This window comes from Streptomyces sp. NTD107 (genome assembly GCF_059510435.1).
Map to the genome: position 1 here is coordinate 170,770 of NZ_JCAJZV010000006.1, position 56,338 is coordinate 227,107.

Annotated in this window: 53 protein-coding genes and 1 tRNA gene (2 of these 54 running past the window's edge); 31 read left to right on the forward strand and 23 right to left on the reverse strand. The window is 72.3% G+C overall.

What is annotated here, in order from left to right; all coding sequences use genetic code 11:
* Positions 1-386, reverse strand: partial view of an MMPL family transporter gene (locus AC5WRL_RS14800; protein WP_496088965.1) — the 5' end (the start) only. It extends 1,879 nt beyond the left edge of the window; only the first 386 of its 2,265 coding nucleotides appear in the window; its start codon is at positions 384-386; the stop codon falls past the left edge of the window.
* A gap of 161 nt (positions 387-547) precedes the next feature.
* Here AC5WRL_RS14800 and AC5WRL_RS14805 point away from each other — a divergent pair, with 161 nt between their 5' ends.
* From AC5WRL_RS14805 to AC5WRL_RS14825, 5 genes are all read left to right on the forward strand, one after another.
* Positions 548-1,864, forward strand: a complete 1,317-nt coding sequence (locus AC5WRL_RS14805) for an SLC13 family permease (protein WP_496089156.1) — start codon at positions 548-550, stop codon at positions 1,862-1,864.
* A 10-nt stretch (positions 1,865-1,874) separates the two neighbouring features.
* Positions 1,875-2,324 (forward strand): universal stress protein, encoded by a 450-nt coding sequence (locus AC5WRL_RS14810; protein WP_496088966.1) that lies wholly within the window; start codon positions 1,875-1,877, stop codon positions 2,322-2,324.
* Between the two features lie 165 nt (positions 2,325-2,489).
* Positions 2,490-3,884 (forward strand): cation:dicarboxylate symporter family transporter, encoded by a 1,395-nt coding sequence (locus AC5WRL_RS14815; protein ID WP_496088967.1) that lies wholly within the window; start codon positions 2,490-2,492, stop codon positions 3,882-3,884.
* Positions 3,885-4,074: 190 nt separating this feature from the next.
* Positions 4,075-5,412, forward strand: a complete 1,338-nt coding sequence (locus tag AC5WRL_RS14820) for an enolase C-terminal domain-like protein (RefSeq protein WP_496088968.1) — start codon at positions 4,075-4,077, stop codon at positions 5,410-5,412.
* 74 nt (positions 5,413-5,486) lie between these two features.
* Positions 5,487-7,136, forward strand: coding sequence for a serine/threonine-protein kinase (locus tag AC5WRL_RS14825; protein WP_496088969.1), 1,650 nt, complete (start codon positions 5,487-5,489; stop codon positions 7,134-7,136).
* Between the two features lie 5 nt (positions 7,137-7,141).
* On the opposite strand, the gene AC5WRL_RS14830 is transcribed toward AC5WRL_RS14825, so the two are convergent.
* Positions 7,142-7,447, reverse strand: a complete 306-nt coding sequence (locus AC5WRL_RS14830) for a nucleoside triphosphate pyrophosphohydrolase family protein (protein WP_496088970.1) — start codon at positions 7,445-7,447, stop codon at positions 7,142-7,144.
* A gap of 45 nt (positions 7,448-7,492) precedes the next feature.
* Entirely contained in the window at positions 7,493-8,269 is a 777-nt protein-coding gene (locus tag AC5WRL_RS14835) for an SDR family NAD(P)-dependent oxidoreductase (protein WP_496088971.1), read from the reverse strand.
* A 91-nt stretch (positions 8,270-8,360) separates the two neighbouring features.
* On the opposite strand from AC5WRL_RS14835, the gene AC5WRL_RS14840 reads away from it, so the two are divergent.
* Positions 8,361-8,954 carry a TetR/AcrR family transcriptional regulator gene (locus AC5WRL_RS14840; RefSeq protein WP_496089157.1) on the forward strand — a complete coding sequence of 198 codons (594 nt, stop codon included), beginning with the start codon at positions 8,361-8,363 and terminating at the stop codon, positions 8,952-8,954.
* On the opposite strand, the gene AC5WRL_RS14845 is transcribed toward AC5WRL_RS14840, so the two are convergent.
* Positions 8,924-9,940 (reverse strand): beta-ketoacyl-ACP synthase 3, encoded by a 1,017-nt coding sequence (locus tag AC5WRL_RS14845; protein ID WP_496088972.1) that lies wholly within the window; start codon positions 9,938-9,940, stop codon positions 8,924-8,926. The genes AC5WRL_RS14840 and AC5WRL_RS14845 overlap by 31 nt on opposite strands.
* 20 nt (positions 9,941-9,960) lie before the next feature.
* Positions 9,961-11,595: an AMP-binding protein gene (locus AC5WRL_RS14850; protein WP_496088973.1), complete on the reverse strand. Its 1,635-nt coding sequence runs from the start codon at positions 11,593-11,595 to the stop codon at positions 9,961-9,963.
* A 457-nt stretch (positions 11,596-12,052) separates the two neighbouring features.
* On the opposite strand from AC5WRL_RS14850, the gene AC5WRL_RS14855 reads away from it, so the two are divergent.
* Entirely contained in the window at positions 12,053-13,879 is a 1,827-nt protein-coding gene (locus AC5WRL_RS14855) for a LuxR C-terminal-related transcriptional regulator (protein ID WP_496088974.1), read from the forward strand.
* Positions 13,783-14,586 (forward strand): 4'-phosphopantetheinyl transferase family protein, encoded by an 804-nt coding sequence (locus AC5WRL_RS14860; protein ID WP_496088975.1) that lies wholly within the window; start codon positions 13,783-13,785, stop codon positions 14,584-14,586. Before AC5WRL_RS14855 ends, AC5WRL_RS14860 begins: the two co-directional genes overlap by 97 nt.
* Positions 14,587-14,669: 83 nt before the next feature.
* Here AC5WRL_RS14860 and AC5WRL_RS14865 read toward each other — a convergent pair whose 3' ends face one another.
* Genes AC5WRL_RS14865 through AC5WRL_RS14875 form a run of 3 tightly spaced genes read right to left on the reverse strand, consistent with a single transcriptional unit; the run spans position 14,670 to position 18,221 of the window.
* Positions 14,670-15,686, reverse strand: a complete 1,017-nt coding sequence (locus tag AC5WRL_RS14865) for a 3-oxoacyl-ACP synthase III family protein (RefSeq protein ID WP_496088976.1) — start codon at positions 15,684-15,686, stop codon at positions 14,670-14,672.
* Positions 15,683-16,285, reverse strand: a complete 603-nt coding sequence (locus AC5WRL_RS14870; protein ID WP_496088977.1) for an SRPBCC family protein — start codon at positions 16,283-16,285, stop codon at positions 15,683-15,685. Before AC5WRL_RS14870 ends, AC5WRL_RS14865 begins: the two co-directional genes overlap by 4 nt.
* Positions 16,286-16,292: 7 nt before the next feature.
* The gene (locus tag AC5WRL_RS14875) at positions 16,293-18,221 is read right to left on the reverse strand and encodes a thiamine pyrophosphate-binding protein (protein WP_496088978.1); all 1,929 of its coding nucleotides are present in this window, start codon (positions 18,219-18,221) and stop codon (positions 16,293-16,295) included.
* A gap of 211 nt (positions 18,222-18,432) precedes the next feature.
* Here AC5WRL_RS14875 and AC5WRL_RS14880 point away from each other — a divergent pair, with 211 nt between their 5' ends.
* The 9 genes from AC5WRL_RS14880 to AC5WRL_RS14920 all read left to right on the forward strand — a co-directional run bounded on the left by AC5WRL_RS14880 (position 18,433) and on the right by AC5WRL_RS14920 (position 27,542).
* A complete protein-coding gene (locus AC5WRL_RS14880; RefSeq protein ID WP_496088979.1) occupies positions 18,433-18,684 on the forward strand; it encodes an acyl carrier protein in 252 nt (83 codons plus the stop codon).
* Positions 18,681-19,580: a class I SAM-dependent methyltransferase gene (locus tag AC5WRL_RS14885; RefSeq protein WP_496088980.1), complete on the forward strand. Its 900-nt coding sequence runs from the start codon at positions 18,681-18,683 to the stop codon at positions 19,578-19,580. Before AC5WRL_RS14880 ends, AC5WRL_RS14885 begins: the two co-directional genes overlap by 4 nt.
* 5 nt (positions 19,581-19,585) lie before the next feature.
* Entirely contained in the window at positions 19,586-20,920 is a 1,335-nt protein-coding gene (locus tag AC5WRL_RS14890; RefSeq protein ID WP_496088981.1) for an FAD-dependent oxidoreductase, read from the forward strand.
* Positions 20,917-21,942: an SDR family oxidoreductase gene (locus AC5WRL_RS14895; protein WP_496088982.1), complete on the forward strand. Its 1,026-nt coding sequence runs from the start codon at positions 20,917-20,919 to the stop codon at positions 21,940-21,942. The genes AC5WRL_RS14890 and AC5WRL_RS14895 overlap by 4 nt, the downstream gene beginning before the upstream one ends.
* 4 nt (positions 21,943-21,946) lie before the next feature.
* Complete coding sequence (locus tag AC5WRL_RS14900; RefSeq protein WP_496088983.1) at positions 21,947-22,897, forward strand: SDR family NAD(P)-dependent oxidoreductase; 951 nt, start codon at positions 21,947-21,949, stop codon at positions 22,895-22,897.
* 24 nt (positions 22,898-22,921) lie between these two features.
* Entirely contained in the window at positions 22,922-23,929 is a 1,008-nt protein-coding gene (locus AC5WRL_RS14905) for an acyl-CoA desaturase (RefSeq protein WP_496088984.1), read from the forward strand.
* An 85-nt stretch (positions 23,930-24,014) separates the two neighbouring features.
* The gene (locus AC5WRL_RS14910) at positions 24,015-25,148 is read left to right on the forward strand and encodes a pyridoxal phosphate-dependent aminotransferase (RefSeq protein ID WP_496088985.1); all 1,134 of its coding nucleotides are present in this window, start codon (positions 24,015-24,017) and stop codon (positions 25,146-25,148) included.
* Positions 25,145-26,920, forward strand: coding sequence for an acyl-CoA dehydrogenase (locus AC5WRL_RS14915; protein ID WP_496088986.1), 1,776 nt, complete (start codon positions 25,145-25,147; stop codon positions 26,918-26,920). Before AC5WRL_RS14910 ends, AC5WRL_RS14915 begins: the two co-directional genes overlap by 4 nt.
* Before the next feature lies 1 nt (position 26,921).
* The gene (locus tag AC5WRL_RS14920; protein ID WP_496088987.1) at positions 26,922-27,542 is read left to right on the forward strand and encodes a DUF6875 domain-containing protein; all 621 of its coding nucleotides are present in this window, start codon (positions 26,922-26,924) and stop codon (positions 27,540-27,542) included.
* 62 nt (positions 27,543-27,604) lie between these two features.
* On the opposite strand, the gene AC5WRL_RS14925 is transcribed toward AC5WRL_RS14920, so the two are convergent.
* Entirely contained in the window at positions 27,605-28,834 is a 1,230-nt protein-coding gene (locus AC5WRL_RS14925; protein WP_496088988.1) for an RNA-guided endonuclease InsQ/TnpB family protein, read from the reverse strand.
* Positions 28,835-28,863: 29 nt separating this feature from the next.
* Here AC5WRL_RS14925 and AC5WRL_RS14930 point away from each other — a divergent pair, with 29 nt between their 5' ends.
* From AC5WRL_RS14930 to AC5WRL_RS14950, 5 genes are all read left to right on the forward strand, one after another.
* Positions 28,864-29,082 carry an Arc family DNA-binding protein gene (locus AC5WRL_RS14930; RefSeq protein WP_496088989.1) on the forward strand — a complete coding sequence of 73 codons (219 nt, stop codon included), beginning with the start codon at positions 28,864-28,866 and terminating at the stop codon, positions 29,080-29,082.
* Between the two features lie 51 nt (positions 29,083-29,133).
* Positions 29,134-29,742 (forward strand): hemerythrin domain-containing protein, encoded by a 609-nt coding sequence (locus AC5WRL_RS14935; RefSeq protein ID WP_496088990.1) that lies wholly within the window; start codon positions 29,134-29,136, stop codon positions 29,740-29,742.
* 123 nt (positions 29,743-29,865) lie between these two features.
* On the forward strand, positions 29,866-30,474 hold the full coding sequence (locus tag AC5WRL_RS14940; protein ID WP_496088991.1) for a lasso peptide biosynthesis B2 protein: 609 nt from the start codon (positions 29,866-29,868) through the stop codon (positions 30,472-30,474).
* A 34-nt stretch (positions 30,475-30,508) separates the two neighbouring features.
* Positions 30,509-30,853: a GNAT family N-acetyltransferase gene (locus AC5WRL_RS14945; protein WP_496089158.1), complete on the forward strand. Its 345-nt coding sequence runs from the start codon at positions 30,509-30,511 to the stop codon at positions 30,851-30,853.
* A 6-nt stretch (positions 30,854-30,859) separates the two neighbouring features.
* The gene (locus tag AC5WRL_RS14950; protein ID WP_496088992.1) at positions 30,860-31,039 is read left to right on the forward strand and encodes a GNAT family N-acetyltransferase; all 180 of its coding nucleotides are present in this window, start codon (positions 30,860-30,862) and stop codon (positions 31,037-31,039) included.
* 16 nt (positions 31,040-31,055) lie between these two features.
* Here the strand turns inward: AC5WRL_RS14950 and AC5WRL_RS14955 are convergent, their stop codons facing one another.
* The 3 genes from AC5WRL_RS14955 to AC5WRL_RS14965 are packed head-to-tail and all read right to left on the reverse strand — an operon-like array spanning position 31,056 to position 32,079.
* The gene (locus AC5WRL_RS14955) at positions 31,056-31,427 is read right to left on the reverse strand and encodes a hypothetical protein (RefSeq protein ID WP_496088993.1); all 372 of its coding nucleotides are present in this window, start codon (positions 31,425-31,427) and stop codon (positions 31,056-31,058) included.
* Positions 31,428-31,432: 5 nt separating this feature from the next.
* Positions 31,433-31,636: a hypothetical protein gene (locus AC5WRL_RS14960; protein ID WP_496088994.1), complete on the reverse strand. Its 204-nt coding sequence runs from the start codon at positions 31,634-31,636 to the stop codon at positions 31,433-31,435.
* 14 nt (positions 31,637-31,650) lie between these two features.
* A complete protein-coding gene (locus tag AC5WRL_RS14965; RefSeq protein WP_496088995.1) occupies positions 31,651-32,079 on the reverse strand; it encodes an ATP-binding protein in 429 nt (142 codons plus the stop codon).
* A gap of 231 nt (positions 32,080-32,310) precedes the next feature.
* On the opposite strand from AC5WRL_RS14965, the gene AC5WRL_RS14970 reads away from it, so the two are divergent.
* Positions 32,311-33,183, forward strand: coding sequence for a helix-turn-helix domain-containing protein (locus AC5WRL_RS14970; RefSeq protein ID WP_496089159.1), 873 nt, complete (start codon positions 32,311-32,313; stop codon positions 33,181-33,183).
* Positions 33,180-33,392: a DUF397 domain-containing protein gene (locus AC5WRL_RS14975; protein WP_496088996.1), complete on the forward strand. Its 213-nt coding sequence runs from the start codon at positions 33,180-33,182 to the stop codon at positions 33,390-33,392. Before AC5WRL_RS14970 ends, AC5WRL_RS14975 begins: the two co-directional genes overlap by 4 nt.
* A 70-nt stretch (positions 33,393-33,462) precedes the next feature.
* Here the strand turns inward: AC5WRL_RS14975 and AC5WRL_RS14980 are convergent, their stop codons facing one another.
* From AC5WRL_RS14980 to AC5WRL_RS14990, 3 genes are all read right to left on the reverse strand, one after another.
* The gene (locus AC5WRL_RS14980; RefSeq protein WP_496088997.1) at positions 33,463-34,197 is read right to left on the reverse strand and encodes an RDD family protein; all 735 of its coding nucleotides are present in this window, start codon (positions 34,195-34,197) and stop codon (positions 33,463-33,465) included.
* 86 nt (positions 34,198-34,283) lie between these two features.
* Complete coding sequence (locus AC5WRL_RS14985) at positions 34,284-36,203, reverse strand: heavy metal translocating P-type ATPase (RefSeq protein ID WP_496088998.1); 1,920 nt, start codon at positions 36,201-36,203, stop codon at positions 34,284-34,286.
* Between the two features lie 120 nt (positions 36,204-36,323).
* Positions 36,324-36,396: transfer RNA gene (locus tag AC5WRL_RS14990), tRNA-Arg, on the reverse strand.
* A gap of 246 nt (positions 36,397-36,642) precedes the next feature.
* On the opposite strand from AC5WRL_RS14990, the gene AC5WRL_RS14995 reads away from it, so the two are divergent.
* The 6 genes from AC5WRL_RS14995 (at position 36,643) to AC5WRL_RS15020 (ending at position 44,989) form a co-directional block, all read left to right on the forward strand.
* Positions 36,643-38,283: an ATP-binding protein gene (locus AC5WRL_RS14995; RefSeq protein WP_496088999.1), complete on the forward strand. Its 1,641-nt coding sequence runs from the start codon at positions 36,643-36,645 to the stop codon at positions 38,281-38,283.
* 58 nt (positions 38,284-38,341) lie between these two features.
* Positions 38,342-40,312: a GTPase gene (locus AC5WRL_RS15000; protein WP_496089160.1), complete on the forward strand. Its 1,971-nt coding sequence runs from the start codon at positions 38,342-38,344 to the stop codon at positions 40,310-40,312.
* A gap of 294 nt (positions 40,313-40,606) precedes the next feature.
* On the forward strand, positions 40,607-42,022 hold the full coding sequence (locus AC5WRL_RS15005; protein WP_496089000.1) for a Cys-Gln thioester bond-forming surface protein: 1,416 nt from the start codon (positions 40,607-40,609) through the stop codon (positions 42,020-42,022).
* Positions 42,023-42,217: 195 nt separating this feature from the next.
* A complete protein-coding gene (gene ettA, locus AC5WRL_RS15010) occupies positions 42,218-43,882 on the forward strand; it encodes an energy-dependent translational throttle protein EttA (protein ID WP_496089001.1) in 1,665 nt (554 codons plus the stop codon).
* Between the two features lie 19 nt (positions 43,883-43,901).
* Complete coding sequence (locus AC5WRL_RS15015; protein WP_496089002.1) at positions 43,902-44,327, forward strand: acyl-CoA thioesterase; 426 nt, start codon at positions 43,902-43,904, stop codon at positions 44,325-44,327.
* Entirely contained in the window at positions 44,324-44,989 is a 666-nt protein-coding gene (locus AC5WRL_RS15020) for a DUF8185 domain-containing protein (RefSeq protein WP_496089003.1), read from the forward strand. Before AC5WRL_RS15015 ends, AC5WRL_RS15020 begins: the two co-directional genes overlap by 4 nt.
* 159 nt (positions 44,990-45,148) lie before the next feature.
* Here the strand turns inward: AC5WRL_RS15020 and AC5WRL_RS15025 are convergent, their stop codons facing one another.
* Positions 45,149-46,018 (reverse strand): helix-turn-helix domain-containing protein, encoded by an 870-nt coding sequence (locus tag AC5WRL_RS15025; protein ID WP_496089161.1) that lies wholly within the window; start codon positions 46,016-46,018, stop codon positions 45,149-45,151.
* A gap of 91 nt (positions 46,019-46,109) precedes the next feature.
* On the opposite strand from AC5WRL_RS15025, the gene AC5WRL_RS15030 reads away from it, so the two are divergent.
* On the forward strand, positions 46,110-46,514 hold the full coding sequence (locus tag AC5WRL_RS15030; protein ID WP_496089004.1) for a globin: 405 nt from the start codon (positions 46,110-46,112) through the stop codon (positions 46,512-46,514).
* Positions 46,515-46,524: 10 nt separating this feature from the next.
* On the opposite strand, the gene AC5WRL_RS15035 is transcribed toward AC5WRL_RS15030, so the two are convergent.
* The 7 genes from AC5WRL_RS15035 to AC5WRL_RS15065 all read right to left on the reverse strand — a co-directional run.
* On the reverse strand, positions 46,525-47,595 hold the full coding sequence (locus AC5WRL_RS15035; protein WP_496089005.1) for an ABC transporter permease: 1,071 nt from the start codon (positions 47,593-47,595) through the stop codon (positions 46,525-46,527).
* Positions 47,592-48,320, reverse strand: a complete 729-nt coding sequence (locus tag AC5WRL_RS15040) for an ABC transporter ATP-binding protein (protein ID WP_496089006.1) — start codon at positions 48,318-48,320, stop codon at positions 47,592-47,594. Before AC5WRL_RS15040 ends, AC5WRL_RS15035 begins: the two co-directional genes overlap by 4 nt.
* A gap of 10 nt (positions 48,321-48,330) precedes the next feature.
* The gene (locus AC5WRL_RS15045) at positions 48,331-49,290 is read right to left on the reverse strand and encodes an FHA domain-containing protein (protein ID WP_496089007.1); all 960 of its coding nucleotides are present in this window, start codon (positions 49,288-49,290) and stop codon (positions 48,331-48,333) included.
* A gap of 42 nt (positions 49,291-49,332) precedes the next feature.
* Positions 49,333-50,616 (reverse strand): vWA domain-containing protein, encoded by a 1,284-nt coding sequence (locus tag AC5WRL_RS15050; protein ID WP_496089008.1) that lies wholly within the window; start codon positions 50,614-50,616, stop codon positions 49,333-49,335.
* An 8-nt stretch (positions 50,617-50,624) separates the two neighbouring features.
* On the reverse strand, positions 50,625-52,031 hold the full coding sequence (locus AC5WRL_RS15055) for a PP2C family protein-serine/threonine phosphatase (RefSeq protein ID WP_496089009.1): 1,407 nt from the start codon (positions 52,029-52,031) through the stop codon (positions 50,625-50,627).
* Positions 52,032-53,338: 1,307 nt separating this feature from the next.
* Entirely contained in the window at positions 53,339-55,876 is a 2,538-nt protein-coding gene (locus AC5WRL_RS15060; RefSeq protein ID WP_496089010.1) for a serine/threonine-protein kinase, read from the reverse strand.
* Positions 55,873-56,338, reverse strand: the final stretch of a protein-coding gene (locus AC5WRL_RS15065; protein ID WP_496089011.1) for a hypothetical protein. Its footprint extends 782 nt past the window's final position; the window shows 466 of its 1,248 coding nt (coding positions 783-1,248); the start codon falls outside the window, past its right edge; its stop codon occupies positions 55,873-55,875. Before AC5WRL_RS15065 ends, AC5WRL_RS15060 begins: the two co-directional genes overlap by 4 nt.

The window sequence follows — 56,338 nt, forward strand, 5'->3', positions numbered from 1 at the left end:
AGGACGAGGGCGCGCTCACCGTCGCCGGAGCGCAGCTGCGGGGCGCCGCCGGCGCCGCCCGCCGTCCAGTACGAGATGACGCCGTCGATGCCGTCCTCCGCCGCCAGCCGCTCGGCGAGGGCGGTGCCGGCCGCCTGCGCGGCGGGTTCGTCCACGCCGCCGGGAGCGTGCACCAGCAGCACCAGATTGGGGTCGTGCTGCCCGAAGCGTTCGGCGAGTATCCGGGTGACCTGCCCGGATTCCGCGCCGGGGTTGGTGAAGCCACCCCCCTTCACCTCGTCGAAGAGCGTGGCGCTGCTGGCCCCGCCGATCAGCGCCAGCAGTACGGCCACCCACAGCACGGCCCGGCGGTGCCCCAGCACCAGCGCGGAAAGCCTCGCGAACATCGTTGCGTCCCCTTTTCCGGAAGCCTTGGTCTTGCCAGGGGAGAGGGGCGCGGCGCCGTGAATGTGACATGGTGCGGGCGGCCGTCGACGAGACGTGGATCACACCGGGTGCGAAGCTGGTGCCGTGATCGGGCTGATCCGGGTGAGCGGGGAGGGGCGCGCTGAGTACGTTGGTCGCCGAGTCGCTGTCGGTGGTGCTGCTGCTGGGGGTGCTGGCGTTCGCGGTGTGGCGTCCGCGCGGGCTGCCGGAGGCGGTCGCGGCGGTGCCGGCGGCCGGGGCGGCGCTGGCGTTCGGCCTGGTGACGGTGGACGGGGCGGGGCGGCAGGTACGCGAACTGCTGCCGGTGGTCGGCTTTCTGGCGGCGGTGCTGGTGCTGGCGCGGCTGTGCGACGAGGAGGGGCTGTTCGCGGCGGCCGGGCGGCTGGTGGCGCGCTGGTGCGGGGGCCGGCCGCGACGGCTGCTGGCGGGGGTGTTCGCGGTGGCGGCGGGGGTGACGGCGGTGCTGAGCCTGGACGCCACGGTGGTGCTGCTGACACCGGTGGTGTTCGCGACGGCGGCGCGGGTGGGGGCGGCGGCCCGGCCGCATGTGTACGCGTGCACGCATCTGGCGAACTCGGCGTCGCTGCTGCTGCCGGTGTCCAATCTGACGAATCTGCTGGCGTTCGCGGCGAGCGGGCTGACGTTCACCCGGTTCGCGGGGCTGATGGCGCTGCCGTGGCTGGCGGCGATCGCGGTGGAGTACGCGGTGTTCCGGCGCTGGTTCGCGGCCGATCTGGCGGGGGAGGGGGCCGCGTACCGGGACCCGTCCCCCTCCCGGCCCCCGGACCCGGACCCGGACCCGGACCCGGACGCGGCCCCGGACACCGCTGCCCCCCGCCCAGTGTTCGCGCTGACCGTCCTGGGCCTGACCCTGGCCGGCTTCGCGGTCACCTCACTGGCCGGCCTGGACCCGGCCTGGGCGGCCCTGGCCGGGGCGCTGACCCTGGCGGTACGCGGCCTGGCGGCGCGCCGTACGACGGTGCCCGTACTGATCCGCGCGGCCAACCTCCCCTTCCTGCTCTTCGTCCTGGCGCTGGGCGTGGTGGTGAAGGCGGTGGTGGACCACGGGCTGGGGGACGCGGTGGACCGGCTGCTGCCGGCCGGCTCCTCACTCGCCGGGCTGCTGGCGATCGCGGCGCTGGCCGCCGTACTCGCCAACCTCATCAACAACCTGCCGGCCATCCTGGTCATCCTGCCCGCGCTGGCGGCGCAGGGCGGCGCGGGCCCGGTGCTGGCCGCGCTGATCGGGGTCAATCTGGGCCCCAACCTGACGTATGTCGGCTCGCTGGCCACCCTGCTGTGGCGGCGGGTCCTGCACGCCCACGACACCGACCCGGGCCTGGGGCACTTCACCCGGCTCGGGCTGCTGACGGTGCCCGCCTCCCTGGTGGCGGCGACGGTGGCGCTGTGGGCCGGGCTGCGGCTGACCGGAGGGTGAGGCGAGGGGCATGACGGTGGTGATCTGGGTCGGCGAGAGCACCTGGCCGTCCTGCGTGGACGCGGCCCGGGAGCGCGGCGGCGCGCGGGAGCCGGTGACGCTGCTCCATGTCACGGACGAGGGGATCGCGGCGGCGGCGCACGGCGCGTTCACCGGGCTGCTGGGGCGCGGCCACGGCTCCGGCGAGGATCCGGCGCGCGCCCTGGAGCGGGCGGCGGCCGACGCCGCGGCCGGCCTGCTGGAGCGGGCCGCCGCCCGGCTCGGCCGCCCCGCGCGGCGGGTGGCGCGCACCGGCCGGGTGGAGCACGAGGTGCTGGCGGCGCTGGCCGGGCGCGGCCCGGGGGATGTGCTGATCTGTGCCCGGGACGGCGACCGTTCCCGGCCCGGCCCGCACACCCTGTCGCCGCCCACCCGGTTCGTGGTGGATCACGCGCCGTGCCCCGTACTCCTGGTGTGGTGAGGGCGGTGCCGATGTCGGGCGTGTGACGGCCCGATGACAGTCATACGAAAATCCTTGCGAACGAAATGAACGTAAGCGAGACCCAGGTCACCCCGTGGTGGATATTGCGTCAAGTGCAATCCGGCCCCCAAGCCGTCATGACTCCACAAGGACGAGGAGACCACCGTGGCCACCACCAGCCCGCCCGAGGCGCCGAGCGGCGCCCCGCGCAAGAGGCGTGACCGTACGCACTGGCTTTACATCGCCGTCATCATCGCGGTGGCCGCGGGCATCACCATCGGGCTGCTGGCGCCGGGCGTGGGCGTGGAGCTGAAGCCCCTGGGCCAGGGGTTCATCGCACTGATCAAGATGATGATCTCGCCGATCATCTTCTGCACCATCGTGCTCGGCATCGGCTCGGTCCGGAAGGCCGCCAAGGTCGGCGCGGTCGGCGGCCTCGCGCTCGGCTACTTCATGGTCATGTCGACCTTCGCGCTCGCCATCGGCCTGCTGGTGGGCAACTTCCTGGAGCCCGGCCACGGCCTCAACCTCGCCGACGTCGACACCAACGCCGGTGCCGCAGCCGCCGAGAAGGCCGGCGAGTCCACCACCGACTTCCTGCTGGGCATCATCCCGCACACCCTGGTCTCCGCCTTCACCGAGGGTGAGGTCCTCCAGACCCTGCTGGTCGCGCTGCTGGTCGGCTTCGCGCTCCAGGCGATGGGCAAGGCCGGCGAGCCCGTGCTGCGCGGCATCGGCTCCATCCAGAAGGTCGTCTTCCGGGTGCTGGGCATGGTCATGTGGACCGCCCCGATCGGCGCGTTCGGCGCGATCGCGGGCGTCGTCGGCGAGACGGGCGTGGACGCGCTCAAGTCGCTGGCCGTCATCATGATCGGCTTCTACGTCACCTGTGTGCTGTTCATCCTCGTGGTCCTGGGCGGCCTGCTGAAGCTGACCACCGGCGTGAACATCTTCTCGCTGCTGAAGTACCTGGGCCGCGAGTTCCTGCTGATCGTCTCCACCTCCTCCTCCGAGACCGCGCTGCCGCGCCTGATCGCCAAGATGGAGCACGCGGGCGTCAGCAAGCCGGTCGTCGGCATCACCGTCCCGACCGGCTACTCCTTCAACCTGGACGGCACCGCCATCTACCTCACGATGGCCTCGCTGTTCATCGCCGAGGCGATGGGCTCCCCGCTGGGCCTGGGCGAGCAGCTCTCCCTGCTGGTCTTCATGATCATCGCCTCCAAGGGCGCGGCCGGCGTCTCCGGCTCCGGCATCGCGATCCTGGCCTCCGGGCTCTCCTCGCACCGCCCCGAACTCCTGGACGGCGTCGGCCTGATCATCGGCATCGACCGCTTCATGAGCGAGGCCCGCGCGCTGACCAACTTCGCGGGCAACGCGGTCGCCACGGTGATCATCGGCACCTGGACCAAGGAGGTCGACAAGACCCGGATGCGGGAAGTCCTGGCCGGCCAGCACCCGTTCGACGAGGCCACCCTGGTGGACGACGGCCACGGCGCCCCGCCGCCCCCGCCGGAGCCGGAGGCTCCCAGCCTGGACAAGACCCCCGCCAAGGTCTGACCCCCACCCCCACCCCCACGCATCTCACCCCCCACCCCCACACCCACGGCCGCGCTCCTCCACCCGAGGAGCGCGGCCGTGGCGTTCCGGGCCGGGCGATCGCCCGTATTGACCGCCGGGGGCGGCGAGCCTAATCTCCATCCTCATATGTAGACGGTGTCTCTGTACGAGGACAGGTTCGAGCAGCCCTATGCCGACCCGACAGCCGGTCATCACCGCGTACGCCGTTCACCCGGTCGCCGGCCGGGACTCCATGGTGCTGAACCTCTCCGGCGCGCACGCCCCGTACTTCACCCGCAACGTCGTCGTCCTGGAGGACTCCGAAGGCCGTACCGGGGTCGGCGAGGTGCCCGGCGGGGAGCGGATCGCCCAGACCCTGCGGGACGCCGGACCCCTGGTGCTCGGCGCCCGGGTCGGCGACTACCAGCGGGTACTCGCCGAGATCGGCACCCGGTTCGGCGACCGCGACGCGGGCGGGCGCGGCCTCCAGACCTTCGATCTGCGCACCACCGTGCACGCGGTGACCGCCGTGGAGTGCGCGCTGCTCGATCTCCTCGGCCAGCACCTGGAGGTCCCGGTGGCGGCGCTGCTGGGCGAGGGGCAACAGCGGGACGCCGTACGGGTGCTGGGCTATCTCTTCTACGTCGGCGACCCGGACCGCGGCGGCCCCGGCTACCACCGCGAACCGGCGGCGGAGGCGGCGTGGCACCGGATCCGCCACGAGGAGGCCCTTACCCCGGAGGCCATCGTCCGGCAGGCGGAGGCCACCCATGAGCGGTACGGCTTCCGTGACTTCAAGCTCAAGGGCGGCGTTCTGCCGGGCGAGCAGGAGGTGGCGGCGGTCCGGCGGCTCAAGGAACGCTTCCCCGAGGCCCGGATCACCCTCGACCCCAACGGCGCCTGGTCACTGCGCGAAGCGATCGGGCTGTGCCGGCCGCTGCTGGACACCCTCGCGTACGCCGAGGACCCGTGCGGCGCGGAGGACGGCTACTCGGGCCGCGAGGTCCTCGCCGAGTTCCGCCGCGCCACCGGGCTGCCCACCGCCACCAACATGATCGCCACCGACTGGCGGCAACTCACCCACGCGCTGGCCCTCCAGTCGGTGTCGATCCCGCTGGCCGACCCGCACTTCTGGACCATGCGCGGCTCCGTACGGGTGGCGCAGCTGTGCAACGCCCTGGGCCTGACCTGGGGTTGCCACTCCAACAACCACTTCGACATCTCGCTGGCGATGATGACGCACTGCGGTGCGGCGGCTCCCGGCGCGTACAACGCCCTGGACACGCACTGGATCTGGCAGGAGGGCCTGGAACGGCTCACCGTGACCCCGCCGCGCATCGTGGACGGCGAGATCGCCGTTCCGTACGACGCCCCCGGTCTGGGCATCACCGTGGACCGCGACCGGCTGGCGGCGGCCGGCGAGCTGTACCGGGAGCGGGCGATGGGCGCCCGCGACGACGCGCGGGCGATGCGCACCCTGGTGCCGGGCTGGACGTTCGACCCGAAGCGGCCGGCGCTGGTGCGCTGACGGGGAGCGATCCTGTCGCAGAACTGAGTCACTTGGCGCACATACGGTGACAACACCCTGAGTAGGGTGTGGCCGTGCCAAATCCACTGACGGCTGACGATCCGTCCTTCATCGCCGGTTACCGGCTCATCCAGCGGCTCGGCGAGGGCGGCATGGGCCGGGTGTATCTCTCGCAGACCCCCGGCGGCCGGCCGATCGCCGTCAAGGTGGTGCGGCCCGAGCTGGCCGCCGACCCCGAGTTCCGCCGGCGCTTCCAGCAGGAGGTGCGGGCGGCGGAGCGGGTGCAGGGGCTGTACACGGCGCCGGTCATCGACAGCGACACCGAGGGCGCGCAGCCGTGGCTCGCCACCGCGTTCGTGGCCGGGCCCTCGCTGCACGAGGCGGTGCGGAGCCACGGCCCGCTGCCGGTGTGGGCGGCGGTACGAGCACTGGCCGGCATCGCGGAGGCGTTGCAGGCGATCCACGGGGCCGGCGTCGTGCACCGGGATCTCAAGCCGTCGAACGTGCTGCTGAGCCAGGACGGCCCGAAGGTCATCGACTTCGGGATCGCGCGGGCCACCGACGCCACGTCGCTGACCCGCAGCGGGGTGACGGCGGGGACTCCGGCGTTCATGGCGCCGGAGCAGGCGATGGGGGAGTCGATCACGCCGGCCGTGGATGTGTTCGCGCTCGGGCAGATCGCGGTGTTCGCGACGTCCGGGGCGCCGCCGTTCGGGGAGGGGTCCTCCCCGGCGGTGCTGTACCGGATCGTGCACGAGGAGCCGGACATCTCGGGCGTTCCGGAGGCGCTGCGGGAGCTGGTGTCCCGCTGTCTGGCCAAGGACCCGGCCCAGCGCCCGTCGCCGGCCGAGATCATCGAGCTGTGCCGTCCGCTGTCGGGCGATGCCCCGGCCCCGGGCGGCAGTTGGCTGCCGCCGGCGCTGGCCACGGACATCGTGCACCGCGCGGCGACCGTCACCTCCCTGCCGACACCCCCGCCCCCGGCACCCCCGGCACCCCCGGCACCCCCGGCACCCTTGCTTGCGCCGCCCACCCCGCCGCCGGCGCCGAAGCGGCGGGGCCGCACGGTGCTGCTGGCGGCGCTCGGCGTGGTCGTGGCGCTGGCGGCGGTCGGCGTCGGCGTCAAGCTGCTGACCGGGGATTCCGAACCCTCCGACCAGGCGCAGGGCCAGGAGCAGGCGCAGGAGCAGGGCGACAGCACCGGTGGCGCGGAACAGCAGGAGGACCCGGCGGCACCCGAGAGCCCTGAGCCCCCCGTGGAGCCCACCGACGACACCGGTGACGAGGCGACCGACCCGGAGCCGCCGGCCGACCCGGAACCGGTGACCTTCGAGGGCGTCAGCATCCCCGACAGCCACTTCGTCCGGTTCTACGACGACCCGCCGAAACCGGAGCGGGCGAGGTCCGCGGTCACGATGGAGGGCGACTTCGGCTTCACCGACGACCTCGGCAACGGCGTTGAGCTGGCCACCGATCGGTCGAACAACACCATGGTTCTGCTGGAGGCGGGAGAGACCGGGTCGCTCGACACCTGTCGCACGGTGACCCGTTACACGTTGCGGATGCCCACCGATCTGGCCCCGCCCGGCGCGGAGATCTGCGTCACCACGGCCAGGGGTGACATCGCTTTGGTCACCATCCAGGGCTACTCGCCCACCGATTCACCCAGCGTGTACGTGACCGTGGACCTGACCATCTGGCGCGGCGGGGCCAAGCTCCCCTGATCGGGTCAGCCCTCGCTGACCCTGACGAGGGTCCCGTTGGGCCCCGGGGCGTAGGTACGGCGCGCGTTCTTCTCGATCTTGCGGGCCACTTCGTGGTCGAGGCTGACCCCCTGCATCTCGGCGAGCGCGACGAGGTAGAGGAAGACGTCGGCGAGCTCCTCGCCGCTGTCCGGCAGCCCCTTGAGCCAGGCCGTGAACGCTTCCCCGACCTCGGCGGTGAGCAGACCGAACTCCATGGGAATGTCGGTGGTGTTGAAGCCCTTGGCGAGCTTGTTCTGCCAGGCCCGCTGCTGGGCGTCGGCGATGTCCACGGTGGCCCTCTCGACTGCGGTGGGTGCGCTGTGCCGTGAAAAAGCCTAGGGGGCGAGGACCTTGCGGGTGACGCGTTCGGAGATCCAGGCGGTGAGGGTGCGGGGGCGGCGCGGGGTGAGGTGGCCGGCCATCGCGTTGGGGAGGCCGGGGGCGAGCCAGGCGCGGTCGCGGCGCAGGGCGCGCAGACCGGCGGTCACCACGGGGGCGGCGTCCATCATGCTGCCGCGCAGGGCGGCGCGTTCGCCGACCTTGTCGAAGAACTCGGTACGGGTGGGCCCGGGGCACAGTGCGAGCACCTTGATGCCGCGCTTGCGGTACTCGGCGCGCAGCGCGAGGGAGAAGTTGAGGACGTAGGACTTGCCGGCCGTGTAGGTGGCGAAGTAGGCGGCGGGCTGGAAGGCGGCGGTGGAGGCGACGTTGAGGACCGCGCCGTGGCCGCGGTCCAGCATGCCGGGGATCAGGGCGCGGGTGAGCGCGGTCAGCGCGACGACGTTGACGAGCAGCTGGTCGCGGTCGTGGCCGTCGGGGATCTCCTCGAAGCGGCCCATGCTGCCGAAGCCGGCGTTGTTGACGAGGAGGTCGACCTCCAGGCCGAGTTCGCCGGCCCGCTTGGCGATCCGGCCGGGGGCGGCCGGGTCGGTGAGGTCTTCGACGATGACCTCGGCCCGTATGCCGTGCTCGGTACGCAGTCGCTCGGCGAGCGCGTCGAGCCGGTCGGCGGAGCGGGCGACGAGGATGACATCGTGGCGGTCGGCGGCGAGTTGGCGGGCGAACTCCGCGCCGAGGCCGGCGGAGGCGCCGGTGATGAGGGCGGTGGGCATGTCCGGACTCCTAAGTGCATCATCAGTGTCTTGACTAACCCTTTAAATGGTACATGCATGTCGCAGTTTTGTCCCGGGGTACCGTACTGCCCTGAACCCGGAAAAAGAAGGAGAACTGGTGCGCGCCGACGCGGAACGCAGTGTGCGGGCGATTCTGGAGGCCGCCGAGCGGCTGCTCTCCCGCGACCCCGCCGCCTCACTGGAACAGATCGCCGAAGCGGCCGGGGTGGCCCGTACCACCGTGCACCGGCGGTTCGCCAGCCGCCAGGCGCTGCTGGACGCCCTCGCCGTCACCGGCGCCGAGCAACTGTCCGCCGCCATCGAGGCCGCCCGCCCCGAGACCGTACCCCCGCTGGTGGCGCTCCACCGGATCACCGCCAACGTCCTGCGGGTCAAGGTCGGTTGGGCCTACGCCCTGCACCAGCCGCCGGCCGACGGCTCCCCGGCCGCCCGCGCCCACGAGGACATCATGAGCCGCTGCCGCGAACTCCTGGCCCGCGCCCGCGACGCCGGCCTGCTCGCCCCGGACGCCGACCTGGAGTGGACCCGCCGCGTCTACTACGCCCTGATCGGCGAAACCCTGCACGGCCCCGACCACGACCGGGACACCGACACCCTGGCCACCCGCATCGTGGAGACCCTGCTGCGCGGCGCTCAGGGCAGCGTGACCACCGTGGCCGCGTAGGAGAGCCCGGCGCCGAAGCCCACCAGCAGAGCCAGATCGCCGCTGCCGACGTCCTCCGTCGACAGGACCGCCTCCATGGCAAGGGGGATGGAGGCCCCGGAGGTGTTGCCGGTGGTGATGATGTCCCGGGCGATCACCGTGCGCTCGGGGAGCGCCAGTCGCTTCGCCAGGCCGTCGATGATGCGGACGTTCGCCTGGTGCGGGATGAACGCGTCCACGTCCTCGGCCGTCAGGCCGGCCGCCGTCAGCGCCGCGCCCGCCGCCTTCGACACCTCGTACACCGCCCAGCGGAAGACCTCCGGGCCCTTCTGGGTCAGCGCCGGCCAGCGCAGCCCCGGGTCGGTGCGCAGCGCGTCCCACGGCGCGGTCTGGGTGACCGCGTCCCACTGGCCGCCGTCCGCGCCCCACACCACCGGGCCGATCGCCGGGACCTCGGACGGGCTGACCACCACCGCGCCCGCGCCGTCGCCGAAGATCATCGCGGTGGAACGGTCCTCCAGATCCAGCAGATCCGTCATCCGCTCCGCCCCGACCACCAGCACATGGCCGCCCCGGGCGCGTACCGTGTCGGCCGCCAGCGACAGCGCGTGGACGAACCCCGCGCACCCCGCCGACAGGTCGAACGCCGCCGCCCGGTGCGCGCCCAGCCGGTGCGCGATCGCGGTGGCGGCGGCCGGGGTCTGCCACAGGTGGGTGAAGGTGGCCACGATCACGCAGTCCAGCTCGTCCGCCGTGATCCCCGCCGCCGCCAGCGCCTTGCCGGCGGCGGCCGTGCCCATCTCGGGGAGGGTCTCCTGCGGCCCGGCCCAGCGGCGGGTGACGATGCCGGTGCGCTCGCGGATCCACTGGTCGGAGGAGTCGATGCGTTCGCACACCTCCGCGTTGCCGACCACCCGGTGCGGGCGGTAGCCGCCCACGCCGGAGATCCGGGCGTGCGGCGCGCCGCCGCCCGCGTGCGGACCGGTGGGAACGATCCGAGGCTTCATGCTGGTGGCCTTTCTCATCCTCAGTCGGCGAATGTTACCCGGGCCAGTGGATCGAACCGGCCACCGGTGAGCAGCGTCCGGCAGCGGAACCGCTGGATCTTGCCGCTGGGCGTCCTGGGCAGCGCGCCGCGCGGCAGGAACAGGCACTCGGCCAGCGCCACCCCGGACTTCTCCAGCGCCACGGTGGCGGCGTGGTCGGCGATCGGCGCGAAGTCCCGGGGCCGGCCCTGGGGTTCGAGGAGGAGTACGAGCCGGGGCAGTCCCGACGCGCCGGCGTCGACCACCGCCACGCAGCCCTTGCGGACCTGGGAGTGCCCCTCGATCGCCGACTCGATCTCGGCGGCGTAGACGTTCCGGCCGCCGACCGACAGCATGTCGTCCTCCCGGCCCACCACATACAGCTCGCCCTCGTGGTGGAAGCCGAGGTCGCCGGTCCGCAGCCGGCCGCCGGGGAAGCGGGCGGCGGTACGGTCCGGGTCGGCGTAGTAGCCGCTCGCCAGGGCGGGGGAGCCGACCGTTATCCCGCCCGTCGTGCCCGGCGTGCCCGCCGTGAGGCTGACGCCGGGCAGCGCCACGCCGTTGGAGACCAGCCGGGTGGCGCGGGGATGGTCCTCGGCGACCTCGCGCACCGTGCCCTCGCCCAGCGCCGCGCCGTCGAACACCCGGGCGGTGGGCTCCTGTCGCCAGGGCTTGCCGGCCACCGCCAGGGTGGCCTCGGCCATGCCGTACGCGGGCTGGAACGCGGTGGGTGACAGGCCGTAGGGGCCGAACGTCTCGCGGGCGGCCAGCAGATTGCCCCAGTCGACCCGCTCGGCGCCGATCACCGCCGTACGCAGCCGGTCCAGGCCGCCGCCGGGCAGCGTGCCCCGGCCCTGGGCGCGGGCGGCCAGATGGACGGCGGTGCTGGTGCCGGCGGTCAGGGTGGCCCCGTACGCGGTCAGATCGCGGAACCAGCTGCGCGGGGCCATCCCGAACCGCTCCGGGGTGGACAGCACGAAGTCGAAGTCGTGGGCCCAGCAGTAGAGCAGGCAGCCGAACATGCCCATGTCGTGGGAGAGCGGCAGCCAGGAGACGCCGGTGTCCCGCCCCGGCCGACCGCCGGTGAGGTGCAGCAGCAGGTCCAGCTGCGCCTCGATGGCGCGGGTGGTCAGCGCCGAGCCCTTGGGGGTGGAGGTGGAGCCGGAGGAGTACTGGATGAAGGCGAGATCGTCCGGCCCGGGCGGGCTGGGGTCCACGCGGCGCCCGGTGTCGGGCAGTTGCCAGGTGCGGGTGGGCAGCGCCCGGGTGAGGGCGGGCGGGATGAGGGACAGGATCCACTCGTCGGCCAGGAAGAGCACGGGGTCCAGGCGTTCGGTCAGCGCGGTGAGCAACTGCCCGTACTCCTGCGGGCTCTGGCCCCGGGTGGGCAGCGGCAGCGAGGCGGGGGTGCCGCCGGCCAGCCAGATGGCGAGCAGGCCGCGCACGGTGGCCGGGCTGTTGGTGGCGATGGTGGCGACCCGGGTGCCGGGGCGGACGCCGGCGGCGCGCAGGGTGGCGGCCGTCGCGTGGGCGCGGGTGGCGACCTCGCGCCATGAGGTGTGCTCGAAGTCCTGGCCCGCCCAGGCGTGCAGGGTGCCGCGCGCCGAGCCATCGGTGAGCGCGTTCCACAAGCGCATCGAAATGTCCCCCTTGTTTCTTTCCGATCGGACGGTGCCGCCATTGGCCAGGTCCTTATCGAGGTGCTTCGGGATTGCCCCGTGGAATGCGGCCGGGGCTGTTATGGGATTTGGGTGCGGCGGCGGGCGCCCGGGGCCGACAGTACAACCGGAGCGGCGCACGGGGAAGATCCGTAGTGGGGTTATGTGTAGCCGGAATCAATGTGTCGAAAGTACTGGCGAAGGGGGCACTTGTCGGGCAGGATGAGCCTGCCCGGCCCCAGGTGAACGGCTGTACGCGATGCCGTACCCGGGGCATACGGCTGCACGGTCCGGCAAGTTCATTCGTCAACCGGTTTGATTCCGTCGAAATCCGCGACTGGGGCACGGCGGGATGAAATCGAAAGTGCATCACGGGGAAATATGTGCGCAGACACGCTGGTGAACGGGGGCGAACCGCATGCTCCTTCGCTATGAAGTGAGTCAGACGAACCGCAATCACCGCGAACGTACCGCCGCCGACAACACCGCCGACAACACCGACGACAAGCAACCGTCCGTCTGGGCCTTCCCGGCACCGCCGCTCATCGGCCGGGACCAGGAACTCACCTGCGTCACCGAACTGCTCGCCCCGACCGGGCCACGGCTGCTGACCCTCAGCGGCCCGGCCGGCGTCGGCAAGAGCGCCCTCGCCCGCGCGGCCGTCGCCGCGCAGGCCGCCGAAGGCCGGTGCGCCGCCGTGGCGCTCGACCTCGCCGAGGTACGCGACCCGGCCACGGTCGACGCCACCCTGCGGGCGCTGACCACCCAGGGCCCCCGGCCCGAAGGCGGCCGGCAGCTCGTGTTCCTCGACAACTGCGACCCGGTCATCGACGCCGTCGCCGAAGGCGTGCTGCGGCTGCTGGCCGCCGCCCCCTGGACGGCCGTGGTGTGCGCGAGCCGCACCCCGCTCGACGTCTACGCCGAACGCATCATGCCGGTCGGCCCGTTGCGGCTCGGCGCGGACGGCGACGCGGTGCGGCTGTTCACCGAGCGGGTGAGCCCGTACTACCGGCACGGCATCACCGGCGCCCCCGAACGCGCCGCGATCGCCCGCATCTGCGAGGTGCTGGACGGCCTCCCGCTGGCCATCGAGATCGCCGCCGAAGCGGTCGGCCCGCTCAGCCCCGCCGAACTCGAAGCCCGGCTGCGGCGCGGCGAATACCCCGCCCGCGCCCGGCTGCGCGATCTTCCCGAGCGCCACCGGTCGGCCGGACACGCCCTCACCTGGGGCGAGTCCGCCCAGCGCGAGGAGGACATCGCCCTGCTCAAACGGCTGTCGGTGTGCGAATCGCTCATCGACATCGGCACCGCGCGGCAGTTGAGCGGCATCGGCAGTGACGAGATCGCCGGCGGGCTGCGCCGGCTGGTCCACCAGGGCCTGCTCACCAGCGTCGACAACGGCCTGGGCGGCTACTCCTTCGCCATGACCCACATGGCGCGCAGCCACTACCGGCGGGAACTGGAACGCGACCCCGCCGCCCTGGCCATGGCCCGCTCCCAACACGCCGAGGTGTTCCTGGACTTCGCCGGGGGCCTGGGCGGCGGCGCCATCGGCGTCGGCGGCTGGGCATCCGATGGGCGCGACGCCGGCCGGGCCGCCGCCATCGCCCGCCGGATGCCCGATCTGCGGGCCGCCGTACGCCACCTGCGGCAGGCCGGCCGGTACGCCGATGTGCTGCGGCTGCTCCTGGTCATGGCGGGCCCCGACGGCCCCGGCGGCATCGAGTGCACCGCACAACTGGAGGAGAGCGCCGAACGGGCCGCCGCCGACTGCGGCCCGGAGGGGCGCGGCCCGGCCGCCGCGGCGCTCCTCACCCTGGCCCGGCTGGCCTCCCGAAGCGGCGACCCGGAGCGCGCCGCCGCCGCACTGCGCCGCGCCATCACCCTCAGCGGGCGCAACCCGCACCACCCCATCCCCGACCGGGCCGAGGAACTGCTGGCGGCACTCGAAGGCGGCGAACAGCCCGCGCCCGTACCCGCGACCTCGCCGGTACCCGCGACCTCGCCGGCACCCGCGACCGCGTCCGCGTCCGTACCCCTGCCGGAAGCGCCGCCGCCCCCGCGGCACCCCGCCGGCGGGCTCACTCCACGCCAGCACGAGGTGGCGCAACTCGTCGCCCAGGGCCTTACCAACCGCCAGATCAGCCGGGAGCTGGAGATCTCCGAATGGACCGTCGTCAACCATCTGCGCCAGGTGATGCGCAAGCTCGGCTGCCCCTCCCGCGTTCACGTGGCCCGCATCCTGGGCCAGCGCGCCGGCTGACCGCACCCGGCGGGCGGTGCGTCGCGCTGTGGCTCGGCCACGCCCCCGCGGCGCCGCGCCCCGCCGAGGACGGCGCACTGCTGGACGCCACGGAGCTGGCCCGCGCCCACCACCTCAGCGAACCGGCCGCCCGCGCCCACTACATCGCCGCCCGGGCCGGCATCCGCCGCACCCTGGGGGCCACGCTCGGCGTCTCCCCGGCGGACCTCACCTGGGGCCGGGCGCCGTGCCCCGGCTGCGGCAGCCGCAGGCACGGGCCGCCCGTACTGCTGGGACAGCGGCACCCGTTGTGGCTGAGCGTGTCCCGCTCCGGCCCGTGGTGGCTGCTGGCGCTGTCGTACGCGGGGCCGGTCGGCGTCGACCTGGAGGAGGCGCGGGCCGGCGTCGGCCCGGCGGCGCTGCGCCGCTGCTTCAGCCCGGCCGAGCGGGAGCGGATCGCCGCGCTGCCCGCCGCGTGGCGGCAGCGCGAGGCGCTGCGCGGCTGGGTACGGAAGGAGGCCGTCACCAAGGGCTGGGGCACCGGGCTGGGTACGGGCGGCGGCGGGCTCGGCGCGGTCGAGGTGCTGGCCGGCGCCTGGCCGCCGGGCCACCGCTCTGCGGTGGTCCGCCGCCCCGGCCGCCCGGACTGGCCGGTCGCCGAACTCCCGCTCGGCCGCCGTCTGGTGGGTGCCCTGGCCGGCCCGGTACGGCAACCGGCCGGCCCGTAGCCGGCAGCGATCCGGGGCCCGGCGCGGGTGCAGCCGCACCGGGCCCCGGGCCATCACGCGCCGGACCATCACGCCCCGCACCATCACGCCCCGGCCCGCCACCGCAGGGCCGCCGCCCCGGCGAAGTCCCCGGCGTGCGCGAACCCCGCCAGCATCACCAGCGAGCCGTCCGCGATCCGCCCCTCCCGCACCCCGTGGTCGAACGTCACCGGAACCCCCGCGCCGAACAGATTCCCGAACCGGTCGTAGGTATCCAGATGCCGCTCCGGCTTGATGTCGAGCCGCTCCTGCCACTTCCGCAGAAACACCCGGTTGGGCTGGTTGGTGATCAGGGTGTCCAGATCCGCCGGTTCGATGTCGAGCCGGTCGCACACCGCCCGTACCATCTCGGGCACCAGCCGGTTGCCGCGCTCGACGATGTCGGCCACCTTGCCCGGCGTGAACCCGACATGCACCTGGGAGGTGCCGGCCTCCCAGTACTTGCGCCCGTCGCTCAGCGTCAGCCCGCAGTCCTTGGCGTACTCACCGAGGTTGCGGGTCTCGACGGCGAGGATCGGGGATTCCTCGGAGGCGGCCACGTACCCGACCCCGCAGCCGTCCCCCGGCACCACCGCCTCCGGCAGTTTGCGCACCTCCGACTGGGTCATCACATTGCCGGCGCAGTTCTGCACATTGCACAGCAGCGCGGCGCGCGCCTGCCCGCTGCCGATCAGTGCCCGCGCCAGCCGCAGCATGTGGATGAACGAGGCACAGCCGCCGTTGTGCGCGTCCAGCACCCAGCCGGGGCGCAGCCCGAGCCGGTGGGTGATCTCGGCGCCGGATCCGGTGATCGGCAGATCGGGCAGCAGGACGTTGGTGATCACCAGGTCGATCTGCGCCGCCTCGCGCGGGCCGATCCGGTCCAGCAGCACCCGGCCCGCCTGCTCGATCATGTCGGCGGCGCTCTCGTCGCGGCTGACATGGTGCCGGAAGGCGGGCGCGCCGAACATGGTGCTGTCGGCGAGCGGGCTGTCCTGCTCCCGGTGGTCGAGGAAGTACTGGGTGGGCACCTGGCGGGGCGGGAGGTACGAGGCGACCTCCAGCAGGCTGACGGTCCTCACGCGGCGGCGCCCGAGCCGTGCCGGTGCTCCAGGATCTTCTTCAGGTTCTGGAGTTCGAGCGCGTGGGCGGCGCCGAAGATGTCCCAGAAGTCGCCGACCCAGGGCCGCTCGGGGACGGGGGCCAGCTCGGGGAACGGGTTCTTGTCGTAGTACGGGTGCCGGCTGTTGGTCCACAGCACCACGGAGCCGGGCTTGCCGAGCACGGTCCGCGCGTCGACGATCCGGTGCAGATACACCATCCACAGCTCCTCGCCCTGGTCCCAGGCGCAGTGCATGTCGACGGTACGGGCGGCCGGGTCGGCCTCGACGCGCATGAAGATCCTGGTGTCCGGGTGGGCGAGCGGGTCGCGGCCCTCGTACAGCCCGGGCTTGCCCCGCACGGGGCGGAAGGCGCGGGTGCTGTAGGTGAACTCGTCCAGGTGGTGGATGTCGCTGAGGTAGTCGTAGACGGCCTGCGGCGGGGCGTCGATGTACTCCTCGACGGTCACGAAGGGGGAGGCGGTGTCGCGGGTGTAGGTGGTGGCCAGGCCGATGGCCCGGTCCTGCGGGGTGTTCTCGATCCGGATGAGGCCGGGGATGTCGTCGATGCTGCTGGACATGGCGGTCCTAACTGTTGGTGTGGAGCGGCTGAGAAGGCTGAGAAGGCTGGGAGGGCTGGAACGGCCGGAACGGCGGTACCTGGCGCGGGTCGACATCGATGGAGATCACCACGGGGCGGTCGGTGGCCGGCGCGGCCAGCGCCCGGTCCAGCTCGGCCGCGTCGGCGGCGTGCTGGGCGCGGACGCCGGGGAACAGGGCGCCGACCCCGGCGCCGATGTGGGCGGGCCGGAAGAGGTTGAAGGTGTAGTCGCCGGAGAAGAACACCTGCTCGCGGGTGTGGCACATGGCGTGGGCGTTGTTGTTGACGATGAGGAAGGTGATCGGCAGCCCGAGTTCGGCGGCGGTGTGGATCTCCATGCCGTGCATGTAGAAGGCGCCGTCGCCCGCGACGACGTAGGTCGGCGCCCCGGTGGCGAGCGCGGCCCCGATCCCGGCCCCGAAGCTGTGCCCCATGCCGCCCATCCCGAGCGCGGTGATGAACCGCCCGCGGCGGGGGGCGGCCACCTGATGCACGGTGGTGGCCCCGGTATTGCCGGCGTCGACGACGAGATTGGCGTCCTCGGGGAGCCGGCGCCCGAGCACGGCGAGCGCGGCGGGCAGATCGAGGGGGGTGACGGGAGCGGAGACAGCGGTCACCGATGCCCCGGCCCCGGCCCCGGCCCCGGCAGTCGTCATCACGGCGGATACGGAGCCGACGCCATGGGCCGCCGCGCGTGGCCGGTCGCCGTTGGCCGACGCGGGCGTTTCGCGTGGGCCGGGGTCCGGTGATGGGCGCGACGCCGCCGTCGCGAGTGCGGTCAGTTCGGCCGCGATGGGGCCGGTCAGGCGGATCAGGGCGGGGTGGCCGTGCGGCAGCAGCGGCTCCGTGCCGCCGTCCACGCTGATCACCGGGACGCCCTTCAACCGCTCGCGCCACGCACCGCCGGCCATCTGGGAGAGCCGGTCGCCGGCCAGCACGACGGCCGACGCCTCCGCGATCCGGCGGTCCGTCTCCGGCACCCCGGACGGGCCGAGGACCCCCAGGTAGCGGGGATGGGTGTTGTCGAAGACATCCTTGGCGTCCGGCGCGACGGCCACGAAGGCGTCCAACGCCTCGCTCAGCCGGGCCAGTTCGGCCCGCGCGTCGGCCCGGATCACCCCCGTCCCGGCCAGTACGACCACGCCGCTGCCCCCGTCGGCGGCGACGGGTCCGGTGCTATCGGCGTCCTTCCGCGCCTCGGTCGCCTCGGTCGCCTCGTTCGCTCCGGTCGGCACTGCCGGCCGACCGGCACCGCCGCCCGCCGGCCCGGCCGCGCGGGCCGCCGTCAGGGCCCGGTTCGCCTCCGCGCGTACCGCCGCCGGGGACAGGGGCACCTGCGGTGCCCGTACTCTCCCCGGCGGCGGCCACGCGTCGATCAGTGACTGCTGTACGTCCTTCGGCAGCAGCAGGACCGCCGGCCCCGGGGCGGCGAGGGCCGCCGCCAGCGCCCGCGGCAGCAGCGTGACGATCTCCGCCGGCTCGCTCACCCGCGCGCAGAACACGCCGATCTCCGCGAACAGCCGCTCCGCGTCCATCGTGCCGGCCGCGCCCGATGTCTCCTGGAAGGAGCCGGTGCCGTCAAGTGCCGCCGGGGGCTGGCCGATCAGGGCCAGCGCCGGGACCTGTGAGGCGCGCAGCTCGGCGAGCCCGGGCACCAGGTTCATCGCCCCGGCCCCCGAGGTGGCCGCGACCACCGCCGGGCGGCCCGCCGCCCGGTGGTAGCCGTCGGCCATCGTCGCCGCCGAGAACTCGTGTTTGGCCACCAGCGCCCGCAACGGCGCCCCGGCCCGCTGGGCCGCGTGGATCGCGTCGTAGAGATCCTCGATATTGGCTCCGTCCACTCCGAAGACATCGTGCAGTTCCTGCCGGCGCAGAAAATCGACGAGGTAATCGACCGTGCGCGATGAGTGACCCATGGTGGTGGCCCGTTCCCGAGAGAGGTCGTGGTGCGGGGGTCCGGCCTTTCTATGCGCCCGGCCAACGGCCCGCCACCCGCAGCAACTTGTCACCCCCGTCGCCGCCCGCCGCTGGCAGATTGCTGCTAGCCGTTTGTCATCCCGTACCCGAGTGCCGCCGACCTAGGGTGTGAGCCCTCATCCACCGGAAAAGCAAGCAGGGGGTTCCCCGATGGTCACCGTTTCCATGGTCTGCGACCTGATGGCGAAGAAGCTCGGCGGCAAGGCGGCCCAGCTCACCCTCGACGCCGATACCGAATTCGAGACCGTCGGCCTTTCCAGTCTCCAGATCGCCGACATCGTCTATGCCATCGAGGATGAGGTGGGCATCGAATTCGACCCGGGCCAGGCGGCCAATGTGAAAACCGTCGGCGACCTCGTCGAACTGGCCCGCGCCACCGAGCTCGGCGGCGTCGAGGCATGAGCGCCCCCGCCACCGCCGTACCCAACCAGGGCGCCACCGCCGAGGCCATCCAGCACCACTACGACGTCTCGGACGACTTCTACGCCCTGTGGCTCGACACCTCCCTCACCTACACCTGCGCCCTGTACCGGCAGTCCGCCGACCCCGCCGAGACCCTGGAGCGGGCCCAGCGCCGCAAGCTGGACCACCTCATCGAGGAGGCCAGGGCCGGCACCGCCCGCCGGGTGCTGGACATCGGCTGCGGCTGGGGCAGCCTGCTGCGCCGGCTCGTGCAGGTGCACGAGGTGCCGCACGCCGTCGGTCTCACCCTCAGCGCCACCCAGGCCGCCCGGGTACGGGAGCAGGCCCCGCCCGGCGTGGAGGTGCGGCTCGAACCCTGGCAGGAGCACCGGCCGCAGCACGCCGGCGGCTATGACGCGATCATCTCCATCGGCGCCTTCGAGCACTTCGCCGCGCCCGGCCTGCCGCGCGCCGGACGGGTGGCCGCCTACCGCGAGTTCTTCGAGCGCTGCGCCGGCTGGCTGCCGCCGGGCGGCCGGCTCGCGCTCCAGACGAATGTCAAGGGAAACAACGTGGTCATGGACCGGCGCACCGTCCGGGACCAGCTCTTCATCATGGACATGATTTTCCCGGAGTCCGAGATTCCCGCCCTCTCCGAGGTCATCCACGGCGCCGAGCGGCAATTCGACGTCATCTCGCTCCGCAACGACGCCCCGCACTACAGCCGCACCCTGCGCGAATGGCACCGCCGGCTGGTCGCCCGCCGCACCGAGGCCGTCGCCCTCGTCGGGCCGGAGACCACCGCGCATTACGAGCGCTATCTCAGCTCGGCCGCCGACCATTTCGACAAACGCCATCTCGGCCTGGCCCGTATCACCTTCGAAAAGGTCAGGTGAGCCGGATGCGGCCGAAACTCGACGGCCTGAAAAAGGTGGTGTACTGGCATGAGACCGAACAGGCCGCGCCGGGCCCGCCACTGCGCGAGAACATCGACTGCGATGTCGCCGTCGTCGGCGGCGGCTATGCCGGGCTGTGGACCGCCCACTTCCTCAAGCAGGCCGAACCCGCCCTCGACATCCACATCGTGGAGGCCGAACACTCCGGCTACGGCGCGTCCGGCCGCGCCGACGGCTTTGTCACCCCCACCATCGGCAAGGACATCCAGGCCCTCGTCGAACGGTTCGGCGAGCGCCGCACCGCCGAAGCCTCCCAGGCGGTCGGCCGCTCCATCCTGGAGATCGGCCGCTTCCTGCGCCGCAACAAGATCGACGCCGACTACGAGGCCAACGACTACCTGCTCGCCGCCACCAGCCCCGCCCAACTGCGCCGGCTGGCCCACGACCGCGCCCTGGTCGCCCGGCTGAGCGGCGGCGCCGCACCCGAACTGCTCAGCGCCCGCGCCGCCCAGGGGATCATCGGCTCCCCGGCCCTCACCGGCGCGCTGCGCACCGGAGGCGCGCTGATCAACCCGTACAAGCTCGCCCGCGGCCTGGCCCGGGTGGTGCGCGAGCAGGGCGTCGTCATCCACGACCGCACCCCGGCGCTGCGCGTCCACCCCGGCGTCCGGCCCACCGTGCACACCCCGGGCGGGCGGATCACCGCCGACAAGGTCGTCCTGACCGCCAACGCCCACCAGTTCACCTTCCCCGGCTTCCGCGACAAGGTGCTGCCGGTGTGGAGTTACGCGCTGGTGAGCGACCCGCTCAGCGACGTGCAGCTGGGCCGGATCGGCTGGGCGGGGCGCGAGGGCCTGGTGGAGGCCAAGACATTCCTCACCTGCGCCCGCCTCACCGCCGACAACCGGGTGCTGTGGGCCGGCGGCCCGGTGCTGTACTTCACCGGCCGCGATCTGCGCCGCCGCCGGATGAACGAGCCACGCGCCTACCGGCAACTGCTGACGGACTTCCGGCGGTTCTTCCCGATGTGGGACGACGTACGGTTCCGGTACGCGTACGGCGGCGCCATCGACATCACCCGCGACTTCGCCCCGCACTTCGGCTCGCTGCCCGGCAATGTGCTGTACGGGTACGGCTTCTGCGGCAACGGCATCTCCGCCACCCACACCGGCGGCAAGGTGCTGCGCGATCTGATCCTCGGCAGGGACTCCGACTTCACCCGGCTGCTGTACGTCGACGGCCCGGGGCGCCGACAGCCGTCGTTCCCGCCCGAGCCGCTGCTGTCGGCCGGGGTACGCGGAGTGAGCCGGCTGCTGGAGTGGCGGGAGGGACGCGGATGACCGCCACCGCCCGCCCCACCGTGCTGCTGACCGGCGCCGGCGGCGTCGTCGGGCAGTCCCTGCTGCGCGAGCCCACCACCGTACGGCTGATTGCCGCCGCCCGTGGCCCCATCGACGCCGGCCGCGCCGAGCGGGTGATTCACTGCGACCTCACCCGGGACCGGTTCGGCCTCGACGCCCACGCCTACCGGGCGCTGGCCGCCGAGATCGATGTGGTGATCCACTCGGCCGGGCTCACCGAATGGGGCCTGCCCGCCGAACGCTACGCGCCGGTCAACATCGAAGGCACCCGCCGCGTCGCCGAGTTCGCCGAAGCGGCCGGCGCGCCCGTGCACTTCATGTCCACGGCGTTCGTCGCCGCGCTGCTCCCCGGCGCGACCGCCCCGCTGCCCGACACCAACATCACCAAGCCGTACGTCCGATCCAAGCTCACCGCCGAACAACTGCTGGCCAAGAGCGGCATCCTGCACACCGTCTTCCGCCCCACCAACCTCATCGGCGACTCCCGCACCGGCTGGACCTCCCGCCCCCAGGTCGTGCAGCTGCTCTCCGACTGGATGTGCCGGGGCCGCGCCCCGTTCATCCTCGCCCACCCCGGCAACCGCACCGACATCGTGCCGCAGGACCTGCTCTCCAAGGCCGTGCTGCGCGCCATCGAACAGGACGTGAACGAGGGCGAGTTCTGGGTGACCCACGGCCCCGAGGCGATGGACATGGCGACCACCCTCGCCGTCTGCGCCCAGCACGCCGCGACCGCGCTGGGCCGCACCCTGCCGCCCGTACCCATCGAGCACCCGGACAGCGAACGGGGCCGCGACCTGTCCGGCCTCGCCCCGCTGACCCGCTCGTATCTGTCCGTGCTGCGCGACGTCAGCGAGGTCACCATGGCCTCCGGCGGCGTCCTGCCCACCTCCATGCCCGAACTGCGCGCCCGCTTCGCGCTGCCCGTCGTCAGCGACACCGACGCGTACCTGCGCACCCTGCGCCACGCCTCGGCGCCGCCGCCCCCGGAAGGGAGCTGACCCCATGTCAGATGAGACCGGAGCCGCAACCGGAGCGGCGAAGGGCTGGCAGCCGCCCGAACTGGCCGGCACCGTCGCCGTGGTGACCGGCGCCAGCCGTGGCGTGGGACGCGGCATCGCGCTCGCGCTCGGCGCGGCCGGCGCCACCGTCTACGTCACCGGCCGCAGTTCACGCACCGGCGCCCGCACCGAGGGACTGCCCGGCACCGTCGAGGACGTCGCCGAGGAGATCACCGAACGCGGCGGCACCGGCATCGCGGTGCGCTGCGACCACACCGTGGACGCCGACAACCAGGCCCTCGCCGACCGGGTACGGGGCGACGGCCACGGCCGGCTCGACCTCCTCGTCAACAACGCCTGGGCCGGCTACGAACGCTCCGCCGAGGTACGGTTCGACGCCCCGTTCTGGCAACAGCCCCTGTGGCGCTACGACCTGTGCGCCGCGTCGCTGCGCGCCCAGTACGACGTCACCCGCCTCCTCGTCCCCCTGATGCTGCCGCGCAAGGCCGGCCTGGTCATCGGCATCGGCTTCACCGACGGCGAAACCTACCTCGGTCAGGCCGCGTACGACGTCTTCAAGCACGGCTCCGACCGCCTGGGCCGCGCCTTCGCCGCCGACCTGCGCAAGCACGGCGTCACCGCCCTCGCCCTGCACCCCGGGTTCGTGCGCACCGAGCGGGTCGAGGCCGCCTGGGAGGCGCTGAGCAGCGGGCCCGCCGCCGTACTGCACTCCGTGGAGTACGTGGGCCGCGCCGTCGCCGAACTGGCCGCCGACCCCGCTGTCGCCGAGCGGGCCGGCACCGTCCTCACCACCGGGGAACTGGCGCAGGAGTACGGCTTCGACGACATCGACGGCCGCCGGCCGCCCGCCTTCCGCCTGGAGGGCCGGATGACGCTCGCCACCCGCATGGACCGGCTCAACCGCGTGGTCGCGGCGGCCAGGACCAGTAGCTGACCCGACCGAGAAAGGCAACTGCCCATGGACGGCAAGGAACACCGCTGGTTCATCCTGGCGGCGTCCATCATCCCCGTACTCGGGATCATCGCCGCGATGATCCTGCTCTGGAACCGCGTCTTCGGCCGGAGCGACCTCGCCGCCCTCGTGATCATGTACGTGATCTGCGGGTTCGGCGTCTCCACCGGCTACCACCGGATGCTCACTCACCGCTCCTTCGAGACGTACAGGCCGATCCGCTACACCCTGGCCACCTGGGGCGCCATGGCCGGCCAGGGCCCGCCCATCATCTGGGCCGCCCACCACCGCCGGCACCACCGCGTCGCCGACAAGGAAGGCGACCCGCACAGCCCCCACCTGGGCTTCGAACCCGGCATCAAGGGCACGCTGGCCGGCGTCTGGCACGCGCACCTGGGCTGGCTCTTCGACACCGGGCTCACCTCCGACCCGCTGCGCTACTGCCCCGACCTCACCCGCGAGAAGCCGCTGCGCTGGATCAGCGAGAACTTCGTCCTCGTCGTCCTGGCGGGCATCGCCCTCCCCGGCCTGCTCGGCCTGGCCTTCACCGGCGGCACCCTCAGCGGCTTCCTCACCGGCATGCTGTGGGGCGGCCTGGTGCGGCTGTTCCTCGTCAACCACCTCACCTACGCCGTGAACTCCATCGGCCATGTCTTCGGCCGCCGCCGCTTCACCACCACCGACGAGTCCCGCAACGTCGCCTGGCTCGCCATCCCGTCCTTCGGCGAGGCGTGGCACAACAACCACCACGCCTTCCCGCGCTCCGCCCGGCACGGGATGCGGTGGTACGAGGTGGACATCAGCGCCGTCTTCATCTGGTCGCTGGAGAAGACCCGGCTCGCCTGGAAGGTGGTCCGCATCGACACCGAGCGGCTGACCCTGCGCGAGGCCGGGATCTCCAGGGTGAGCGCGGCCGGCGCCGACCGGCAGACGCTGCTGGAGAGCCAGCAGCAGATCGTCCCGCTGGCGGAGCGCTCGGCCGACGCCAAGCCCTCCCTGGTGGACGTCGAGTAGCCACCGGCCACCGTCCGGCCGCGCCGGTGCCACCGACCCGGGCGGCCGGACGGTACATCCCCCCAGCCCAGGGAGACCCAGCACGATGAGCGAAGCAGCCTCCTTCTTCCAGTCCGCCGCCGATCCCGCCGCCGATCCCGACGCCGACGCCGACACCGGTGGCGATGACGGCGAGCGCCCGCACTGGCTGCGCCTGCATCTGAACGAGACCCCCTACGGCCCGCCGCCCGGCGCCACCGAAGCCGTACGGGAGGAGGCCGCCGACCACCTGCCGCACTACCCGGACCCGGCCGCCCGTACGCTGCGCGCCGCGCTGGCACGACACTTCGCCGTCGATCCGGCGATGCTCACCGTCGGCAACGGCGTCGACGAACTGCTCCTGCTCACCACCCTCACCTTCGCCGCCGGCCCGGCCGCCGAAGTCACCTGCACCGAACGGACCTTCCCCGGCTACGCCGAGGCGGCCCGCGCGGCGGGCGCCCGGATCCGGGCCCTGCCCCTGACGGCGGGACACGGCGTCCCCGGCGCGGCGGTGGCGGACGCCCTCACCGACGGCACTGACCTGGCCTTCGTCTGCAACCCACTGAACCCGGCCGGCACGGTGCTGGACGCGGCGGACGTGGAGACCCTGCTGACCTCGGCGGAACGGGCGCCCGGCACGCTGCTCTTCGACGAGGCGTATCTGGACTTCGCCGGCCCGGCACACGACCACGCCCTGGCACGGGTACGCGCCGGCGCCCCCGCCCTGCTCACCCGCACCTTCTCCAAGGCATGGGGCCTGGCCGCCGTCCGGCTCGGCGTGCTCATCGGCCCGCCCGACCGCATCGCCCGCGTCGAACGCACCGCCCGCGCCCTCCCGTTCCGGGTCGGCCGCCCCGCCCAGCGCGCCGTGCTCGCCGCCCTGGCCCGACCCGGCCACCTGGACCGGGTGCGCGGCGAAACCGCCCGCGCCCGGGAGCACTTGATCAAGTCCCTGGACACCATCGGGGTGCCAGCCACCCCCTCCGCCGCCAACTTCGTGATGGCCGAGCTGCCGGACGGTGCCGACAGCACCCGGACCGCCGCCCGGCTGGCCGCCGAACACCGCGTCCTGGTACGCGATCTGACTCTGCTCGGACTGCCGGGCCGGCTGCGGATCACCGTGGGCACGGTCCCCCAGGTCGAACGGGCGGTCGCCGCACTCGCCGCCGTCCTGAGCACCATGGAGCAACCGTCATGAGCCACTACCGCCCGAATGTCCGTGACATCGAGTTCACGCTCTTCGAAGTCCTGGGCCGGGGCGAGGTGTACGGGACGGGCCCGTACGCCGACGCCGACGAGGACACCGCGCGCACCCTGCTCGCCGAGGTCGCCCGGCTGGCCGTCGACGAGCTGGCCGACGCCACGGTGGCCGCCGACCGTACCCCGCCCGAGTACCACCCCCTCGACCACGCGGTCACGCTGCCGGACGTCTTCGCCAAGGCGTACCGCACCTGGATGGACACCGGGTGGCACCGGCTGTGGCTGCCGCCCGAGCTGGGCGGCACCCGGGTGGCGCCCTCGCTCCAGTGGGCGGTCACCGAACTCGTGATGGGCGCCAACCCCGCCCTGCACATGTACCAGTCCTTCGGGGGGTTCGCCGCCGTGCTGCACGCCCTGGGCACCGAGCCGCAGCGCCGGCTCGCCCGGACGATGGTGGAGCGCGCGTGGGGCGGCACCATGGTGCTGACCGAGGCCGACGCGGGCAGCGACGTCGGCGCGCTGCGCACCCGCGCCGTGCCGCGGCCGGACGGCAGCTGGCACATCGAGGGCGTCAAGCGCTTCATCACCTCCGGCGAACACGATCTCGCCGACAACATCGTGCACTTCGTGCTCGCCCGCCCCGAGGGGCACGGTCCGGGCACCAAGGGCCTGTCGATGTTCGTGGTGCCCAAGTACCGGGTGACCGACTGGAGTACGGGCGAACTGGGCGCCCGCAACGGCGTCCGGGCCACCGCGCTGGAACGGAAAATGGGCCTCAAAGCCTCCGCGACCGTCGAGCTGACCTTCGGCGCGGACGAACCGGCGGTCGGCCACCTGGTGGGCGAGAAGCACGACGGCATCCGGCAGATGTTCACCATCCTCGAACACGCCCGGATGATGGTCGGCACCAAGGCCATCGCCACCCTCTCCAGCGGCCACCGGCACGCCGTGGCGTACGCGAAGGAACGCCTTCAGGGCGCGGACCTCACCCGGGCCACCGACAAAAGCGCCCCCCGCGTCCCGATCATCCGCCACCCCGAGATCCGCCGCTCACTGCTCACCCAGAAGGCGTACGCGGAGGGCCTGCGCGCGCTGGTGCTGTATACGGCGTGCGCCCAGGACGACGGCAACCGGGCACTGAGCGATCTGCTGCTGCCGCTGGTGAAGGGCTATGGCGCCGAACGCTCCTGGGAGCAGCTCAGCGCGGCCCTCCAGATCTTCGGCGGCGCCGGCTATCTGGCGGACCACCCGCTGGAGCAGTATCTGCGCGACGCCCGGATCGACAGCTTGTATGAGGGCACCACCGCGATCCAGGGCATGGACTTCTTCTTCCGCAAGATCGCCCGCGACCAGGGCACGGCACTGACGGCACTGCTGACCGAGATACGGCAGTTCGCACGTTCGGAAGGAGGAAGCGGCGAACTGCTCGAAGCGGCAACGGCATTGCAGAAGATGACCGAAACGCTGGGCACCCACCTCCTCGCCGGCTTCGAAACCCCCGAGGCCCTGTACGAGGTGGGCCGCAACACCACCCGCCTGCTGATGGCGGCCGGCGACGTGGTGACGGGCTGGCTGCTGCTGCGCGGAGCGGCGGTGGCGACGGAGAAGTTGCGGAGCGCCGTGCGCGGCGGCGACCGGGCGTTCTACGAGGGCAAGATCGCCGCCGCCTCGGTCTTCGCCCATGACGTCCTTCCGCTCGTCGCGGCCCAGCTGCACACGGTGGCCCGCCCCGATGAGCGCCTGATGGCCCTCCCCGAGGAGGCGTTCTGAGATGCTGCTGCCCCTGACCCCCGAGCAGGAGGCGGTGCTGTCCGGCTGGCTCACCGGCTATGTGACCGCACCCCATCCCGAGCTGGGCCGCGAGGGCCCGGTCTGCCCCTTCGTGGCCCCGTCGATCCGCTCCGAGGCGCTGCACAGCGCGCGCTACCGGTGGCATCCGGGCGATGGGCTGCCGGCGATGTCACGCCTCATCCACGCCGCGATGAACGCCTTCGAACAGCGCTTCGCCGCCCACCCCACGTCCCTGGACAGCCTGATCGTGGTCTTCGACGGCCTGGAGCGGCGCGACTGGCGGCTGATCGACGATGTCTACGAAGAGGTGAAGGACGAGGCGGTGGCGCGTGGCCTGATGCTCGGCCAGATGCACCCCGAGTGCGACGCCCGGGCCGCCCGCAACCCGCTCTTCCCCGCCAACCGCTCGCCGCTGCCCCAGATGGTGGTGCGCCGGATGGCGTTCCACGACATCCTGTTCCTCCACCACCGCCCCGACTGGTTCGCCAAGTACCAGGAGAAATACGGCCACTTGTACCGCACTCCGGCGAAGGTGGACCCGACTTACGTCCGCCTGTTCGACGCCGGAGCCCTGGTGGCGGCCGGCGGCAGCCTGGTTTGAATCCTCCCTTGGCCTGAGGGGAGGGTGGCTCCACCCTTCAGGGCTGATCGGGGATTTCTAGCTCACGCTGCCAAGTGGGGCAGCGCCCCACCTGGGCTTCCGCGATCAGCACTAGCCGGGTTGAGACCAGCCCGGTCCAGCATCACCCGAGCGGAGTTCTTGTCCCTGGGGGACACAGCTCCGCACGCGGTGCAGGAGTAGGTACGTTCCGAGAGGGGTAGTGCGTGCTTGGCTCTCGCTCCGCACTGTGCGCAATCCATGGTGGTGTGCGCGGGGCGCACCAGGTGCACGGCACGATCGTGCTTGCGCCCCATCTCCATCAGGGCCGTCTTCGTCGCGGAAATCGCCGCGTCAGCGGCCTTGCGGGCCATCGTGGACTTTGCGAGAAACTTCGGACGGAAGTCCTCGACAGCCAGGGCGTCATGGTCGCGGACGACAGATTTTGCCCATTTGCGGCCGGTGTCCTGGCGCTGGCGGGCAACCTTCTTGTGCAGCTTCGCCGTCTGGCGCTTCGCGGTCTGGTAGCCCTTCGATCCTGGCTTGCCCTTCGGGGGCTTCCGACGGGCCATCATCCGCTGATATCGGGCGAGTTTGGCCGCCGACTTCCTGGCGTGCTGGGCGTGGGGGAGGTCGTGGGCGTCGGATGTTGTGGTCGCGGTCGTCTTGACGCCCCAGTCGATGCCGATCACGCGGCCGGTTCCGGGCAGCGGCTCGATCCTGACAGGAACCACGAAGGAGCAGTACCAGTGTCCGACGCTGTCCTGATAAACGCGTACGCTGGACGGGTCGGCTGGAAGGTTTCGCGACCACACCACAGTCAGCGCGATGCCGCCCGCCACGTGCAATTTCCCGTTCTTCAGCCGGAAGCCACGTTTCGTGTAGTTCAGGGACGGCAGGGCATCGCGCTTCCTCTTGTACTTCGGCATCCCGGCCCGCCGCTGCATTGGCAGCCGTCCCATGGCATCCTTCTGCGCCTTGGCGCGGGACCTGGCGAAGTCCCGGATCAACTGCTGCTGCGGAACCGAGTTCCCCTCACGCAGCCAGGCGTTCTTCGCACGGGCTTCGGTCAGCATCTTGTCGAGCTGCGCTGGCCCGCACGTGCGCTTGTTCGTCCCTTCAGGGCGGCTCTTGTTCCACAGGTGCGTCTGCTTCGACTTGGCGCAGCACTCGTTCCATACCCACCGGAGCCGGTCCCACTCCGCAGTGAGACCCACAAGGGCTGTGGACGACACACGAAGCCGGAAAGTCCACCGGGCGTGCCCGGAGTTTCCCGCCTGATGAAGTGTCGCCATGTAACCACTTTAGCACTAGGCTGAACGACATGGATCAAGAAGTACGCATCACACTGCGCCTCCCTGAGAACACCCACGCCCAACTTGCCGCGCACGCCAAGCGTGAGCGACGGTCCCTCAACTCTGAGATGGTCTACATGCTGGAGGCTGGCCTCCGCGCCACCGGGGTGGATATCGAATCGCCCAGCGGTAATTCGGCTCCTCTCGCCCCGCCACGTGGGAAGCCGAGTTCGTGCCCACATGAATGAGTGTGGGTGCTTCCTTCGGCCATCAGGTGACCTACGACGAAAGGCAACGGAATGCTGACCATGGTCCTCGCCCACCGCGCGATGCTGCGCGACCTGGACCGGATCGCCCGCACCGCCACGGCCCTGGCGAAGGCCCCGGACCTGGACCGTACCCGGGCCCTGGCGGCGTACGCCCGCCGGCTGACGGAGTTGATCCACCATCATCACGAGGGTGAGGACGAGGTGTTGTGGCCAATGCTGCGCGAGCGCGGCGCGGATGAGGAGGCACTGGCCCTGCTCCAGTCGGAACACGCTGCCCTGGAAGGCAAACTTACCGCCTTCGCCAAGGCGATCGAGTCCCTGTCCCTGGACGGCACCGGCGCCGGGGCGCTGTCCGAGGCGGCCACCGCCGTACGGGAGCTGCTGGCCGTCCACACGGCCGACGAGGAACGCGAACTGGCCGGCCGGCTGGCCCCGGTCCTGGACGCGAAACTCTGGTCGCGCTTCGAGAAGTCCATGGTGAAGACCGCCGCCCGCTGGACCCTGACCTTCATGCCCCCCTGGCTGGCCTCGGTGGCGGAGGACTCCGAACGCGCTGGCATCCCCGCCAAACCGGTGGCAGCCCTGATGCGCTCCCGCCTGGAACGCCGCCAACGCGCGGCCTTCGGCGACCAGTTCTGACGAACCGAGCAGCTACTTCTTCATAGAGCGACCTGCCCCCGATACGTACGTGCCATCGAATTCGGGCACGTCCTGGTTCTCATCAACTACCGCACCGGCCGCGCGCAATGCCTCCTGCCTCCGGTGTCCACCCGCTGGCATGCCGCGGCCCGCACGGGAGTCCTCGACCCGATCGCTGCCGGGCCTGTCCGGCAGCTGCTTGTTCTCGGGCTGCTCACCCCCACCGACCACCCCACGCGGTGGCCCGCCCCGATCTCCGTCGCTCCGGCCGGTGCCAGCTGGGGGAGCACCGAACACCACGCCGGTATCAGCCGTCCGTCCCGGACTCCGCTCGGCGCCACCCTTGCGGCCGGTGCGGCGCTCGCCATGGTGTTCGCCGCCACCCCGGGTGAATCCGGCATGCGGCAGGCCATCACCATACTCACCAAGGCATCCGAACGATGCGACCGGCCGGCCACACAGGCCCAGGCCACCGCCGCCGTGCGCGCCGTCCGGCGGGCTGGCTGGTACTCCCCAGGCCGTACCGCATGCCTGGAAGAATCCGCCGCCGCCGTACTCCTGCTCGCCGCCCGGCACCGCCGGGTGCGCTGGTGCCATGGGATCGCGTCAGACCCCGTATGCCTCCATGCATGGGTGCAGACTATGGACGGCGCCAACGTCGCCGAGCCCGACTCGACCCGCGCCTACACACCCGTACTGACCATCGGAGACCGCCATCACCACCCCCGTTGACCCGATCCTGTGGCTGCGCAACGAGACGTGTGGCCTGGGCCCCTACCGCGCCGACCTGGCGGAGACCTACTGGCGGTGGGAGCAGGACCCGGCGCTGCTGGTCGGCTATGGGCGCCCGGCCCCGGAGTCCTTGGAAGCGCGGATTGAAGGGATAGCCCGGCAACTGCGCGGGGAGAACATCCGCTTCACCATCTACGACCTCACGGGCGACGAGCCCGTCCCGGCCGGTGTCGCCACTCTGCTGCCCGATCACAGTGTCCGCACCGCCGAGTACGTCGTGATGCTCGCACCCGAAGCCAGGGGGCGAGGCCTTGGCAGCGCCGCCACGGAACTCGCCCTGGATTACGCCTTCCACGTCACCAACCTGCGGATGGTCTGACTCAGCGTGCTGGCGCCGAACGCGGCGGCTGTCCGCGCCTACCAGAAGGCCGGTTTCCGGCAGGCGAGGACGCTGCGGCAAGCCGGGTACTGGCTGGGTCGGGTGTGCGACGAGGTCATCATGGACGCGGTGGCCACGGAGTTCAGCGGACCTTCCGTCATCGCCGATCCGGCCCCACACCCATGACACCACCTGCATCACGTCAGCGAACCGTCCACCAGGCGCTGGCCACGCTCGCGACGAGGGAGGTCACGCCCAGCACGGTGATGGTGGCGAACGCCCGATCCGCGGCCGTCCGGGTGGCGGCGGTGGCGGGCGGGGCGGGCGGGCGAGAGACTCCGGTTCCGTGCTGGGTCGGCCCGCAAAGGCCGTCGTAGTCCCCTTGGACGAATTCCCGCAGGGTCCGCAGGCAGGAACCACAGGCCCGCACCCCCCGCGCCCGCCCGTGCGCGACCACGGCCCCGGCCCAGACCACCGGTACGTCCTCGGCCCGGCACATCGAGCAACTGCCCGTCTGTGCCCACCCGGTGAACTCCTCGGCGTGCAGCCAGGCGAGCGGTGTGGGAACGGTCATGCGCGTCACCCTTCCTGTGCGCTGTCGACGGTCCGGGTGACGGTGAGAAGCCGCCCACTGCTGAGGGGCAGCCTGCCGCCCCGGATGAAGTGCAGCCGCCGCCCGTTGTGCAGCACGGTCACCGATTCGACCTTCTCCAGCTGGCCGCCGACGTCGATCCGGTCCCAGGGCCGAACCCGCTCCACCGTCACACTGAGTGTCACCCGCACCCATTTCGGCTCCCTCACTCCGCCTCCCCGAACAGGTCGCACGAAAACCAGATGATCTTGCCGTCGCAATGGCCGGTGCGCTCGTATCCGAACCCGGTCGCCATTTCCCGCAGCAGCCAGAGACCTCGCCCGCCTTCCGCGTCCCAGCCGGGCGCCGAGCCGATGACCGGCATGGCCGTCGAACGGTCAAAGACCTGCACCGTCACCTCGTCCCCGATCCGCACGATCCGCAGATAGCAACGCCGCTCCGCCACATGCCGGATGACATTCGACACAAGCTCACTCACCCCCAACCGCACCAACTCCACAGCGGACGCCGACCCACCCCACCCCCGCACCACCTCGGCGGCTTCCCGCCGACACGACTCGATGCCCACCGCGTCCGCCATTAACGACTGCCCGTACACGTTGCGGCTGTACGCCGCTTGCAAGGAACTCGGCATGACACCTCCAGCGCTTGGCAGCTCAGGGGGAAGTGGCGCGATCAGCTGTCAGATTCGGTGCCGACCAACGCTGTTGCCAGCTTAGGATGCCGGACGTCTTGGATGGGTTGCAAGATATGGAACCCATAAGAACAAGCGAACGAACCTCTTTGCTATCGACTTGTGCACCGGCAACTGGGCAGACTTCACCTTGTACTTCACTGATGCACCTTGGAGGTGTTGGACAGCACCATGCCGAACCAGCGCGCAGTACCCACCCTTCGCCGTAGGCGACTTGGCGAGGCCCTTCGCAAGTACCGGAACGCGGCCCGGATGAGCATGGAGACCGCGTCGACGGCGCTGGGCTGGGACGAGAGCAAGATGTCCCGGATTGAGAACGCGAAGGCCAGGATGCCTCCGCAGTCGGTCGCGCCCCTGCTGGAGATGTACGGGGTGACGGACCGCACCGTCATCGAGCCGTTGGAGGACCTGGCCCGGGACGCCGGCAAGCAGGGCTGGTGGCAGGGGTACGGAGAGGTCGTCGGTTCCGGCTACAAGGACTATCTGACGCTGGAATCGGACGCCGAGACCACTCGCATCTACTCGCCGGATCTGATCCCAGGTCTGTTGCAGACCGCCGGCTATGCCCGTGAGATCATCGCGGCAACCGCCATCACCCGTTCGCCGGAGGAGGTCGCCGCGCTCGCCGAAGTCCGCCGGGCTCGGCAGGCCATCCTGACGGCCCGACCGGGTGGCAGCCCGCTCAATCTCTGGGCCGTGATCCATGAGGCCGTCCTGCATCAGCGCATCGCGGGACGCTCCAATCTGATGCGCGAGCAGCTCAGAAACCTGCTGGACATGGGCGAACTGCCCAACGTCACCATCCAGATCATGCCGCTGACGGCCACCCCGCACCCCGGCATGCTGGGGCTCTTCGAGATTGTGCGGTTCCCGAAACCTTGGCCGACCATCGTCAATCTCGAAAACATCCGAGGCGGCTATTTTGTAGAGGGGACCGACGACGTGGCGGTGTTCGAAACCGCCTTTGAACGCGTCGTCGCGACCGCTCTGTCCGTGGACGACTCACGGGAGCTCATCGAAACCACTATGAAGGACAAGACATGAACGCAGGCGATCTGTATGCCTTCGACCTCGGCGACGCCGCTTGGTACACGTCGTCGTTCAGTAACGGCGGGGAGCAGTGTGTCGAGGTCGCCGGCCTGCCGGGCGGCATCGCCGTCCGGGACTCGAAGGACCCGGCCAAGGGAATCCTGCGCTGCCCGGCCAGCCAGTGGGGTTCCTTCTGCCAGGCCGTGAACGAGGGCGCGCTCTAGCTCGGTCTCCACGCAGGGAAGGCCCTCCTCACCCGCTGGTGAGGAGGGCCTTCGCGTTACGCCGCCCGGATCAGGCCGATGGCGGGGTGGGAGGGGGTGCTTCGGTCTGCTGCTTCGGTTGCTGTTCCTCCCCGGACGGGTCGCGTCGCCAGGTGCCGGAGAGCCGGGTCCAGGTGGTTGTGAGCTGGAAGGCGTTGGTGACGGTGGTGCCGGCCGGGCGGTCGGCGAGGGAGCGGCGGGGGCCCACCAGGGCGAGGAGCGCGCTGGTGAGGAAGACGGCCACCGCGAGGATCCAGCACAGGACGGACAGGCCGATCGCGCCGCCGACCAGCAGGCAGCAGGCCAGGGAGTACCAGCCCACGTCGACCAGGGTGCCCGACGCGGCGCGGACCGCTGACGCCCGGGTGCCGATCCGGCCGCCGTCCCGGCGCCGTACCACGCGCAGCGCCAGCAGGGCCTGTCCCGGGGTGCGGCCCATCAGGGCCAGTGCCGTGAACCGGTAGAGGAAGGTGAGCACGACCAGCGCGGCGAACGCCTGCCAGACGGCGCGGACCGAGGACCGCCACAGGGACATTCCCACGCCCTGCCCCGCGTCCACCACATCGCCGTTGGAGGTGATCACCTGCCAGGCGGACACCCCGACCAGGCCGGGCACATCGGTGACCTTGGCGCTGATCCGGCTGAACGTCACCCAGCTGAGGAACGCGACGAGCGCCAGGATCACGGTGAAGTCCAGCAGCCAGGCGCTCAGTCGGCGGGTGTGTCCGGCCTTGGCCGGTGGTGTGGTGGGTATCTGCGTCGCCATGGTTCCCCCGAGGCATTTTTTGTCATGTCAGCCACAGTATTGTACGGCCCCGGGGGTCAACATCCGGCGGTTCGTGGGAAGTTGGCCTAAGGCAGGCGCTGGGTGGCGCGGCGCCAGGCGGATTCCCTCAGGAGGCGGAGGCCGTTGAGGCCGACCAGGACCGTGGAGCCTTCGTGGCCGGCCACGCCCAGGGGGAGGGGGAGGTGGCCGACCAGGTCCCAGGTGACCAGGACGGCGATGAACGTGCCGGCGATCACCAGGTTCTGGAGGACCAGCCGTCGGGCGCGGTGGGCGAGGTCCAGGACGGCGGGGATGGTGGCGAGTTCGTCGCGGACCACGATCGCGTCGGCGGTCTCCAGGGCGAGGTCAGAGCCGGCCCGGCCCATCGCCACGCCGGTGTGGGCGGCGGCCAGGGCCGGGGCGTCGTTCACGCCGTCGCCGACCAGCAGGACCTTGCGGCCGGCCTGTTCCCACTCGCGTACGGCGGCGGCCTTGTCCTGCGGCAGCAGCCCGGCGCGTACCTCGGTGATGCCGACCTCGGCGGCCAGCCGGCGGGCGGCTGCGTCGTTGTCGCCCGTGAGCAGGACGGGGGAGCGGCCGGTGTGGGCGGTGAGTGCCGCCACGGTGGCGGCGGCGTCGGGGCGGGGGCGGTCGGCCAGGGAGATGAACCCGACGAGGGTGCCGTCCCGCAGGACCGCCACCACGGTGTGGCCCGATGGCTCGGGATGGGCCGTGCCGGGCGGGAGGATCCGTGCCGGGGTGCCGACCCGCACCTGCTGGCCCTTGACCGTCGCGGTGACTCCGGTGCCGGGGGCCGAGGCGAAGGCGGTGGCTTCGGCGAGGACCAGGCCGCGCTCGTGGGCCGCCGCGGTGATGGCGTGGGCCAGGGGGTGTTCGCTGGGGTGTTCCGCCGATGCCGCCAGGGTGAGGAGGGTGTCCTCGTCGAGGCCGCTGTCCGGGCGGACGTCCACGGCGGTCACGCGCGGGGTGCCTTCGGTCAGGGTGCCGGTCTTGTCAAGGGCGACGGCGTCGATCTGGGCGAGGCGTTCCATCACGACGGCCGATTTGGCGAGCACGCCGTGCCGGCCCGCGTTGGCGATGGCCGACAGCAGCGGCGGCATGGTGGCCAGGACGACGGCGCACGGGGAGGCCACGATCATGAAGGTCATGGCGCGCAGCAGGGTGTCGTTCAGGGTGGCGCCGAGGGCGAGCGGGATCAGGAACAGCGCGAGGGTGGCGGTGACCATCGTCCAGGAGTAGCGCTGTTCGATCTTCTCGATGAAGAGCTGGGTGGGGGCCTTGGTCTCCGAGGCTTCGGCCACCATCTTCACGATCCGCGCGATGACGGAGTCGGCCGGATCGCGGGTGACGCGCACCCGCAGCGCGCCGGTGCCGTTGACCGTACCGGCGAACACCTCGTCACCCGGCCGTTTGGCGGCGGGGAGCGGTTCGCCGGTGATGGTGGCCTGGTCGACCTCGCTCTCGCCGGCCAGGACCTGGCCGTCCGCGCCGACGCGTTCGCCGGGGCGGACCAGGATGGTGTCGCCGATGGCGAGGGTGTCGGCGGGTACGGTCTCCTCGCGCGCGCCGCCCGGGCCGGCCGGGCTGCCCGGGCAGCCCGGCAGCAGGCGGGTGGCGGTGGCCGGGGCGAGGTCGAGGAGGCCGCGTACGGATTCGGCGGTGCGGTGGGTGGCGATCGCCTCCAGCGCGCCGGAGGTGGCGAAGATGACGATGAGCAGCGCGCCGTCGAGCACCTGGCCGATGGCGGCGGCGCCGAGGGCGGCCACGACCATGAGCAGGTCCACGTCGAGGGTTTTCTCGCGCAGCGCCTTCAGCCCTTCCCAGCCGGGTTCCCAGCCGCCGCACACATAGGTGGCGGCGTACAGCGGTCCCCAGGTCCAGGCGGGGGCGTCGAGGAGGTGCAGGGGCAGTGCGAGGAGGAAGAGCAGCAGGGCGGCGAGCGCCCAGCGCGCCTCGGGAAGCCGCACGTACGCAGACGTGAACATGTATTCATGTATAGCAGAGAGATGAGCGCTGTCCCGATGGTGGCCGCGGGTGGCCGCACGGCGGCACGCGGCGGCACACGGTGGACGGAGGGGCTGAAAGAGCAGATCAGATGATGTGCGCGCCCCGGGCAGGACTCGAACCTGCGGCCAAGTGCTTAGAAGGCACCTGCTCTATCCACTGAGCTACCGGGGCATGAGCTCCATCACGGCCCGGGACGGATGCCCTCGCTGACCTCGACGCACAGGATAGAGCGTCGCGAGGTTCGCCCCGGATGCTTCACGGCGACGCCGTCGTGTGGAGATCCAGTGAAGCAGCCCCGATAATCGCAGGCGAGTGCGATGCGCGCAGCGATTTCGCGGGCTCGCGCGAGGGGTGTTGCGCACTCGTTATGCCACAGCGCCGGGTTTGCCGCCCGGAATCGGGCGCGTTCGGGCGAATATGCTTTGGAAACCGCGTGAAATTGGGCATTCTTCGCATGTGGCGATCTTGGACGCACGGCCCGAACTGCTCGAAGCGCTGACCGTACTGCGGGAGCGCCTCGCTGCCGCGTGCTTCCCGCTGGAGCTGCCAGGCGCCCCGCGGGCGCGGCGCTCGCGCGCGGAACTGCTGGCCCAGCTCGACGGATATCTGCTGCCCAGGCTGCGCCGCCCCGACGCCCCGCTGCTCGCCGTGATCGGCGGCTCCACCGGGGCCGGCAAATCCACCCTCGTGAACTCCCTCATCGGCCGCCCGGTCACCGAAGCCGGCGTGCTGCGCCCCACCACCCGCACCCCGGTCCTGGTCTGCCACCCGGACGACCGGCACTGGTTCGCCGGCGACCGCGTACTGCCCCAGCTCGACCGGGGAAGCGGCGAACTCACCATGGAGACCACCCGCACCCTGCCCCCCGGCATCGCCCTCCTCGACGCCCCCGACATCGACTCCCTCGTGGCCGGCCAGCGCGACCTCGCCGCCGACCTGCTGTGCGCCGCCGACATCTGGATCCTCGTCACCACCGCCTCCCGCTACGCCGACGCCCTCCCCTGGCACCTGCTGCGCAGCGCCCAGGAGTACGACGTGACGCTGGCCACCGTGCTCGACCGCGTCCCGCACCAGATCGCCGCCGAGGTCTCCCGGCACTACGCCGCCCTGCTGGAGAGAGCCGGCCTCGACCACATCCCGCGCTTCACCGTGCCCGAACTGCCCGAGTCCGCCGCCGGCGGCAACGGGCTGCTGCCCCGCACCGCCGTGGCCGCGCTCCGCGAATGGCTCGCACACCAGGCCCAGAGCCCCGCCGCCCGCTCCCAGGCCGCCGCCCGCACCGCCACCGGGGCACTGACCGCGCTCAAAGGCTCGGTCGCCGCCCTCGCCTCCGCCGCGGCCGGCCAGTACGCCACCGCCGTCCGCCTCGACCAACAGTTGCAGAACGCCTATAAGGAGTCCGTCAAGAGAGTGCGCCAGTGCCTGACCACGGGCGGCGTCCTCACCGGCGCCGCCCGCGCCCACTGGGCCGCCTTCCCCGAGGACACCAGCAGCTCCGAACTCCTCGACGCCCTCACCGACGCGCTCACCGCCCTGCTCACCGAGGCCGTCGCCGCCGCCGACGAACACACCACCGCCGCCTGGCGCCGCGAGCGGGGCGCCCCGCCCGGCGGCTGCGACACCCCCGACGAGGTACGCGAGCGGGTCGGCGTCCGGGTACGACGGCTGCGCCGCTGCCTGGAGGAACTCGCCGACGAGGCCCGCGCCGCGTCCGGCGGCCACTCCGGGCCGGTCATCGGCGAACGCGGCGGCCCCGCCCGGGTCAAGACCGGCGACGACGGCGAACTCGCCGCCCTGCTCACCGCCGGCCTCCTCGGCGGAAAAGAAGCCCAGATCGCCCAGCACACCCTCGCCGGCGTCCTGGGCACCCTCGCCGCCAACCGGATGCGCGACAACGGCCGCCGCATGCTCGGCGACTGCGTCGACCAGGTCCTCGGCGAGGAACGCGACCGGCGCGGCGCCCCCCTGCACCACCTCGGCATCACCGCGGGCCCCCAGGTCGAGCTGATCGCCGCCCTCTCCACCCTCCAGGCGGAACGGCTGCGCACCGCCGCCTGACCGCCGCCCGCCCCCACCCCATCCACGAACAAGGAGACCGCCGGTGCCGCAGAGAACCATGACGGCGGAACACCAGGGCAACGGCTGGGACGACGGCCTCATCGCCCGCCGCGCGCTCATCGACGACGCGCCGGCCGGGCGCCCCACCGAACTCGCCACCGCCGTACCCGCCCCCGCACACGGCGCCGAAGCCCCCGAGGACCGCGCCCTGCACACCCGGCTCGGCGCCCTGCGCGAGCTGATCGGCCTCTCCCGCGCCCGGCTCGACGCCACCGTGCTCACCGAGGCCGGCAAAGTCCTGGACGAGGCCGCCGCCCGCGACCGGCTGCCCAAGACGTACACCACGATCGCCATCGCCGGCGCCACCGGCAGCGGCAAATCCACCCTCTTCAACGCCATGGCCGGCGCCAACCTCTCCGAGACCGGGGTACGCCGCCCCACCACCGCCAACGCGGTCGCGTGCAGCTGGCCGGCCGGCAAGGGCCGCGGCGGCGACGGGCTGCTGGAACGGCTCGCCATCCCCGTACGCGCCAGGCGCCGCGCCCACCTCCCCGACCCCGCGCTGCGCGGGCTGATCCTCCTCGACCTGCCCGACCACGACTCCATCGCCCCCGACCACCGCGAACAGGTGGACCGGCTGCTGGGCCTGGTGGACGCGGTGATCTGGGTGGTCGACCCGGAGAAGTACGCCGACGCCCTCTTCCACGAGCGCTATCTGCGCGCCTTCGCCGGGCACGCCGAGGTCAGCATCGTCGTCCTCAACCAGGCCGACCGGCTGCCCGGCGAGGCGGTGGACGCCGTGCTGGACGATCTGCGCCGGCTGCTGGACGAGAGCGGCATCGCGCTCGGCGAGCACGGCGAACCCGGCGCCGGGGTGCTGGCGGTCTCCGCGCTCACCGGGCAGGGCGTGCCCGAACTGCGGCAGCTGGTGGGCGAGCTGGTCGGCGGCCGGAGCGCGGCGGCCAAGCGGCTCGCGGCGGATGTCGACGGGGTGGCCCGGCGGCTGCGCCCGCTGTACGTGGGGGAGGGGACCGAGAGCCCGGCCGGGCTGACCCAGCGCACCCGGGAGGAGTTCGAGGACGCGCTGGCGCTGGCGGTCGGCGCCCAGGCCGCCGGGCAGGCCGCCGAGCGCGGCTGGCTGCGGCGGGCGGACCGGGCCTGCGGCACGCCGTGGGCCCAGCTGGCCCGCCGGATGGCGTTCCGGCAGGCGCAGCGGCGCGGCGAGCCGCCGGCGCTGCTGGCCCGCCGGCTGGCCGGCGACCCGGTGCCGGCGGTGTCCCGGCCGGGGCTTGAGCAGGCGGTACGGGAACTGGCCGAGGACGCCGCGCGCGGGCTCCCGCTGCCGTGGGCGAGTGCCGTCCACGACGCGGCGTGGCGCGGCGCGCAGGGGCTGCCGCGCGCGCTGGAGGCATCGCTGGCGCGCCCGCCGGCCCGGGAGGACGGCGATAAGTCGACACAGCAACAGAAGAAGGGGAAAGAGGGGAAAGCGGGGACAGCGAAAAGCGGGCAGAACGGCGGTCCGGGCCGGCCGCGGCGCTGGTTCGCCCGCCACCGGCAGCCTGAGCTGACCGTACTGAAGCCGCCGCCCGGCACCGTACCGGCGGCCCCGCTGCCGACCGGCCCGGCCGCCCCCGCGCTGCAACTGCCGCGCCCCGGCTGGTGGTCGGTGGCGGCCCTGGGGCAGGCGCTGCTGCTCGGCGCCCAACTGCTGGGCGTCAGCTGGCTGCTGGCCGCGCTGGTCGGCCTCCCGGTGGCCGGCCGCTGGCTGCCGCTGGTGCTGCTGCTCGGCGGCTCGGTCGGCGGCCCGCTGCTGGCCTGGATCTGCCGGCTGGCGGCACGCGGCCCGGCGCACAGCTGGGGCCGCAAGGAGGAGTGGCGGCTGCGCCGGCTGGCCGCCGACGCCGGCCAGAGCCAGGTGCTGGAGCCGGTGGCGGCGGAGCTGCTGCGCTACCGCGAGGTCCGCGAGCAGTACGCGATCACCGCCTCGCCCACCGGCTCCCCGGAGGACCCCCTCCCGCCCGCGCTCTGACCCCCGCCGCCCGCGCCAGTTGTTGCCCCGGCCCTCCGCCGGGGCAACACATGTTTGAGGCCCCCGGTCGGCACCGGACCGGCTCCGACCGGCCGGTCGGGCGGGTGCCGTGAATGTTCCCATTCCGCGCGATTCTCAGGTAACGATTCCACGTCGGTAGGCTTAAGACGGTCTACGGGCGGGGACACACAGCAACTCCCTCTCTACGATCCGGCAGTACGCACGGGGAAGTTGATGAGCGTGCCGCCTCAAGTGCGGCTGCGCGCCCCCGTGATCGCCGTGGAGGGGACTTACATGATGTTTGCACGCAAGCGGGTCGCCGCCCGCCTTGCGGCTACCGCCGTCGCCACCGGCCTCGCCGCCGCGGGTGTGCTGGCGGCCGCCGGCCCGGCTTCCGCCGACCCGAACCCGGGCAATGGCGGCGCCACCGCCACCCTGGAGGGTCTCCGGGTCAGCGACAAGATCGACGTGAAGCGGGAGGGCGGACGGGCCAACACCTACAACGGCGGCCTGTTCTACCTGAAGGCGGACGACGGCGGCACCCTGAAGACGTACTGCATCGACTTCGGCACGCCCACCAAGCCGAACGCCAAGTACAAGGAGACCGACTGGAACTCCTCGCGTCTGCACGACCTCCAGGAGGAGGCTGCCAAGATCCACTGGATCCTCCAGAACTCCTACCCCGTCGTTGACGACCTCAACGCCCTCGCCCAGGCCGCCGGCGCGAACTCGCTGACCGCCGAGCAGGCCGCCGCCGGTACCCAGGCCGCCATCTGGGAGCTGTCGGACGGTGTCGAGGCCACCCCGAAGAACGAGAACGCCGCGAAGCTCGCGGACTGGCTCGGCGACAACGCCGAGGCCGTCGAGGAGCCCCGCGCCTCCCTGGAGCTCACGCCCCAGGAAGTGACCGCCAAGCCGGGCCAGCTGTCCGACCCGGTCACCGTGCACACCAGCGCCAACTCCGTGGTCGTCTCCACCGACGCGGCCGCCGCCGCTGCCGGGGTCACCGTCGTGAACGGTGCCGGTGAGACCATCACCGAGTCCACCCCGGTCACCGACGGCACCGAGCTGTTCTTCTCGGTGCCCGAGGGCGCCGAGGACGGTTCCGCCGCCCTGACCGCCACCGCCACCTCCCCGGTGCCGGTCGGCCGTGTCTTCACCGGCATCGACGTCCAGACCCAGACCATGATTCTGGCCGGGTCCTCCGAGTCGTCCGTCACCACCGGCGCCACCGTCCACTGGGCCAGCGAGGGCCCGAACCCGGCGATCACCGCCAACGAGGTGTGTGCCGAGGGCGGCGTCGAGCTGACCGTGACCAACGACGGCGACCAGCCGTTCACCTTCGAGCTGGAGGGCGAGTCCTACGAGATCGCCCCGGGCGCCGAGGAGAAGGTCCTGGTCCCGGTCGACGAGGGCCAGGCGTACGAGATCACCGTCGAGAACCTCGAAGGCAAGGAGCCCTGGGTCTTCAAGGGCGTCCTGAACTGCGACACCGCCGGTGAGGAGCCCGTCGCCGAGCCCGAGCCGGAGACCCCCGCCGAGAACGAGCCCGCCCCGGCCAGCACCGGTGGTTCCACCGGCCCGGACCTGGCCGAGACCGGTTCCAGCTCCAACCTGGGCATGATGGCCGGTGTCGCCGTGGCCCTGCTGGCCGTCGGCGGTGGCGCGGTGTTCTTCATGCGCAAGCGGGCCGCCGGCTCCGCTGAGTAAGCACCAGCACCACCAGCACCACCCGCGGTGAGCGGCCGTACCGTACGGTCATCGCCACCCACCGCGAAGGGGCGGGTCCCACCGGGGCCCGCCCCTTCACCGTCCCCGCCGGTTTCCGCCCGGGGCATGCCATGCGGCAGGATGGACGCATCCACTCTTCCGCCCCCCTTCACTGATCCCCCCGGACGGTTTCCGTTGGCTGAGTACATCTACACCATGCGCAAGGCGCGCAAGGCGCACGGCGACAAGGTGATCCTTGACGACGTCACCCAGAGCTTTCTGCCCGGGGCCAAGATCGGTGTCGTGGGCCCCAACGGCGCGGGCAAGTCCACCGTGCTGAAGATCATGGCCGGCCTGGAGCAGCCCTCCAACGGCGACGCCTTCCTCACCCCCGGCTACAGCGTCGGCATCCTGCTCCAGGAGCCCCCGCTGGACGAGACCAAGACCGTTCTGGAGAACGTCCAGGACGGCGTGGCCGAGATCAAGGGCAAGCTCGACCGGTTCAACGAGATCGCCGAGCTGATGGCGACCGACTACTCCGACGCGCTCCTTGAGGAGATGGGCAAGCTCCAGGAGGAGCTGGACCACGCGAACGCCTGGGACCTCGACGCCCAGCTGGAGCAGGCCATGGACGCGCTGGGCTGCCCGCCCGGCGACTGGGCCGTCACCAAGCTCTCCGGCGGCGAGAAGCGCCGGGTGGCGCTGTGCAAGCTGCTGCTGGAGCAGCCCGATCTGCTGCTGCTGGACGAGCCCACCAACCACCTGGACGCCGAGTCCGTCAACTGGCTTGAGCAGCACCTGGCGAAGTACCCGGGCACGGTGGTCGCGATCACCCACGACCGGTACTTCCTGGACAACGTCGCCCAGTGGATCTGCGAGGTCGACCGGGGCCGGCTGCACGGCTACGAGGGCAACTACTCCAAGTACCTGGAGACCAAGGCCGCCCGGCTCAAGGTCGAGGGCCAGAAGGACGCCAAGCGCTCCAAGCGGCTCAAGGAAGAGCTGGAGTGGGTCCGCTCCAACGCCAAGGGCCGGCAGGCGAAGTCCCGTGCTCGGCTCGCCCGTTACGAGGAGATGGCGGCGGAGGCCGAGAAGACCCGCAAGCTGGACTTCGAGGAGATCCAGATCCCGCCGGGCCCGCGGCTGGGCAATGTGGTCGTGGAAGTCGACAAGCTGGGCAAGGCGTTCGGCGACAAGGTGCTGATCGACGACCTGTCGTTCACCCTGCCGCGCAACGGCATCGTCGGGGTGATCGGCCCCAACGGCGCGGGCAAGACCACCCTGTTCAAGATGATCCTGGACCTGGAGCAGCCGGACACCGGCGACATCAAGGTCGGCGAGACGGTCAAGGTCTCCTACGTGGACCAGTCGCGCGCCAACATCGACCCCAAGAAGTCGCTGTGGGCCGTGGTCTCCGACGAACTGGACTACATCAACGTCGGCCAGGTCGAGATGCCCTCGCGCGCCTACGTCAGCGCCTTCGGCTTCAAGGGCCCGGACCAGCAGAAGCCGGCCGGCATCCTCTCCGGCGGTGAGCGCAACCGCCTCAACCTGGCGCTGACCCTCAAGCAGGGCGGCAACCTGCTGCTGCTCGACGAGCCGACCAACGACCTCGACGTGGAGACGCTCTCCTCGCTGGAGAACGCCCTGCTGGACTTCCCCGGCTGCGCCGTGGTGGTCTCCCACGACCGCTGGTTCCTGGACCGGATCGCCACCCACATCCTCGCCTACGAGGGTGACTCCAAGTGGTTCTGGTTCGAGGGCAACTTCGAGGCGTACGAGAAGAACAAGATCGAGCGGCTCGGCCCGGAGGCCACCCGGCCGCACCGGGCCACGTACAAGAAGCTCACCCGGGGCTGAGGGGCGGAGGAACACAGCCGTGCGACATGTGTACGAGTGCCCCCTGCGCTGGTCGGACATGGACTCCTTCGGGCATGTCAACAATGTGATCTTCCTGCGCTATCTGGAAGAGGCCCGGATCGACTTCATGTTCCGGCTGGCGCGGCAGGCCGACTCCGGTGCTTTCACCGGGGGTTCGGTGGTCGCACGGCACGAGATCGACTATCTGCGCCCGCTGGTGCACCGGCACGCGCCGGTGTCCGTCGAGCTGTGGGTGGCCAAGCTCGGCGGCGCCTCGGTGACCGTCGGCTATGAGATCAAGGACGCGGAGCAGGTGTACGTCCGTGCCGCCACGGTGGTCGTGCCGTACGACCTCCAGGCGGGCCGGCCGCGCCGGATCACCGAGGAGGAGCGCCGCTTCCTGGGGCAGTACCAGGACGACGCGGCCGGGAGCGGTCCCGCGTGAGCGCTGGCCTGAGCGTGTCGTTCGCCGAGCGGGGGGAGGCCGCCGAACTGGCGGCCCTCCTCGCCCGGCTGCTGCGCTGGGAGAAGGCCGCCGCGGCCCGGCTCCAGGCGGACGGGCCGGTGCTCGGCGTGTTCGCCAAGCCGGCCAGGTTCGATGTGCTGGCGATCCGGCCGCTGCGGCTGGTGGCGCCGGTCCGCCTCGATGTCACCGTGTCGGCGGGGGAACTGCTGGAGGGCATCGACGAGGCCGCCGGTACGGCCGCCGTGCCGGCGGCGGTGACCGGCCCGTCCTGGGCCGGGGTGCTGCCGCCGCGCGGCGGCTGGGAGCCGCTGGCCGAGCTGGCGCACCCGGGGGTACGGAGTGCGGCCGAGGCCGTGGTGGCGGAGTTCCGGGAGCGTACGGAGGCCCTGGCCCCCGGCGAGCGCACCCGGGACGCGCTGGACGCGCTGGCCGAGGAGATCTGGAGCCGCCCGCTGCCCGGCACCCCGCTGCCGCTGCGGGCGGTGCACGCGGCCCGCTCGCTGGGCTTTCTGCGGGCCGCCGGGGGGCCGGTGGCGGTGCTGGCGCGGGGCGTGTGGCTGCGGCTGCGCACCCCGCTGGGTTCCATCGCGGTCCGCCGCCCCGGCTCCACCACCCCCGGGCTGACGGTCACCCCGCGCTGACCGGGCCGCTCGCGCCGACGGCGTGGTCAGCGGGTTGGCGTGAGCGGCGTGAGCGGCGTGGCCGGAGAGGTGACCGGCTCGTACTCACTCCTTCGAGTGTCCGATCGGCATGCGGTTGACATGTGGCCCGACGGGGCGCGGCGCGGCAGGGCCGGCGGGTCACATCTCGCGGGCGATGAACTGGATCAGCTGCCGCGACTCCGTCTCGTCCAGCGCGATCTGCTCCGAAACCTCCAGCAGTTTCCGGTACTTCTCCAACTCCGGCGCGGCATGCAGGAAATCACCGCCGAAAGGCGTGTCCACCTCTACCGTGTCCAGCTCCGTCACCGGGCCGTACGCATAGAGAAAAGACTGCCCGTGTCCGGGAATGTCCTCCTGTGAAAACGGAATCACCCGCAGCTCCACCGATGGCCACTGCGCCACCTCAAGTAGCCATTCCAGCTGTCCGCGTGCCGTCTTGCGGCCCCCGTACCGCATCCGCAACGCGCCCTCGTGGATGATCGCCTGACACGGCGGCGGGTTCTCCCCCTGCAACAGCTCCCCCCGCCGCAGCCGCAGCGCCACCCGTGCCGACAACAGCTCCTCGTCCGGCGGCGGCACCGATCCCGCCATCACCGCGCGCGCGTACTCCGGAGTCTGGAACACCCCCGGCACCAGCAGCAGATGCACCATCCGCAGCCGCACACAGTGATGCTCAAGCTCCGCCATGTCCACATTGCCCGGCGGCACCTTGCCCCGGAATTCGTCCCACCAGTTACCGCCCCGGTGTTCCCTGGCCATCGCGCACAATTCCCCGATGAGCCGCTGATCCTGACAACCGTAGAACTCGGTGAGCCGCCGAATCCGTACCTCACTGATACCGCGCCGGCCGGATTCGATATTCGACATCTTCGCGCGATCCGTACCGATCCACGCGGCCCCCTCGTGCGCCGCTTTACCGGCCCGCTCCCGCAACTTCCGCAATTCGGCCCCGAGCCGCGCCTCACGTGCGCTCGGAAGATCCCTCGGTGGCATCCTCGCCCTCCTCATCCGCGACCGCAACAGTCTGCCGCGCCGCGTCGCCCCCGGTCTACGTTCCGTGAGTTCCCGCCCCACGGAACGGGTCTGCGACCATGGAGGAGTGACTGAGATCCGACGCGGCACACTGCCCACCGAGACCTTCTACGAGCGGGTCGGGGGCGAGGCCACCTTCCGCACGCTCGTGGGGCGCTTCTACGAGGGCGTGGCCGGTGACCCTCTGCTGCGGCCCATGTACCCGGAGGAGGACCTGGGGCCCGCCGAGGAGCGGTTCGCCCTCTTCCTCATCCAGTACTGGGGCGGCCCGCGCACCTACAGCGATCGGCGCGGCCACCCGCGGCTGCGGATGCGGCACGCCCCGTTCCAGGTCGACCGGGCGGCGCACGACGCGTGGCTGCGGCACATGCGGGAGGCCATCGACACGCTCGGCCTCGCCGAGGAGGACGAGGCCGAGCTGTGGCGCTACATGGTGTACGCGGCCGGTTCGATGATCAACACCCCCGGCTGAGCGCGCCGGGTCAGGCGTCCCAGCGGAACAGCCGCGCCGCGATCGCGGTGAGCACCGCCGTGAACAGCAGCAGCCCGCCCATCACCGGCAGCGCCGCCTCCCAGCCGCCGCCCCGGCTGAGCACCTCCTGGATCGCGTCATTGAGATGCCGCAGCGGCAGCAACTGCGCGATCGGCGTCAGCCAGCCCGGCATCACATCGGTGGGGAAGAACGACCCCGACAGAAACGCCATCGGCATGATCGTGACCTGGAGGATGCCGTTGGCCGCCTCCTCCGTCTTCGCCACCGAGCCGATCACCAGCCCGATCGACATGAACGCCAGCGAACCGCACAGCACCAGCGGCACCACCAGCCACCACGAGCCGGTGAGCTTGAGCCCGTAGAACGGGATCACCGCGATCCCCAGGAACAGCGCCGTCTGCACCAGCGCAAGCGCCAGCGTCACCCCGACCCGGGCCCCGACGATCGTCGCCGGATGGATCGGGGCCAGCCACAGCCGGCGCAGCAGCCGCGTCTTGCGCCAGTTCACGAGGGTCAGCGCGGCCAGGAACGCCCCGCCCATCGCCACTGCCCAGCCCAGCAGCCCGGGCGCCAGATACTGGATCGGCCGGACCGAATCGTCCTCGACCTTGTCGATCGCGAGCCGGTAGGTGGCCGGCTGGCCGGTGGCGGCCAGGTTCGCGGACTCCACCAGCGACTGGAGCACACTGCGGACGGTCCCGGCCCGTACCCCGTCCGCCTCCGAGTAGCGCAGCTCGACGGTGTCGCCGGACTGCCAGATCACCCCGGCCACCTCGCCGGTACGGACCGCCTCCAGCGCCCCGTCGAGATCGGCGGCCCGCCGGATCTCCAGCACCTGGTCCAGCTCGGCACGGGCCTCGGCCGGCAGCTCGTCCAGCACCGCGACCTCGCCGACCTGCGCGACGGGCGAGCGGGAGATGGCCGAGTCCTGGAAGAGAGCGCCGAACAGCACCAGGAACATGAGCGGGAACAGCAGCATGAAGAACACGGCGGTACGGTCGCGCAGCAGACCAAGCGCCATCGTCCTGGACAGGGGCAGCAGCCCCGTGGCGCGGCTCATTCGCGGAACTCCCGGCCGGTCAGCTGGAGGAAGACATCCTCCAGGGTGTCGACGCCCAGCTCACGGATCAGCTCGGCGGGCGGCCCGGTACGCAGAATGCGGCCGGCGTCCATGATCGAGACGCGGTCGCACAGGATCTCCGCCTCGTCCAGATAGTGCGTGGTGAGGACCACGGTGCGGCCGGCGGCGTTGATCTCGCGCAGCAGATCCCACAGATTGCGGCGGGCCTGCGGATCGAGCCCCGTGGTGGGCTCGTCCAGGAACACCAGCTCCGGATCGTGCACCAGCGCGATGGCGATCGACAGCCGCTGCGCCTGGCCGCCGGACAGCTGGGTGTCGCGGACATCCGCCTTCTCGGCGAGCCCCACCGACTCCAGCATGGCGTCGGCGCGCTCGGCGGAGACCCCGTACAACTCGGCGAAGGTGTGGATCTGCTCGCGCGCCGAGAGCTTGTCGAAGAAGGCGGTCGCCTGGAGCTGGACGCCGATCCGGCGCAGCAGCTCGTGGTTGCGCGGCCACGCCGGGATGCCGAGCAGCTCGGCGGTGCCCTCGTCGGGGCGGCGCAGGCCCTCGACCAGCTCCAGGGTGGTGGTCTTGCCGGCGCCGTTGGGGCCCAGAATGCCGTAGAACTCGCCCGGTGCCACCTCGAAGCTGACGCCGTCGACCGCCTGGACATCCCCGTACTTTTTGCGCAGCCCGCTGACGGATATGGCGGGTTTTTCCAAAGTCTCTGTCCTATCCCCGATAGAGGGTGAGCGTGGTCCAGGCCCCCACATGCACCCGGTCGCCCTCGCGGAGCGGCACCGGGACAAAGGGCTGGATCGGATCCTCGGAGCCGTTGACCGTGGTGCCGTTGGTGGAGTCCTGGTCGACGACCGCCCAGCTGCCGTCCGGCTGCTGGACGAGGACGGCGTGCTGATGGGAGACGCCGGGGTCCTCGGAGGGCTGGGACAGATCGATGTCCGGGCTTTCGCCGGTGGACTGCCGGCGGCGGCCGATGGTGATCTGCGGGCCGGCCAGCGGCAGCTGCTGGGGCGGGACGTACGGGGGGAGGCTCAGCTGGGCGGCCTCGGGGCCCGAACGGCGCATCATCGCCTGGAAGTAGTCGGGGTCGGGGCCTACCGTGACCATCCAGGGGCCCTGCTGCCGCGGGGGCTGCTGGCCGGGGTAGCCGTAGCCGCCGGGGGCCTGCTGCTGGTGGGGCATGGGCGGCGGCAGCACCCAGTCGCCGGTCTGGCCGGACGACTGCTGATGACCGTACGGCTGCTGGGGCTGGTGAGGCTGGTGAGGCTGGTGAGGCGGCTGGTACGGGGGCGGCTGCGGGTGGGGCTGCTGATGCTGCGGCGGCGCGCCGGGTATCGGCGGGCCGTCCGAGCGCACCGGAGGTATGTAGGTGGTGGGGGAGTTGGTGAGGAAGTTGTACCGGCAGCCCTCGCAGAACGGTGCCTGCGCCTCGCGCGGGGTACGGCACTGCGGACACAACTCGGCGGCCGGCGGCGGCCCGGAGTGCATCGGCGGAGCGGCGGGATAGCCGGGCGGACCGGGCGGCGGGCCGGCCGGCCCCGGTGGAACCGGGTGCTGACCGAAAGCGCCGGGCGGCGGGGGCACCGCGGCGGCGGGCGCCAGCATGCGGTAACCGCACACCTCACACCAGTCCTCGGCCGCCGACTGGTGGCCATTCGGGCAAGTCGGCATGTTACTGCCTCCCCCTGCTTCCGCTGATTCGTCTCATGTCGACTACTTCTTTACCCGGACCGTCTTCGTCGACCTCGTCTCCAGGGTCATCTCGTCGGCCTCGGCGACTTTCGCCTTCAGCCGAACAGTACCTCTCGCCGCATCCTCCACGTCCACCACCTTTGCCAGCAGTTGTGAGGTCTGCACATTCCCCGAGGCATGCGCCAGCTGCACGGCCCGGCCCAGTTTGGAGACGGCGCCGCGCGCGTCGCCGCGCTTGCGCAGGTCGATGCCCTGCTGGATGACCCGGGCCAACTCCTCCTGTCCCGTGTAGTGGGCCACCTGCGGATTGAGCGCGGTCGCCGCCGCCATGTCGGAAGTCCACACGGCGCGGATCAGGCCCTGCCGGGGGGAGACGGTCACACCGTCCGGACCGACCAGCGACACCCGGGCCGCGAGCATCTCCTGGCCGACATCACAGGCCGGCACCTGAATGCTCAGGTGATAGTCGCGGGACTCCGAACCCCACGAACCCGTCGGATAGTCCCCGGCGCGCGGCGGCGCCTCGGTACGGCGTCCGGTGAGATCGGCGACGGCCGGCGCCACCTGCTTCACGTACCGGACACCGGCACCCAGCGGGGTCCACAGCCGCAGGCTGACATCGCCGACCGCCTTGCCCATGACCGACTCCATCATGGAGGTGAAGTCGGCGGACAGCGCGTCCGGTTCGGCGACGATGTCGGCGGTGCCCAGCAGCGCGCCGGCGATCTGGGTGACCTCCCCGACCTCCCAGTCCGTACCCACCCCGCGCGCGTCACAGGTGAAGCGGCCCGCGCAGCGCGCGAGTGCTTCGCCGAGCCGCGCCGGCTCCTCGTGCTCGTTGCGGCCGTCCGTCAGCAGCAGGGCGTGCCGGATCGGCGCGGCCGAGGTGGCCAGCAGGCGCTCGGCGAGCAGCAGCCAGGTGCTGATGGCGGTGCCGCCGTTGGCCCTGAGACCGGTGAGGGCTTCCTTGGCCGCCCGGCGGGTGGCCTCGTCCGCGCAGGCCAGCCGGCCCTCGCCCGGAAACACCTCCGTGGCCCGGTGGGTGCCGGCGACGACGGCGAAGGCCGTACCGTCCCGGAGCGTGTCGATGGCCGCCTCGGTCGCCCGGCGGGCGCCGGCCATCTTGGAGGACGGGTAGTTCATCGACCCCGAACAGTCCACCATGATGACCACGGCGGCATCGCCGCGACGGTCGCCGCCGGTGGCGGTCACCGTGACGATGGCGTGCACCTCGTCGGCGCCCCGGTGCAGAAACTCGTTCTGGTCGACATCGATGGAGAAGACCGGCTCCGTACCCGTACTCATCCGGCTGATCATCCGGCCACTTCCACCACCGGGAAGGGGATGACCGCGACGGTGACATTGTCGTGGCCGCCCGAGTCCAGGGCATGCCGCACCAGATGCTGCGCGGTCGGCAGCGGCGTCTCGCGGGCCCCGGCGGGCACCAGGCGGGACAACTGCTCGGCGGACTCGGCATAGTTCCACAGCCCGTCCGTGCACACGATCACCACACCCGGGCGGTCCGGCTTGAACGACGCGGTGTGCGGCTCGACATCCACCGCGTCCGCGCCCAGCCAGGCGGTGATGGCGTGCGCGCGGTGGTCCGCCATCGCCTCGGCCTCGTTGAGCAGACCGGCGGCCACCATCTGGGCAGCCCAGGAGTCATCCTCCGTCAGCCGGGCGGCGGCGGCACCGCGCTCGGCGGGGATCCAGTAGGCACGGCTGTCGCCGACCCAGCCCACGGTGAGGATGCCGCCGGCCGTGACGGCGCTCACGAGGGTGCAGGCCGGGGCGTTCTGGCCCGGCTCGGCGGCGGCGTCCGCCAAGTCGGCGACGGCGCGGGCGGCGGACAGCACGGCGTCGTGCATGGCCTGCTGGCCGGAGACACCGCGCGGGAGCGAGGCCAGCAGCGACTCGGCCGCCGCCTCGGACGCGGCGGCGGACGCCTCGTGCGGACGGGTCGAGGAGGACACCCCGTCGCAGACAACGGCGATGATCGCCGGCGAACCATCGGCGAGCGCGGTCGCCGAGACCGTGAACGAGTCCTCGTTGCGGTGGTGCCGCAACCCGAGATCACTGACGGCGGCCACCCCGCCCAGCGCGCGCTCGACATGATCCCGCTCCCCGGGCTGCGCCCGGCCGCAGTCGGCGCAGTAGCCGTCCGCGTCCACCCGGCCCTTGCCGCAGACGGCGCAGAGCACCGGATGCGTTTCGCGGGTGGGCGGCCGGGCATCGCGCGTGCGCGGATCGGCGGCCCGCGGATCCGCGGGGGCGGGGGCGGGAGCGGGAGCCGCAGGGGCGGCGGCGGCCGAAGCGGCGGCGGTGGCCCGCGGATCGAGCGAAGGAATCCGTGGCTGGGGCTGGGGCTGGGGCTGGGGCTGCGGCGGCGGCAGCGTGAAATCCGCCTCGGTGGGCGTATAGCCCGCATCGGAGGAGGGGACCCCACCCCGTCCCGCCCCACCGGCGGCACCGCCCGCCGGGCTCTGTCCGTGCGAACCCGCCGCCGGCGTAGCGGTCTGCGATGTTGAGGGCACTGCGTCACCGGGAGCCTGCCGTCCCGGGCCCGGCTGCGCTGCTGACCTCGGGCCGTTAGCCGCGTCCTGGCCGGTCCGGGTGGTGGCTGGGCCCGGCGCCGGCGGGTTCCCGTGGGTGACACCGGGCGTCGGGCTCTGTCCGTGCGAACCCGCCGCCGGGGCAGCGGTCTGCGGCGTCGCGGGCACACCGCCACCGGAAGCTCGCCCGCTCGGGCCGGCCTGGGCCCCGGCCGCCCCCTGGGATGTTCCCACCGGAGTCTGTCCGATCGGCGCTGTCACGCGGCCGGCTCGGCTCGCCCCCGGAACCTGCCCCGGCTGACTGCCGGGCCCACCCTGCGCCACTGCCGAAGACGTCGCCCCGGCCGCCTTCGGCGCTGTCGCGCCGCCGGTGCCGGTCGGTCCCTGGCCCTGGGGCGGTTGGGTGGGTGTGGCGGGGTTGGTTGTGGCGGCAGTGGGTGTGGGCTGGGGGCTCTGCGCGGGCGCCTGCGGCGGGTAGCCCCCGGCCGCCTTCGGCGCCGCGCTGGCATGGTTTTGCGGCGGTGTGGCTGGGTTGCCGACGGCTGAGTCAGGTGCGGCGTGGCCGCCCCGTGCCGCCGCCGAAGGCGTCGTCCCGGTCGTCGGCGGTGGGTAGCCGCCGGCCGCCTTCGGCGCCGTCGCGCCGCCGTGGCCCTGGGGCGGTTGGGTGGGTGTGGCGGGGTTGGTTGTGGCGGCAGTGGGTGTGGGCTGGGGGCTCTGCACGGGCGCCTGCGGCGGGTTGCCGACGGCTGAGTCAGGTGCGGCGTGGCCGCCCCGTGCCGCCGCCGAAGGCGTCGTCCCGGTCGTCTGCGGTGGGTAGCCCCCGGCCGCCTGCGGCGCCGTCGCGCCGCCGGTGCCTTGCGGCGGCTGCGCCGCTGTGGCACCGGGTGCGGCGTGGCCGCCCTGCGGTGCTGGGGAAGTGGTGGCTCCGGTCGTCTTCGGTGCTGCCGCGCCGCCGTTGGCGGTCGGCGGTGGCGTCGGTGCGTTGGCTCCTGCCGTCCGGGGGCTGCCGGGGGTGATCGGTGCCGGGGTGTCGGGCGAGCGGGTCGGGGAGGCAGCTCCGGGCGCGGGCGCACCACTGGCCCGCGGCGCCGGTGGCGCGCCGCCGACGGGCGCCTGCCGAGCCGAATCGGTGTGCGCGTTCGGCGCCGCCGGGTCGGCAGAAGGCTGGGCCGCCCGCGGTGTTGCCGGGTTGCCGGGTGCCGTCCGGCCACCCCGCGGCGCTGCCGCCGGGCGGCTGCCATCGGTCGCGTTCGGGCCGGTCGCGCCGCCGCCCGGCGGTAGTGGTCCGGCGGTGCTGGTCCGGGGGGAGCCGGACCCGGCGGGGGAGGGCGGCGGGGTGTTCCTCTTGGGAGCGCGGGCGGTCATGGGCGGAGGGGTGCGCAGGTGTTTGCCGCAGTTGCCGCAGAACTCGTCGTCGGCTTCCAGCGGCTCCCCGCAGCCGGGGCAGGCGGAGAGTTGGTCGAGCTGCGGCATCGTCACACCCATGTCCTAGGGCGGAAGCGGTTGGCCGCCTCCACCAGTTCGATCCGTTCACTACTGTCCGGCGCCCATTGTGCGAGTCGCCGGTAGGAGCGTTCCAGACCAAGTCTGATGCCCGTCTCCTCCAGCGGCGCACCCAGGATCCGCCCCTCTTGTCCGGAATGGCCGGATAGGAGCCAGTCCAGCGCAGACCCCAGCACTTCACAGGACAGCTGTTCACCCAGGGATGGTTCCAGGCCCCCGGCGAGCAGTGCCTCCACCTGGCGTCCCGCCGCCAGCAGGTCCGGCAGCAGGGATTCGGCCGGTGAGCGCTGTCGCAGCCGGGCCCGTACCGCCGCCACCCGGGCGGCGATGTGGTGGGCCGAGGTGTCCGGCACGGACTCCAGCGCGGTCACCGCCCGCTCCCGGTCGCCCGTCGCCAGCCGTACCCGGGCGAGGCCGAAACCCGCGCTGACATGGCTGGGATCGGTGCGCCACACCAGCTCGTAGTAGTCGGCCGCGTTGTCCAGCTGGCCCAGGGTCTCCGCGCACACCGCCAGCGCCAGCTTCGGCGCGACCTCGCCGGGGAACGCGTCGTACACCGCGTCGAACGACAGCGCCGCCGTGCTCAGATCGCCGGTCGCCAGTGCGGCGACGCCCTGGTACCACACCACCCGCCAGTCCTCGCCGCACTCGTCCGCCAGCGCGGACAGCAGCCAGCGGGCGCTGTCCCGGCCTCGGCCGTCCGGGAGTTCGAGCAGGGCGCGCAGCTCGCGCAGCCGCCGCTCGACCGAGTCCACCGGGGCGGCGTTGAGCGCGGTCAGCAGATCGGTGGGGGCGCTGGTCATCAGGCCGGAGAGGAAGCCCGCGTTGGGGTCGGCGGGATCGACCTTCGGTACGGGGAGGGACAACGCCGTGGACTCGATGTTCAGGGGGGTGGTCAGGGGCGTTGTCGGTGCCGCTGTCGGCGCCTTGGCCGGTGACGGGGTTTCCCGTCGTCCGCCGGGCTTCCCCTTCGGCTTCTTCCGCGCGCCCAGCGCTGATACCTCGCGGCCCACCGGCGGCATCAGCTCCGTGTCCGGGACCCGCACTTCCGGGCCGAACAACTGCGACAGCGCCGGCTGCGGCTGGCCCGACTGGAGGGCCACCACCTCGCGCAGCACGCCCGTCAGCTGCTCGGACATCTCCTGCGCGGACGCGAACCGCCGTTCCGGGTCCGGGTCGGTGGCCCGGACCAGCAGGCGGTAGAACGACTCGTACCGCTGGAAGACCTCCACATGCTCCGGCTCGGGCAGGCTGTCCGTGAAGACCGTGGTGTAGCCCTGGAAGTCGAACGTCAGCACCGCCAGCGTCCGCGCCACCGTGTACAGGTCGGAGGCGACGGAGGCGCCCACCTCGGCGACCTCCGGGGCCTGGTAGCCGACCGTGCCATAGGTCGCGCTCTCGGTGTCGTCCATCCGGCGCACCGCGCCCATGTCGATCAGCTTCAGCTGGTCGTTCTGCTGGATCGCGTTGTCCACCTTGAAGTCGCAGTACAGCAGCTGGCGGCTGTGCAGATGCCCCAGCGCGTCGAGCGCTTCGATGCCGTACGCGCACGCCTGCTCCACCGGCAGCGGATCGCGGCGCCCGCCCTGGGTGCGGCGGGCGTTGGCGATCTCCTTCAGCGACCGGCCGCCCACGTACTCCATCACTATGTAGCCGTCCAGGCTGCCGGTACGGCGGTCCAGATGCTCCACGAAGTTGTAGATCCGCACGATGGTGGAGTGCTCGATCTCGGCGAGGAAACGCCGTTCGGAGATCGCCACCTCCATGGCGTCCTGGTCGCCGGTGTCCAGCAGGCCCTTGAGCACCACCCAGCGGTGGCTGACCTTGGTGTCCTTGGCCAGATAGATCCAGCCGAGGCCGCCGTGCGCCAGGCAGCCGGCGATCTCGTACTGGTCGTGCACCAGGTCGCCGGGATGCAGCTTGGGCACGAAGGAGTACGGGTGGCCGCAGCGGGTGCAGTACCCCTCGCTGCGGCCGGGGCGGTCGCCCCGGGTACGGCCGACCCGTTCGCCGCAGTCGCTGTTGCCGCAGAACCGCTTGCGCTCGGGCACCTCGGGGTCGGCCAGCACCTGGTCCAGCGGGTCGGGGCGGGGCACGGCGGGGACGGTCACCAGGCCGGCGCCCAGCCGGGAGCGGTGCCGGGTGGCGGTCGAGCGGGAGCTGCGCACCGAGACCGAACGGCCCGACATCGGGCCCGACATGGAGCGGGACAGCGCCCCGGACACCGAGCGGTGCGACAGCCGTGAGCTGGGCAGCGAGTGCGCGGACGCGGACGCGGACGCGGGGGCGGACCCGGGCGCGGATACGGGCGCCGAGCGCTGGGAGGGTACGGAGCCGGGCTGCGGCGTGTGGGTCAGCCCGGTGCCGACCCCGCCGATGTCGCCGCGCGCCGAGACCACCGGGGCGAGACCGCACAGGTCGCAGTACAGCTGGCCGTCGCCGACGTCCTCGTACTGGCCCGCGCAGCCGGGCCGCTGGCAGGGCACGGGCAGGGGTGGGGTGTCGGTCACGGCTCGCTCCGCCCGGTGAGCAGTTCCGCCGCCGCCTCCTGGTAGCGCTGCACGGCGCCTTCCGCCGCGCGCAGATCGCAGGGCGCGGTCCACAGCAGCCGGCGGGCGGCGTCGTAACGTTCGGCCAGCAGCGGGTCGTCGTTCTTGCCGAGCCGGACGGCCTTCGCACGGTAGGCATCGAGCCGGCCGCGCAGTTCGGCGCGTATCGCGAGCGGGGCGGTGACGGCGGACAGCGAGGAGCGGGCCCGCTCCAGCTCCTCCTCGGCGCGTACTTCCAGGGCGTCCAGGAGCGGGGAGAGCCGGTGCCACTGGGCGCGCCGCCGGTAGTCGCCCGCGGTGGCGAGCTGCTGCTGGAGGACGACGGGCGGGCCGCTGACGGCGGGCACCTCGCTGGCGGCGATCTTGGACAGCACCTCGACGCGCGCGGCGCGGGCCTCGGCGAGGGTGCGGTCGGCGCGGGAG

What these genes read in the sequence shown, in the direction of transcription:
- AC5WRL_RS14810 (WP_496088966.1), top strand. Translation starts at nt 1,875, where the DNA reads ATGACGGTGGTGATCTGGGTCGGCGAGAGCACCTGGCCGTCCTGCGTG.
- AC5WRL_RS14820 (WP_496088968.1), top strand. Translation starts at nt 4,075, where the DNA reads ATGCCGACCCGACAGCCGGTCATCACCGCGTACGCCGTTCACCCGGTC.
- AC5WRL_RS14835 (WP_496088971.1), bottom strand. Translation starts at nt 8,269, where the DNA reads ATGCCCACCGCCCTCATCACCGGCGCCTCCGCCGGCCTCGGCGCGGAG.
- AC5WRL_RS14845 (WP_496088972.1), bottom strand. Translation starts at nt 9,940, where the DNA reads ATGAAGCCTCGGATCGTTCCCACCGGTCCGCACGCGGGCGGCGGCGCG.
- AC5WRL_RS14850 (WP_496088973.1), bottom strand. Translation starts at nt 11,595, where the DNA reads ATGCGCTTGTGGAACGCGCTCACCGATGGCTCGGCGCGCGGCACCCTG.
- AC5WRL_RS14860 (WP_496088975.1), top strand. Translation starts at nt 13,783, where the DNA reads ATGGACCGTCGTCAACCATCTGCGCCAGGTGATGCGCAAGCTCGGCTG.
- AC5WRL_RS14870 (WP_496088977.1), bottom strand. Translation starts at nt 16,285, where the DNA reads ATGTCCAGCAGCATCGACGACATCCCCGGCCTCATCCGGATCGAGAAC.
- AC5WRL_RS14875 (WP_496088978.1), bottom strand. Translation starts at nt 18,221, where the DNA reads ATGGGTCACTCATCGCGCACGGTCGATTACCTCGTCGATTTTCTGCGC.
- AC5WRL_RS14880 (WP_496088979.1), top strand. Translation starts at nt 18,433, where the DNA reads ATGGTCACCGTTTCCATGGTCTGCGACCTGATGGCGAAGAAGCTCGGC.
- AC5WRL_RS14885 (WP_496088980.1), top strand. Translation starts at nt 18,681, where the DNA reads ATGAGCGCCCCCGCCACCGCCGTACCCAACCAGGGCGCCACCGCCGAG.
- AC5WRL_RS14890 (WP_496088981.1), top strand. Translation starts at nt 19,586, where the DNA reads ATGCGGCCGAAACTCGACGGCCTGAAAAAGGTGGTGTACTGGCATGAG.
- AC5WRL_RS14895 (WP_496088982.1), top strand. Translation starts at nt 20,917, where the DNA reads ATGACCGCCACCGCCCGCCCCACCGTGCTGCTGACCGGCGCCGGCGGC.
- AC5WRL_RS14900 (WP_496088983.1), top strand. Translation starts at nt 21,947, where the DNA reads ATGTCAGATGAGACCGGAGCCGCAACCGGAGCGGCGAAGGGCTGGCAG.
- AC5WRL_RS14905 (WP_496088984.1), top strand. Translation starts at nt 22,922, where the DNA reads ATGGACGGCAAGGAACACCGCTGGTTCATCCTGGCGGCGTCCATCATC.
- AC5WRL_RS14910 (WP_496088985.1), top strand. Translation starts at nt 24,015, where the DNA reads ATGAGCGAAGCAGCCTCCTTCTTCCAGTCCGCCGCCGATCCCGCCGCC.
- AC5WRL_RS14915 (WP_496088986.1), top strand. Translation starts at nt 25,145, where the DNA reads ATGAGCCACTACCGCCCGAATGTCCGTGACATCGAGTTCACGCTCTTC.
- AC5WRL_RS14920 (WP_496088987.1), top strand. Translation starts at nt 26,922, where the DNA reads ATGCTGCTGCCCCTGACCCCCGAGCAGGAGGCGGTGCTGTCCGGCTGG.
- AC5WRL_RS14925 (WP_496088988.1), bottom strand. Translation starts at nt 28,834, where the DNA reads ATGGCGACACTTCATCAGGCGGGAAACTCCGGGCACGCCCGGTGGACT.
- AC5WRL_RS14930 (WP_496088989.1), top strand. Translation starts at nt 28,864, where the DNA reads ATGGATCAAGAAGTACGCATCACACTGCGCCTCCCTGAGAACACCCAC.
- AC5WRL_RS14935 (WP_496088990.1), top strand. Translation starts at nt 29,134, where the DNA reads ATGCTGACCATGGTCCTCGCCCACCGCGCGATGCTGCGCGACCTGGAC.
- AC5WRL_RS14955 (WP_496088993.1), bottom strand. Translation starts at nt 31,427, where the DNA reads ATGACCGTTCCCACACCGCTCGCCTGGCTGCACGCCGAGGAGTTCACC.
- AC5WRL_RS14965 (WP_496088995.1), bottom strand. Translation starts at nt 32,079, where the DNA reads ATGCCGAGTTCCTTGCAAGCGGCGTACAGCCGCAACGTGTACGGGCAG.
- AC5WRL_RS14970 (WP_496089159.1), top strand. Translation starts at nt 32,311, where the DNA reads ATGCCGAACCAGCGCGCAGTACCCACCCTTCGCCGTAGGCGACTTGGC.
- AC5WRL_RS14975 (WP_496088996.1), top strand. Translation starts at nt 33,180, where the DNA reads ATGAACGCAGGCGATCTGTATGCCTTCGACCTCGGCGACGCCGCTTGG.
- AC5WRL_RS14980 (WP_496088997.1), bottom strand. Translation starts at nt 34,197, where the DNA reads ATGGCGACGCAGATACCCACCACACCACCGGCCAAGGCCGGACACACC.
- AC5WRL_RS14985 (WP_496088998.1), bottom strand. Translation starts at nt 36,203, where the DNA reads ATGTTCACGTCTGCGTACGTGCGGCTTCCCGAGGCGCGCTGGGCGCTC.
- AC5WRL_RS14995 (WP_496088999.1), top strand. Translation starts at nt 36,643, where the DNA reads ATGCTTTGGAAACCGCGTGAAATTGGGCATTCTTCGCATGTGGCGATC.
- AC5WRL_RS15000 (WP_496089160.1), top strand. Translation starts at nt 38,342, where the DNA reads ATGACGGCGGAACACCAGGGCAACGGCTGGGACGACGGCCTCATCGCC.
- AC5WRL_RS15005 (WP_496089000.1), top strand. Translation starts at nt 40,607, where the DNA reads ATGATGTTTGCACGCAAGCGGGTCGCCGCCCGCCTTGCGGCTACCGCC.
- AC5WRL_RS15025 (WP_496089161.1), bottom strand. Translation starts at nt 46,018, where the DNA reads ATGAGGAGGGCGAGGATGCCACCGAGGGATCTTCCGAGCGCACGTGAG.
- AC5WRL_RS15035 (WP_496089005.1), bottom strand. Translation starts at nt 47,595, where the DNA reads ATGAGCCGCGCCACGGGGCTGCTGCCCCTGTCCAGGACGATGGCGCTT.
- AC5WRL_RS15045 (WP_496089007.1), bottom strand. Translation starts at nt 49,290, where the DNA reads ATGCCGACTTGCCCGAATGGCCACCAGTCGGCGGCCGAGGACTGGTGT.
- AC5WRL_RS15050 (WP_496089008.1), bottom strand. Translation starts at nt 50,616, where the DNA reads ATGAGTACGGGTACGGAGCCGGTCTTCTCCATCGATGTCGACCAGAAC.